49 protein-coding genes and 6 pseudogenes (1 of these 55 only partly in view) are annotated in these 57,671 nt (G+C 41.2%); 30 read left to right on the top strand and 25 right to left on the bottom strand.

From position 1 onward, the window contains the following. The 3 genes from BACFIN_RS14405 to BACFIN_RS14415 all read left to right on the top strand — a co-directional run. Window positions 1–1,068, top strand: partial view of a SusD/RagB family nutrient-binding outer membrane lipoprotein gene (locus tag BACFIN_RS14405; protein ID WP_007750542.1) — the 3' portion only. 528 nt of this gene lie to the left of the window's left edge; only the last 1,068 of its 1,596 coding nucleotides appear in the window; the start codon falls outside the window, past its left edge; its stop codon occupies window positions 1,066–1,068. A 76-nt stretch (window positions 1,069–1,144) separates the two neighbouring features. Next, window positions 1,145–1,852: a nucleoside-specific channel-forming Tsx family protein gene (locus BACFIN_RS22925; RefSeq protein WP_007750540.1), complete on the top strand. Its 708-nt coding sequence runs from the start codon at window positions 1,145–1,147 to the stop codon at window positions 1,850–1,852. Next, a complete protein-coding gene (locus BACFIN_RS14415) occupies window positions 1,853–3,175 on the top strand; it encodes a nucleobase:cation symporter-2 family protein (RefSeq protein WP_007750539.1) in 1,323 nt (440 codons plus the stop codon). Here BACFIN_RS14415 and BACFIN_RS14420 read toward each other — a convergent pair. From BACFIN_RS14420 to BACFIN_RS14430, 3 genes are all read right to left on the bottom strand, one after another. Further along, window positions 3,172–5,313: a KamA family radical SAM protein gene (locus tag BACFIN_RS14420; protein WP_007750538.1), complete on the bottom strand. Its 2,142-nt coding sequence runs from the start codon at window positions 5,311–5,313 to the stop codon at window positions 3,172–3,174. The two genes, BACFIN_RS14415 and BACFIN_RS14420, sit on opposite strands and share 4 nt — an antisense overlap. Before the next feature lie 111 nt (window positions 5,314–5,424). Beyond that, complete coding sequence (locus BACFIN_RS14425) at window positions 5,425–6,057, bottom strand: hypothetical protein (protein ID WP_007750537.1); 633 nt, start codon at window positions 6,055–6,057, stop codon at window positions 5,425–5,427. 252 nt (window positions 6,058–6,309) lie between these two features. After that, window positions 6,310–6,957, bottom strand: a complete 648-nt coding sequence (locus tag BACFIN_RS14430; RefSeq protein ID WP_007750536.1) for an AlbA family DNA-binding domain-containing protein — start codon at window positions 6,955–6,957, stop codon at window positions 6,310–6,312. A 150-nt stretch (window positions 6,958–7,107) separates the two neighbouring features. Between BACFIN_RS14430 and BACFIN_RS14435 the strand changes: the two genes are divergently transcribed. The 3 genes from BACFIN_RS14435 (at window position 7,108) to BACFIN_RS14445 (ending at window position 9,613) form a co-directional block, all read left to right on the top strand. Further along, on the top strand, window positions 7,108–7,284 hold the full coding sequence (locus tag BACFIN_RS14435; RefSeq protein WP_007750534.1) for a histone H1: 177 nt from the start codon (window positions 7,108–7,110) through the stop codon (window positions 7,282–7,284). Window positions 7,285–7,465: 181 nt separating this feature from the next. Next, on the top strand, window positions 7,466–8,734 hold the full coding sequence (locus tag BACFIN_RS14440; protein WP_004304808.1) for a putative DNA modification/repair radical SAM protein: 1,269 nt from the start codon (window positions 7,466–7,468) through the stop codon (window positions 8,732–8,734). Window positions 8,735–8,836: 102 nt separating this feature from the next. Further along, the gene (locus tag BACFIN_RS14445; protein WP_007750533.1) at window positions 8,837–9,613 is read left to right on the top strand and encodes a TIGR03915 family putative DNA repair protein; all 777 of its coding nucleotides are present in this window, start codon (window positions 8,837–8,839) and stop codon (window positions 9,611–9,613) included. Between the two features lie 32 nt (window positions 9,614–9,645). Here BACFIN_RS14445 and BACFIN_RS14450 read toward each other — a convergent pair whose 3' ends face one another. Further along, entirely contained in the window at window positions 9,646–10,314 is a 669-nt protein-coding gene (locus tag BACFIN_RS14450; RefSeq protein WP_032839348.1) for an MgtC/SapB family protein, read from the bottom strand. Between the two features lie 174 nt (window positions 10,315–10,488). On the opposite strand from BACFIN_RS14450, the gene BACFIN_RS14455 reads away from it, so the two are divergent. After that, window positions 10,489–10,857 carry a ribosomal maturation YjgA family protein gene (locus BACFIN_RS14455; protein WP_032839347.1) on the top strand — a complete coding sequence of 123 codons (369 nt, stop codon included), beginning with the start codon at window positions 10,489–10,491 and terminating at the stop codon, window positions 10,855–10,857. 5 nt (window positions 10,858–10,862) lie between these two features. Here BACFIN_RS14455 and BACFIN_RS14460 read toward each other — a convergent pair whose 3' ends face one another. Together BACFIN_RS14460 and BACFIN_RS14465 are read right to left on the bottom strand one after the other, a co-directional pair. Then, window positions 10,863–11,732 (bottom strand): ion transporter, encoded by an 870-nt coding sequence (locus BACFIN_RS14460; protein WP_004304811.1) that lies wholly within the window; start codon window positions 11,730–11,732, stop codon window positions 10,863–10,865. 38 nt (window positions 11,733–11,770) lie between these two features. Next, complete coding sequence (locus tag BACFIN_RS14465; RefSeq protein WP_007750517.1) at window positions 11,771–12,751, bottom strand: lytic transglycosylase domain-containing protein; 981 nt, start codon at window positions 12,749–12,751, stop codon at window positions 11,771–11,773. Between the two features lie 131 nt (window positions 12,752–12,882). Between BACFIN_RS14465 and BACFIN_RS20580 the strand changes: the two are divergent. From BACFIN_RS20580 to BACFIN_RS14480, 4 genes and pseudogenes are all read left to right on the top strand, one after another. Beyond that, window positions 12,883–14,196: pseudogene (locus BACFIN_RS20580) on the top strand (TIGR01777 family oxidoreductase). An 82-nt stretch (window positions 14,197–14,278) separates the two neighbouring features. Further along, window positions 14,279–14,545, top strand: a complete 267-nt coding sequence (locus BACFIN_RS14470; protein ID WP_004320676.1) for a GNAT family N-acetyltransferase — start codon at window positions 14,279–14,281, stop codon at window positions 14,543–14,545. 58 nt (window positions 14,546–14,603) lie between these two features. Continuing rightward, the gene (locus BACFIN_RS14475; RefSeq protein ID WP_004301974.1) at window positions 14,604–14,822 is read left to right on the top strand and encodes a hypothetical protein; all 219 of its coding nucleotides are present in this window, start codon (window positions 14,604–14,606) and stop codon (window positions 14,820–14,822) included. Then, window positions 14,810–15,094 (top strand): virulence protein, encoded by a 285-nt coding sequence (locus BACFIN_RS14480; RefSeq protein ID WP_004301975.1) that lies wholly within the window; start codon window positions 14,810–14,812, stop codon window positions 15,092–15,094. The genes BACFIN_RS14475 and BACFIN_RS14480 overlap by 13 nt, the downstream gene beginning before the upstream one ends. 56 nt (window positions 15,095–15,150) lie before the next feature. On the opposite strand, the gene BACFIN_RS14485 is transcribed toward BACFIN_RS14480, so the two are convergent. The 3 genes from BACFIN_RS14485 to BACFIN_RS14495 form a co-directional block, all read right to left on the bottom strand. Then, window positions 15,151–15,420, bottom strand: coding sequence for a zinc ribbon domain-containing protein (locus BACFIN_RS14485; RefSeq protein ID WP_004320675.1), 270 nt, complete (start codon window positions 15,418–15,420; stop codon window positions 15,151–15,153). 118 nt (window positions 15,421–15,538) lie between these two features. Next, the gene (locus tag BACFIN_RS14490) at window positions 15,539–16,270 is read right to left on the bottom strand and encodes an SDR family NAD(P)-dependent oxidoreductase (RefSeq protein WP_004301977.1); all 732 of its coding nucleotides are present in this window, start codon (window positions 16,268–16,270) and stop codon (window positions 15,539–15,541) included. A gap of 19 nt (window positions 16,271–16,289) precedes the next feature. Continuing rightward, window positions 16,290–16,589 carry a nitrous oxide-stimulated promoter family protein gene (locus tag BACFIN_RS14495; RefSeq protein WP_004304816.1) on the bottom strand — a complete coding sequence of 100 codons (300 nt, stop codon included), beginning with the start codon at window positions 16,587–16,589 and terminating at the stop codon, window positions 16,290–16,292. 253 nt (window positions 16,590–16,842) lie between these two features. Here BACFIN_RS14495 and BACFIN_RS14505 point away from each other — a divergent pair. The 3 genes and pseudogenes from BACFIN_RS14505 (at window position 16,843) to BACFIN_RS14515 (ending at window position 20,119) form a co-directional block, all read left to right on the top strand. Then, window positions 16,843–18,349 (top strand): annotated as a pseudogene (locus BACFIN_RS14505) (TrkH family potassium uptake protein). A 78-nt stretch (window positions 18,350–18,427) separates the two neighbouring features. Further along, window positions 18,428–18,634, top strand: coding sequence for a hypothetical protein (locus BACFIN_RS14510; RefSeq protein WP_007750505.1), 207 nt, complete (start codon window positions 18,428–18,430; stop codon window positions 18,632–18,634). A gap of 123 nt (window positions 18,635–18,757) precedes the next feature. Beyond that, on the top strand, window positions 18,758–20,119 hold the full coding sequence (locus BACFIN_RS14515; RefSeq protein ID WP_007750498.1) for an MATE family efflux transporter: 1,362 nt from the start codon (window positions 18,758–18,760) through the stop codon (window positions 20,117–20,119). Here the strand turns inward: BACFIN_RS14515 and BACFIN_RS14520 are convergent. After that, a complete protein-coding gene (locus BACFIN_RS14520) occupies window positions 20,116–21,801 on the bottom strand; it encodes an RluA family pseudouridine synthase (protein WP_007750485.1) in 1,686 nt (561 codons plus the stop codon). The two genes, BACFIN_RS14515 and BACFIN_RS14520, sit on opposite strands and share 4 nt — an antisense overlap. A gap of 150 nt (window positions 21,802–21,951) precedes the next feature. On the opposite strand from BACFIN_RS14520, the pseudogene BACFIN_RS23840 reads away from it, so the two are divergent. Together BACFIN_RS23840 and BACFIN_RS14525 are read left to right on the top strand one after the other, a co-directional pair. Beyond that, window positions 21,952–22,044 (top strand): annotated as a pseudogene (locus BACFIN_RS23840) (SGNH/GDSL hydrolase family protein); the annotation flags it as partial. Window positions 22,045–22,164: 120 nt separating this feature from the next. Continuing rightward, window positions 22,165–22,629, top strand: a complete 465-nt coding sequence (locus tag BACFIN_RS14525; protein WP_004308264.1) for a MaoC family dehydratase — start codon at window positions 22,165–22,167, stop codon at window positions 22,627–22,629. A gap of 115 nt (window positions 22,630–22,744) precedes the next feature. Here BACFIN_RS14525 and BACFIN_RS14530 read toward each other — a convergent pair. After that, a pseudogene (locus BACFIN_RS14530) lies at window positions 22,745–22,876 on the bottom strand (choloylglycine hydrolase); the annotation flags it as partial. A 159-nt stretch (window positions 22,877–23,035) separates the two neighbouring features. Between BACFIN_RS14530 and BACFIN_RS14535 the strand changes: the two are divergent. Beyond that, entirely contained in the window at window positions 23,036–24,580 is a 1,545-nt protein-coding gene (locus BACFIN_RS14535; RefSeq protein WP_007750475.1) for a M20/M25/M40 family metallo-hydrolase, read from the top strand. On the opposite strand, the gene BACFIN_RS14540 is transcribed toward BACFIN_RS14535, so the two are convergent. From BACFIN_RS14540 to bla, 3 genes and pseudogenes are all read right to left on the bottom strand, one after another. Then, the gene (locus BACFIN_RS14540) at window positions 24,577–25,101 is read right to left on the bottom strand and encodes a hypothetical protein (protein WP_007750474.1); all 525 of its coding nucleotides are present in this window, start codon (window positions 25,099–25,101) and stop codon (window positions 24,577–24,579) included. The genes BACFIN_RS14535 and BACFIN_RS14540 overlap by 4 nt on opposite strands. A gap of 34 nt (window positions 25,102–25,135) precedes the next feature. After that, window positions 25,136–26,509: a GNAT family N-acetyltransferase gene (locus BACFIN_RS14545; protein WP_007750471.1), complete on the bottom strand. Its 1,374-nt coding sequence runs from the start codon at window positions 26,507–26,509 to the stop codon at window positions 25,136–25,138. A 46-nt stretch (window positions 26,510–26,555) separates the two neighbouring features. Continuing rightward, a pseudogene (bla, locus tag BACFIN_RS20575) lies at window positions 26,556–27,442 on the bottom strand (class A beta-lactamase, subclass A2). A 155-nt stretch (window positions 27,443–27,597) separates the two neighbouring features. Here bla and BACFIN_RS14555 point away from each other — a divergent pair. Then, window positions 27,598–28,884, top strand: coding sequence for an IS1380-like element ISBaov1 family transposase (locus BACFIN_RS14555; RefSeq protein WP_007664617.1), 1,287 nt, complete (start codon window positions 27,598–27,600; stop codon window positions 28,882–28,884). A 153-nt stretch (window positions 28,885–29,037) separates the two neighbouring features. Here BACFIN_RS14555 and BACFIN_RS21575 read toward each other — a convergent pair whose 3' ends face one another. Beyond that, window positions 29,038–29,238, bottom strand: coding sequence for a hypothetical protein (locus BACFIN_RS21575; protein ID WP_007837439.1), 201 nt, complete (start codon window positions 29,236–29,238; stop codon window positions 29,038–29,040). A 665-nt stretch (window positions 29,239–29,903) separates the two neighbouring features. Between BACFIN_RS21575 and BACFIN_RS14560 the strand changes: the two genes are divergently transcribed. Continuing rightward, the gene (locus BACFIN_RS14560; protein ID WP_007664625.1) at window positions 29,904–30,206 is read left to right on the top strand and encodes a hypothetical protein; all 303 of its coding nucleotides are present in this window, start codon (window positions 29,904–29,906) and stop codon (window positions 30,204–30,206) included. Between the two features lie 40 nt (window positions 30,207–30,246). Then, on the top strand, window positions 30,247–30,699 hold the full coding sequence (locus tag BACFIN_RS22920) for a hypothetical protein (protein ID WP_081449068.1): 453 nt from the start codon (window positions 30,247–30,249) through the stop codon (window positions 30,697–30,699). A gap of 159 nt (window positions 30,700–30,858) precedes the next feature. Here BACFIN_RS22920 and BACFIN_RS14565 read toward each other — a convergent pair whose 3' ends face one another. The 7 genes and pseudogenes from BACFIN_RS14565 to mef(A) all read right to left on the bottom strand — a co-directional run bounded on the left by BACFIN_RS14565 (window position 30,859) and on the right by mef(A) (window position 37,881). Continuing rightward, window positions 30,859–31,353 (bottom strand): HD domain-containing protein, encoded by a 495-nt coding sequence (locus BACFIN_RS14565; protein WP_007664627.1) that lies wholly within the window; start codon window positions 31,351–31,353, stop codon window positions 30,859–30,861. A 37-nt stretch (window positions 31,354–31,390) separates the two neighbouring features. Beyond that, window positions 31,391–32,131: a class I SAM-dependent methyltransferase gene (locus BACFIN_RS14570; RefSeq protein WP_007664628.1), complete on the bottom strand. Its 741-nt coding sequence runs from the start codon at window positions 32,129–32,131 to the stop codon at window positions 31,391–31,393. Between the two features lie 473 nt (window positions 32,132–32,604). After that, window positions 32,605–33,339 carry a 23S rRNA (adenine(2058)-N(6))-methyltransferase Erm(G) gene (erm(G), locus tag BACFIN_RS14575; protein ID WP_007750462.1) on the bottom strand — a complete coding sequence of 245 codons (735 nt, stop codon included), beginning with the start codon at window positions 33,337–33,339 and terminating at the stop codon, window positions 32,605–32,607. 12 nt (window positions 33,340–33,351) lie between these two features. After that, the gene (locus BACFIN_RS14580) at window positions 33,352–34,011 is read right to left on the bottom strand and encodes a Vat family streptogramin A O-acetyltransferase (RefSeq protein ID WP_007750461.1); all 660 of its coding nucleotides are present in this window, start codon (window positions 34,009–34,011) and stop codon (window positions 33,352–33,354) included. Continuing rightward, window positions 34,008–34,847: a nucleotidyltransferase domain-containing protein gene (locus tag BACFIN_RS14585; RefSeq protein WP_007750460.1), complete on the bottom strand. Its 840-nt coding sequence runs from the start codon at window positions 34,845–34,847 to the stop codon at window positions 34,008–34,010. Before BACFIN_RS14585 ends, BACFIN_RS14580 begins: the two co-directional genes overlap by 4 nt. Window positions 34,848–35,078: 231 nt before the next feature. Next, window positions 35,079–36,542, bottom strand: a complete 1,464-nt coding sequence (gene msr(D), locus BACFIN_RS14590) for an ABC-F type ribosomal protection protein Msr(D) (RefSeq protein WP_008766914.1) — start codon at window positions 36,540–36,542, stop codon at window positions 35,079–35,081. Between the two features lie 113 nt (window positions 36,543–36,655). After that, window positions 36,656–37,881: pseudogene (gene mef(A) / locus BACFIN_RS22565) on the bottom strand (macrolide efflux MFS transporter Mef(A)). Window positions 37,882–38,142: 261 nt separating this feature from the next. Here mef(A) and BACFIN_RS14595 point away from each other — a divergent pair. From BACFIN_RS14595 to BACFIN_RS14625, 7 genes are all read left to right on the top strand, one after another. Further along, window positions 38,143–39,432 carry an IS1380-like element IS614 family transposase gene (locus BACFIN_RS14595; RefSeq protein ID WP_007750450.1) on the top strand — a complete coding sequence of 430 codons (1,290 nt, stop codon included), beginning with the start codon at window positions 38,143–38,145 and terminating at the stop codon, window positions 39,430–39,432. A 332-nt stretch (window positions 39,433–39,764) separates the two neighbouring features. Beyond that, window positions 39,765–40,961: a hypothetical protein gene (locus tag BACFIN_RS14600; protein ID WP_004304827.1), complete on the top strand. Its 1,197-nt coding sequence runs from the start codon at window positions 39,765–39,767 to the stop codon at window positions 40,959–40,961. 29 nt (window positions 40,962–40,990) lie between these two features. Further along, window positions 40,991–41,542 carry a condensin complex protein MksE gene (locus tag BACFIN_RS14605; RefSeq protein WP_004308256.1) on the top strand — a complete coding sequence of 184 codons (552 nt, stop codon included), beginning with the start codon at window positions 40,991–40,993 and terminating at the stop codon, window positions 41,540–41,542. Beyond that, a complete protein-coding gene (locus BACFIN_RS14610) occupies window positions 41,526–45,194 on the top strand; it encodes an ATP-binding protein (RefSeq protein ID WP_007750437.1) in 3,669 nt (1,222 codons plus the stop codon). Before BACFIN_RS14605 ends, BACFIN_RS14610 begins: the two co-directional genes overlap by 17 nt. Beyond that, the gene (locus tag BACFIN_RS14615; RefSeq protein ID WP_007750435.1) at window positions 45,191–46,051 is read left to right on the top strand and encodes a DUF7281 domain-containing protein; all 861 of its coding nucleotides are present in this window, start codon (window positions 45,191–45,193) and stop codon (window positions 46,049–46,051) included. Before BACFIN_RS14610 ends, BACFIN_RS14615 begins: the two co-directional genes overlap by 4 nt. Before the next feature lie 10 nt (window positions 46,052–46,061). Then, on the top strand, window positions 46,062–47,837 hold the full coding sequence (locus BACFIN_RS14620) for an SWIM zinc finger family protein (RefSeq protein ID WP_007750432.1): 1,776 nt from the start codon (window positions 46,062–46,064) through the stop codon (window positions 47,835–47,837). Window positions 47,838–48,611: 774 nt separating this feature from the next. Next, entirely contained in the window at window positions 48,612–50,702 is a 2,091-nt protein-coding gene (locus BACFIN_RS14625) for a BT4734/BF3469 family protein (RefSeq protein WP_081449072.1), read from the top strand. A gap of 100 nt (window positions 50,703–50,802) precedes the next feature. On the opposite strand, the gene BACFIN_RS14630 is transcribed toward BACFIN_RS14625, so the two are convergent. The 3 genes from BACFIN_RS14630 to BACFIN_RS14640 form a co-directional block, all read right to left on the bottom strand. Next, a complete protein-coding gene (locus BACFIN_RS14630) occupies window positions 50,803–51,237 on the bottom strand; it encodes a DUF6078 family protein (RefSeq protein ID WP_007750426.1) in 435 nt (144 codons plus the stop codon). A gap of 326 nt (window positions 51,238–51,563) precedes the next feature. After that, the gene (locus tag BACFIN_RS14635) at window positions 51,564–51,962 is read right to left on the bottom strand and encodes a helix-turn-helix domain-containing protein (RefSeq protein ID WP_007750424.1); all 399 of its coding nucleotides are present in this window, start codon (window positions 51,960–51,962) and stop codon (window positions 51,564–51,566) included. A gap of 35 nt (window positions 51,963–51,997) precedes the next feature. Continuing rightward, entirely contained in the window at window positions 51,998–52,405 is a 408-nt protein-coding gene (locus tag BACFIN_RS14640) for a helix-turn-helix domain-containing protein (RefSeq protein WP_004302000.1), read from the bottom strand. A gap of 440 nt (window positions 52,406–52,845) precedes the next feature. Here BACFIN_RS14640 and hsdR point away from each other — a divergent pair, with 440 nt between their 5' ends. The 3 genes from hsdR to BACFIN_RS14655 form a co-directional block, all read left to right on the top strand. Continuing rightward, complete coding sequence (gene hsdR, locus BACFIN_RS14645; protein ID WP_007750421.1) at window positions 52,846–55,152, top strand: EcoAI/FtnUII family type I restriction enzme subunit R; 2,307 nt, start codon at window positions 52,846–52,848, stop codon at window positions 55,150–55,152. 3 nt (window positions 55,153–55,155) lie between these two features. Then, window positions 55,156–56,673, top strand: a complete 1,518-nt coding sequence (locus BACFIN_RS14650) for a class I SAM-dependent DNA methyltransferase (RefSeq protein WP_007750418.1) — start codon at window positions 55,156–55,158, stop codon at window positions 56,671–56,673. A gap of 5 nt (window positions 56,674–56,678) precedes the next feature. Beyond that, a partial coding sequence (locus BACFIN_RS14655) for a restriction endonuclease subunit S (protein WP_007750414.1) occupies window positions 56,679–57,671 on the top strand: 993 nt, incomplete at its 3' end.

Below are 57,671 nucleotides of genomic sequence, written 5' to 3'. Positions count from 1 at the left end.
AAAGAGGTCTATTATGAATTCTTTAATGAACTGGATTCTGCCGTTGTCGCTCTTATCGGTTATATAGAAGAAAAACCGGAATCCAATGGGTTCGCCCGGTTTGACATTCTGCTGGATGGCAAGTATTCCTCTTGGGTGAAGTTTGCCAATTCTTTGCGCTTGCGTTTGGCTATGCGTCTTGCATCAATCGCTCCCGACAAGGCACGTTTGGAAATAGAGAAGATAAAGGATAATGATTACGGTTTCTTTGAGAGAGGATCGGAAAAAGTTGCGGTTTCTACAAAATCGGGATATATTAATCCGTTGGGAGAACTTAATTTGGTGTGGAATGAAACGTATATGAATGCTTCAATGGAGTCTATACTTACGGGATACGATGATCCTCGACTCAAAGCCTATTTCGTTCCTTGTACGGATGAAAAGTTTAGGGGAGAGTATCGTGGCATTCGTCAGGGAACTTGTTTTGCACATAATCATTATGCAGGGCTGTCCCGATTGTCGGTCACACAGGCTACGGACGCACCTCTGATGACGGCTTCTGAAGTCTGGTTTTTACGTGCTGAGGCCGCTTTACGCGGTTGGACAGACGAAAATGAAGAAAACTGCTATCGGAACGGAGTGATGACTTCTTTCGAACAATGGGGTGTCTATGGAGTAGAAGATTACTTGAAGAGCGAACGGATAGCTTCGAATTTTGTAGACACTTATGAAACGGAGAATAATGTGGAAGCTCGTTGTAAGGTATCACCAAAATGGAATCCGTCGGATGATAAGGAGAAAAAGCTGGAGAAGATTATTACCCAAAAGTGGATTGCCATGTTTCCCGAAGGCTGTGAAGCTTGGGCTGAACAACGACGTACGGGATATCCCCGCTTGTTTCCCGTACGTTTCAATCATAGCAGGAACGGATGTATAGATTCGGAGACGATGGTACGCCGACTTCACTTTCCCGGTACTTTGCAAACAGAAGATCCGGAGCAATATTCTGCCCTTGTGAAAGCTTTGGATGGAGAAGATCACGAAGGTACATACCTATGGTGGGATACGGGAAATAATAGTTTGGAATAAAAAATCTGTGTAAGTAATGTGTGTATATGTGCAGGTTTGACTAATTTTGCGCTTTCATTAAAAAACACATTTATTCATGAAACAGATTATTGCTGCTTTTTTCCTTTGTATGTTGCTTTGGCCCGTGTCGGGATTGCGGGCTCAAAACATACAGTTGCATTATGATTTCGGACGTTCCCTGTATGATAAAGATTTAAAAGGTCGTCCTTTGCTGACTTCTACTGTAGAGAAATTCCATCCCGATGCTTGGGGAAGTACCTATTTCTTTGTTGATATGGATTATACTTCCGATGGGGTAGCTTCCGCTTATTGGGAGATTGCCCGTGAGTTGAAATTCTGGAAAGCTCCTTTTTCCGCACATCTCGAATATAACGGTGGTTTGGCAAAAGGATTTTCTTACAATAATGCTTATCTGGCCGGTGCTACCTATACTTATAACAATGCTTCTTTCTCAAAAGGTTTCACTGTGAGTGCCATGTATAAGTACATTCAGAAGCATAAATCACCTAACAATTTCCAATTGACAGGTACTTGGTACATTAATTTTTGCCATAACTTGCTGACTTTCTCCGGGTTTGCCGACTGGTGGCGTGAGGAAACGGATTATGGGAAAACGATCTTCCTTACCGAACCACAGTTTTGGGTAAACCTGAACCGTATTAAAGGAGTAAATAAGAATTTCAACTTAAGTATAGGCTCGGAAGTGGAATTAAGTAATAACTTCGGTAATCGTGATGGCTTTTATGCAATCCCGACACTAGCCCTAAAATGGACATTGAATTAAATGAAAACAGATTTAATCTACGGTGTTGAAGACCGTCCTCCTTTTAAAGATGCGCTGTTTGCCGCTTTGCAACATCTGTTGGCTATCTTTGTTGCCATCATTACACCGCCACTTATCATTGCGAGTGCTTTGAAACTGGATGTGGAGAAGACGAGTTTTCTGGTCTCTATGTCTCTCTTTGCTTCAGGAGTATCAACTTTCATTCAATGTCGCCGTTTCGGAACGATAGGAGCAGGGCTGCTCTGTATTCAGGGAACCAGTTTCTCTTTTATTGGGCCTATTATTGCCACAGGGCTTGTCGGTGGATTACCTCTAATTTTTGGTTCCTGTATGGTTGCCGCGCCCATCGAGATGATTGTCAGCCGTACTTTTAAGTACTTGCGTAATATCATCACTCCGTTAGTATCCGGTATTGTTGTGCTACTTATCGGATTGAGCCTGATAAAAGTCGGGATCGTGTCTTGCGGAGGCGGATATTCTGCTATGGATAACGGAACCTTTGCAACTTGGGAAAATCTATCTATTGCTGCACTGGTGCTTTTAAGTGTATTGTTTTTCAATCGTTGCGGAAATAAATACCTGCGCATGAGTTCCATTGTTCTTGGGCTTTGTCTTGGTTATGGTTTGGCTTTTGTCTTAGGGAAAGTCGATATGAGCTCTCTGAATGTAGGAATGCTGATGAGTTTCAATATTCCTCAACCTTTTAAATATGGCGTTGACTTCAATGTTTCTTCTTTTATAGCTATTGGGCTGGTTTACTTGATTACGGCTATTGAAGCGACGGGAGACGTGACTGCCAATTCTATGATATCCGGTCTTCCGATTGAAGGTGATTCTTATCTGAAACGAGTTTCAGGTGGAGTAATGGCAGACGGATTCAACTCTTTCCTTGCCGGAGTTTTTAACTCCTTCCCAAACTCTATTTTTGCGCAGAACAACGGTATTATTCAACTGACTGGAGTAGCCAGTCGCTATGTGGGTTATTATATTGCTGCAATGCTTGTACTTTTGGGCTTGTTCCCTATTGTAGGGGCTGTTTTTTCATTAATGCCCGATCCAGTACTGGGTGGAGCAACCTTGCTTATGTTCGGTACGGTAGCCGCCGCAGGTATCCGCATTGTCTCTTCTCAGGAAATCGGTCGTAAAGAAACGTTGGTATTAGCGGTCAGCCTTTCTCTTGGCTTGGGAGTAGAATTAATGCCGGACGTACTGCAACAAGCCCCCGAAGCGATTCGAAGTATCTTTTCATCGGGAATCACTACCGGAGGCCTGACTGCAATAATTGCCAATATAGTAATACGTGTAAAAGAAGAGAAAGATTAATCTTCAATACTCAGATTACTCATTTTGTCAGTTATATGGAAGGGGAAATCCGGATATTCGTAGAGACTGAAACGAGTTTCGGTTTCCCCTTTGGTGTAGTTCCATATCGAAGCATAATCTTCCGGGTCTTCTCCCATTTTAGCCAATTGGCGCAGATAAGCGGCCAACGATTTGTTCTCTACAATATAAATTTGTCCCATCCGGTCAATAATCGGACTGTGGCGGCGCGTTCCGTCATGTTCAAAACATAGGATGCGTTTCCCTTCTTCTGTAAGTCCCACTAATTGGAAAGTCATACTTTTGCCGATGGCTGGTAAATTCAGTACACTGCGATCTGTAGCAAGGAAAGGTAAGTGATGTTTTCTCATGAACCGTCTTAACTGTTTGGCAACCTCTTCTTTTTCTTTCATATCTTTTTCTGCTCCCGTCTTCGTTTCCAATATCTTATATAATTCTTCTGCCTGTTCCGGTGTCATTCTGCCATATATTTTTTCCTCCTGCTGTTCCTGCATTGAACGGCTGTTGGGTGCGAACACCGCATAATTTTCATTAAAGCCCTTCACGGAAAAAGTATAGTAACACATCACTCCCAATGAATTAAGCACTTGTCGGAGCCGTGTTGTATGTCCTCGTCGCGAAGCTGCCACTGTGTACACCAATTGGTTCGTGATGATCCATCCAGCGGAAAGTATCTTCCGAATAGCCTCTTTAGCTTCCGGAGTCACCTCCAATGGGGTCTGGAAATGGGTCTGGATAATAAACTGTTTCACACCGGCTGCCGAAGCCTTTTCTTTGAATTCCCGCAATATCTCCACTAACTCGTCATTAATGCGCATCGGTAAATAGGCTGGTAAACGGGAACCTAACCTTACCCGTTGCAGTTCTGCATATTTTTCACCCTCCGGACGGTCAAGGTTCGCTTTCTGTTTGCGTACGGCCATTCGATATACTGCATCCAGAATGTGTTGAAGTGTCTTATTCTGACTCATCAGCGCATCTCCTCCGGTGATAAGAATATCCCGCAATTGCGTATCTTCTTCAAAATAAGTCATCAAGCGTCGTAATTTGCGTTCCCATGACTCTTTCGGTCGTAACGTTTCAAACTCAAAATTCAACCGTTCGCTCTGAAAATCATACATCCGTTGACAAGAAGCGCAAAGTCCTCCGCACGCTCTTCCCATCGTATCGGGAATAAGAATAGCAACCTCCGGATAACGTCGATGAATATTATGTCCATCCGGTAATAGCCATCCTGCTGCATTCGGTTTTTCCGCCTCTACAATATCTTCTTTCTCCCATGCGCGGATATTTCCATAAGTTTCTACCAGTCGTGGTGAGTAAAGAATATAGCTCCGGATCGCTTCATCGTTATATCCATATCCCGTAACATTGAGTAATGACAGGTAATAAGGAGTGGCAAAAAACGGCATCCTTTTCTTTCGGGCACGATGAAGCAAATACATTGTTTCTGACGAAAGTGAATTTCCTAGAAAACGGTTCAACTCTCCCGGACTCTTAACAGCCATTGCCAAATGAAAGCGAAAGTCATTCCACCATTCACTCACCAGTCTGTATTTCTCTTCATAACTCATCCCTTCTTCAAAATGAAAACGTGCCGAAGGTTTCGACTTTCTGTTTTCAATCTTTTGAATCAGTAAATGCAACATCCGCTCCTTATTCTCATCCCGCACTTCCCGTACCTCTTCATCTAATCCTGTTTCCCAACGGTCATTCCGGTTTTTGATACGTTGCGGAGACGGTAAAGGTATTATATCCCCTTTCAATCGTTTGAACATTTGAAAGAGTTCTATGAATAAGTCTGTCGGTAATTCCATGTTTTCTAATGTTCCCGTCAGAAATTCATAAAGCAACCGTATTGTCTGTATTGACATATCCTGTCCCGTAGACAGTTCATGGACATCCTGTCCATCATAATGGAGTAAAAGTCGAATTTGCTCCCTAGCCTCTTTCGCAGTCTTATTCTCCATTCTGCAAGTCTCCAGAAATCGTTGCATTTTTAGCTTAAACTCCTCAACAGAAGAGCTTTTATCAGCCATCTCCACCACTTCCGGAATTTCTTGATTATAGATTTGTTTCAATTGTGAAAAAGTAAGTGTAAGCATTTTCTTTTGTTTCATAAGCAATCTCTCTATTTAATGGTATATAAAGATACGAAAAAAGCGGAAGTTTCATACTTCCGCTTTTTCTATCGTGCTAATCTTTACGATTTTCTAACATTTTAGAGCAACTTATTTTTTCGTTTCCGTGTCATCATTCTTGCGTTTCGGCTCTTTTTTTGCCAATAAGACAATATTATACACATAATCCGTCATCCACTGTTCCGAGTATCCCAGACGTTCCTTGTATTGACGTACAGCCGCTGCAGTCTTGTGCACATCATCAGCTTTCCATACAGTCTTTGTGCAAACATCGTGGACCGTTTTCTGAGTCATGCCATAAAGTGCTTTCTTAAAGATAGACGGCATGCGGAACTTCCATTGCATCAGATTCCCCATCAACATCATCAAGTCGTTAGAGAATCCTTGATACATAAACAGATAAGATTGAATATCATTCTGAGTACGGCAGTTGCGTTTTACGGAAGAATCGATTTCTTTAAAGAAACTCTCATTCAATCCATAGTCCTGCATCAACATTTTGCGCGAAGCTGACTTTTCGGCCAATCCTAACTTGCCGTTTTGCGTAGGTATCTTGAATAAACGTTTGAAGTTGGCTACATCCGGCAGGAAGCGGATATTTGTGATACCAAGGTTAGTGGCGATAACTGACTGGAAATAGACCCGGGTCAGAGAAATGAAATCTTCTACATTGCCGACTTTTGTTTCATCGGATTTTTTCTTGAATAAACCAAATAAGCCCATTGTTGTATTTACAATTTTATTATTTACAATTTACTAATTGAACGTGTGTGATTGCTTTGTTGCATACCAACCAAGCTGATATTTCGTGTGCAAAGGTACAAAAAACAGTTGGGTTTCACCAACATTCCAAGTCCTTTTCAATATCCGGCATTGTCTCTTTTCTGAAAACAGGATTCTGAATGCCGACTTTCTTCTGCGATGAGCCGGAAAGTACCATCATTGTTTAGCATAAAGTCTCTAATGTAATTGCGATCATTCACTTTTCATCCGGAAGTAGAATTTATGATTTTCGAATACAGGTTCTGCAATACCATAACGAACGAATTTGGCAAGCAGATGTTCGGCGGCACGGCGTGAGATTCCTGTCTGACGACAATAACGGTTGAGTGATAGTAGAGTACCGTGTTCCAGTTGATCGAGCAAAAGCTGTTCACGTTCAGTGTAACGGATTAGTTCGCCACGGGGATTGTCGCTCTGTTGCCACACGCGGAGATGTATAGGTGTCGCCAATATGTTTTCGTCCTTGATACGGAGATAGGCGAGCGGTTTTCCGGTTTCGTCTTTGGCATACACCGGTTTGTGAAGGGTCTCTTCGATAGTGACTACCAATACCTGTCGTCCTTCTACTATGTATGTTTGCATTGTATATTCCACTTCGGGTACACAATAAAGTTGTGCGGCCGCCTCAATCATATATTTTTCCTCTTCGGAACGTACGCCTGCTATTTTTCCATTGTCTTTCACGCCAATAAGCAATCTTCCTCCGTCGGTGTTGGCAAAAGCGGACAAGGTTTTGGCTATCTTGCGTGCATCGGAAATTTCAAATTTGAAGTCCTGTTGTTGATGCTCTCCTTCAGCAATCAAAGTATGTATATAATCGGTATCTGTAAGCGGTTTCATGGCTACAAAGGTAGGTAAAAATGGCGAAAAGTACCTTTTTTTGCATTATTTTCAAAGAATATTTACAAAAAAAAAGATTGTTTTTATGCGTTTATTTCGGGAAACAGTGTATTTTTGCGACACATTATTAACGAAAAAAATAAAAGGATTATGAAAGAATTGGTAGAAAAAGTAGCAGCTCTGTATGCTGACTTCGCAAAAGATGCTAACGCTCAGATTGAAAATGGTAACAAAGCAGCAGGAACTCGCGCTCGTAAAGCTTCTTTGGAAATCGAAAAAGCAATGAAAGAATTCCGTAAAGCATCTTTGGAAGCTTCTAAAAAGTAAGATTAGAAACTACTAAGATATCAGAAGAAATGAGAGGGTATATTATCATGATATATCCTCTTTTTATTTTTTAAGCTTCTCTTTTTGCAACTTATGTACTGAAAACCGGGCTTGTGAAAGTCTGTTTTTTGTATTCTTAATATTAATCGTATATTTGCGAAAAGAATCAAGATCGGGAATGATGAACGAAAACGTCTTAGCTAAACTGAAGATACTTGCAGAATCTGCCAAGTACGATGTTTCCTGTTCTTCCAGTGGTACGGTGCGTTCCAATAAGCCGGGAACGCTGGGAAACACTGTGGGAGGATGGGGGATATGCCACAGTTTTGCCGAGGACGGTCGATGTATCTCGCTATTGAAAATCATGCTTACCAATTATTGCATTTACGATTGTGCCTATTGCGTCAACCGTCGTAGCAACGATCTTCCCCGCGCTACCTTTTCCGTTTCGGAATTGGTGGAGCTGACGATGGAATTCTACCGTCGTAACTATATCGAAGGGCTGTTTCTTAGCTCCGGAGTGGTCCGTAATCCGGACTATACAATGGAGAGACTTGTGCGTGTAGCCAAAGATTTGCGGCAAGTGTACCGTTTTAACGGTTATATCCATCTCAAGAGTATTCCCGGAGCCAGTCGCGAATTAGTGAATGAAGCCGGATTGTATGCCGATCGTCTTAGCGTCAACGTCGAAATTCCCAAAGAAGAAAATTTGAAACTGCTTGCACCGGAAAAAGACCATAAAAGTGTATTTGCTCCGATGAAATACATTCAACAAGGCGTGTTGGAGAGTAAAGAAGAACGGCAGAAGTTTCGCCACGCACCGCGTTTCGCACCTGCGGGACAAAGTACCCAGGTGATTGTGGGAGCTACCTCCGAATCGGATAAAGATATTCTTTTTCTTTCGTCGGCACTTTATGGGCGCCCCACCATGAAACGTGTCTATTACTCGGGCTACGTTTCCGTGAATACGTATGATAAGCGCCTTCCGGCATTGAAACAGCCGCCTCTGGTACGTGAAAACCGGCTCTATCAGGCTGACTGGTTATTGCGTTTTTATCAATTCAAGGTAGATGAAATTGTGGATGATTCCTATCCGGATCTCGATCTCGAAATAGACCCGAAACTTTCGTGGGCTTTGCGCCATCCCGAACAGTTTCCTGTCGACATCAATAAGGCAGACTACGAAATGTTGCTCCGTGTGCCGGGAGTAGGGGTGAAGTCGGCGAAACTGATTGTTGCTTCCCGTCGTTTTTCGCGGCTGGGATTTTATGAACTGAAGAAGATAGGAGTGGTGATGAAGAAAGCGCAATATTTCATCACTTGCAAAGAACTGCCTCTCCAGATGCAGACAGTGAACGAACTTTCTCCGCAACGGGTGCGCAGCTTATTGTTGCCGAAACCGAAAAAGAAAGTAGATGAACGTCAGTTGTTGCTTGATTTTGGCGAATAAGAATAATTTACGATTAGACAATTTACTATTCAAAAGTGATACCAAGCGTAAATTGTCTAATAGTAACTTAAATAGTAAATCGTAAATTGTCTAATAGTAAATATGTTTAGTGTTTATATTTACGATAAAACCTTTGATGGTCTGCTGACGGCTGTGTTCGACGCCTATTTCCGCAAGACTTTCCCCGATGCCTTGCTGTCGGAAGGAGATGCTTTGCCTTTATTTTGTGATGAGCTGCATACGGTAGTGACCGATGAAGAAAAGGCCGGGCGTGTGTGGCGGGGATTACAGAAGAAAGTTTCCTCTTCCGCTTTGGGTTGCCTCACACAAAGTTGGCTGTCGGAGCTTCCGGAAGTAGGGATGCTTATTTTTCGTTATATCCGTAAAGCGATCGACGCGCCCCGGTCCATTGAAACCAATTTTGGTGATCCGGATGTTTTACAATTGGCGCAAATATGGAAGAAGGTGGATGGCGAACGTGTACACCTGATGCAGTTTGTCCGTTTCCAGAAAGCTGCCGACGGTACATTCTTTGCCGCTTTCGAACCGCAGTATAATGCGCTCCCGTTGACGGTTCACCATTTCAAAGACCGTTTTGCCGATCAGAAGTGGATTATTTACGACATGAAACGCCGTTACGGATTTTATTATGACTTGCAGGAGGTGACGACTATCTCGTTTGATGATGACAGTCGTGAATCCCATTTGATTACGGGGATGCTGGACGAAAGTCTGATGGACAAGGATGAGAAGCTTTTCCAACAACTTTGGAAGACATATTTCAAGGTCATTTGTATCAAAGAACGCATGAATCCGAGGAAGCACAGGCAGGATATGCCTGTACGTTATTGGAAGTATCTGACGGAAAAGCAAAAGTAGATTTCCATTTTGGGAGAGGAGCGAAAGTCTGACTATTCAATTCGCTGCACCGTTACATCCGGAAATTCCTGTATCAGCGAAAGCAGATGCCCTTCATCATTATTTCGTTTCGACTTGATAACCATCGTAACCTGATAATATTCTGTTTCACCCGTGTGTTGCGTTTCCATCTCGTAAGAGACTATCAGGTAGTCTTTAGAGTTGAATCTGTCCGCTATCTGTTTCAGTATGTCTTTGTTGGGAGTTGAGAAAGAAACCATCGAGCTTTTCATTCCGATGCTTTTAAATAGATAGCTAAGTAGTTCCAGTCCGACGAGGGTTAACACCGTGGCGGCAATACCGATGGTGTACATTCCTGCACCTACCGCCAAGCCGATACCTGCTGTTGCCCAGATTCCTGCGGCGGTAGTCAGTCCGCGTACAATCTGTTTTTGAAAGATGATGGTTCCTGCACCGATAAATCCGATACCGCTGACAACCTGTGCCGCCACCCGACTGGGATCGAGTGTGACACTACTTTCTTTTATAATTTCCTGAAATCCGTATTGGGAAACAATCATAATCAAAGCACTACCTAGCGACACGAGAAAATGAGTGCGGTATCCGGCCTCTTTGGCACGGTATTCACGATCCAGTCCGATGATGGCTCCCAATATTCCGGCGACCAATAAACGGATTACAAAATCCATATTCAACATCATGTGTTCAATCTCCTTTCTGTTTTTTATTGTTTGTGGAAAAATGCTTAGGACTATAAATATACAATTATTTCCCCTTTTTGTATCAATCATTTAGTAATATTTGAACGTATCCAATTCATTTTATCGTATATTCGCAGATTCAAATAAATGTTTAATCCCGCGACCGAGCAAATAATGAAGAAAAGAATTTTTTATATAATCAGCTTTCTGGTGATCTTCTGTATGGAGGTGTTGATAGCTTTGTATGTGCGCGACCGTTTCATACGACCTTATGTCGGAGATATGTTGGTGGTAGTGCTGGTATATAGCTTTGTACGTATCTTTCTACCGACGGGGATTCCGCGGATGCCGTTTTATGTCTTTCTTTTTGCCTGTTTGGTAGAAGTCTTGCAATACTTCCGGCTGGTGGAAACATTGGGTGTCACGAACCGCGTAGCCCGAATTGTGCTGGGTTCTACGTTCGATTGGGGAGATATTGCCTGCTATGCTGTGGGATGCGTTTTCATTGTCTTATTCGAGCATTTCGTCCGGCGTAGATCGTAGAGGATTTATTTCTCTTCCGCTTTGGTTTCGGATGGGTTTAGGCTGTGACCGCAATATTTGCAAAACTCTGCATTATCTTCGTGTCCGGAGCGATGGCAGTTGGGACATTCTTTGTCTCTCCTGCGTTTATACTCTTTCATCATGGAGGCAGATACGATACCTGTGGGTACGGCAATAATCGTGTAACCGATCAGCATGACACAGGCGGAAAGGAATTTTCCGAGGCCGGTGGCGGGAGTAATATCTCCATAACCTACGGTAGTCATGGTGACGATAGCCCAATAGATGCTGTTCGGGATATTGTTGAACTGGGAGTTGGGTTGCGTTCCTTCAATCATATACATTAGCGTTCCGATGGAAGTCACCAGAATGACGACAAACAAGAAGAACACTGCAATCTTCTTACTACTTTCACGCAAGGCAGTGAGCAGCCGTTCCCCCTCATTCAGAAAGTTGAAAAGCTTGAAGACGCGGAACACACGTATCAGGCGGAAGGCACGGATGATGAGTAGATAGCGGGCGCCCGGGAAGAGCAGACCGATGTAAAGAGGCAACGTGGCCAGTAAGTCTACGATACCGAAAAAGCTGAATATGTATTTCCGGGGACGGGGTGAACAGTAGATCCTCGTCAGGTATTCGAAAGTAAAGAAGCCGGTGAAAAGGAATTCCATAATGACGAACGGAGTCGTCAGATAGGTGGGAAGTCCTTTCAGACTTTCGATGATGACGAGCAATACGCTGACCAGAATACAGGCGATAAGAATCACGTCGAACAATTTCCCGGCAGGGGTGTCCGATTCGAAGATGATGACGTATAACTTTCGTTTCAGTTTCTCGTCATGTAAAAAACGATGGATTCTTTCTTTCAGTTTCATATCAATAGTGCTTGGTCGGAATTAAAGAAAAAGTCTTTTTAGTCGATGACCCACTGTTTATTGTAGGCAATGGTCTTTTGCGGGTTGTAATACATTCCCTCTTGTGTAGGAATATAGAGAATGTATGTCTTTCCGGTCTTGTTCTTCAATGAAGTGTCGCGCAGCCAGGGGTTGGCATCACGGAGTTGGGCATAGGTGATTCCCTGTGATTTTGCGTACTCGTTCAGATCGTCGATAGAAGTGTTGACGGTTACCTCTTTATAAGGAATAGGCGGATACAGATGTTCCCGTTTCAAGAGGAATCCGTAACGTTGCGGGTTGTTGAATATCTCTTTGGCTGCCAGCAAGCGGAACATGTAGCGGGAAGTTTCCTCTACCAGCCATAAGTCCATGGCATGACTTGCCAACTGCTTTTCAAGTTGGGAGGAGATGCGTCCCTGTCCGGCGTTATAGGCGGCGGAGACAGCCATCCAGTCGCCATATTTGGCATACGCCTGTTTGAAGTATTTGCAGGCGGCAACGGTTGCTTTTTCAATATGATAGCGTTCGTCTACGTTATCGTTCACTTCCAGCCCGAATTCCCGTCCGGTGGCAGGCATAAATTGCCATAGACCTGCTGCTCCTGCCGGAGAACGTGCGATGTTATTCAGATTGCTCTCGATGACCATCAGGTATTTGAAGTCATCAGGAATACCGTTTGCTTTCAGTATCGGTTCGATGATGGGGAAGTAACGGTTGGCACGCTTGATTAATAACATGGTGGTGGAGTGCATATAGGTGAAGGCCATCATCTCGCGGTCCATCCGTTCGCGGCGGTCATAGCGCCGGAGGTCAATCGTTTCCCCGTCGAAGGTGACCTGTGCGGGAACAGTAGGCGGAGTGACACAATAAGGCACTTCCGATTTGGCGGAATGTTGTTCGTTCACTTGGCTGCTGCCTGTCAATATTGGGATGGAAGCACCGATGCAAAATACTAATATAAGTGTAAGAATATAGTTGATTTTCATTTGTCTTTTCATTTTATAACCTTTTTGGATGCTTCAATGTTTACGTCTATCTTGCAAAGATAACCTCATTTTGCTTTTTTCAAAGAACTTTTCTTGCATTTTATACGTTTTTCTAATAGAGTTAAAATAAACAACGAATCAAGATGAATATAGCAATGACCGGAGCTACCGGATATATAGGTAAACATCTTTCTAATTATCTTACAGAAAAGGGCGGACATCGGATCATTCCTCTAGGAAGGTCGATGTTTCGCGAAGGTATGTCCGGTTATTTGATTTAGACACTGACCCATTGTGATGTTGTCATCAACCTGGCAGGTGCACCTATCAATAAACGTTGGACACCGGAATATAAACAGGAGCTTTTCAACAGTCGTATTGTCGTAACCAATCGTATTATCCGCACTTTGAACGCAGTCAAAACGAAACCGAAACTGATGATTTCGGCTTCTGCCGTAGGTTATTATCCTTCGGAAGCGGAGGTGGACGAATATACCCGTACCCGTGGAGAAGGTTTTCTGTCCGATCTTTGCTATGCGTGGGAAAAGGAAGCGAAACACTGTCCCGAACCTACAAGGCTCGTTATTACACGCTTCGGCGTAGTGCTTTCTCTGGACGGGGGAGCGATGCAGCAGATGCTTCGCCCTTTGCAAGCTACCAAGATAGCCACTGCCATCGGTCCCGGTACGCAGGCTTTTCCGTGGATATCGATACGGGATCTTTGCCGTGCAATGGAGTTCTTTATCACTCACGAAGAGACACATGGGGTATATAATCTGGTTGCTCCGCAGCAGATTTCGCAATATGCTTTCACCCGTGCGATGGGAAAGGCTTATCGGGCATGGACAACGATGGTAGCTCCGCAACGAATTTTCCGTATCTTATATGGTGAAGCGGCATCTTTCCTGACTGCTGGCCAGAGAGTTCGCCCAACGCGTCTGACGGAGGCGGGATTTCATTTTTCCATTCCCAATGTCGGACGTCTTTTCAGAGGTACGGACCATAGTACGGTTACCTCTCTCGACCTGCACCGGTATATGGGACTTTGGTATGAAATAGCCCGCTACGAGAATCGCTTTGAATACGGACTTGTAGACGTCACGGCTACTTACACGCTCCGTCCCGACGGCATGATTCGTGTGGAGAACCGGGGATGCAAACGTAATTCTCCTTACGACATCTGCAAGACTGCCAACGGACATGCCAAAATACCCGATCCCGCACAGCCGGGCAAACTGAAAGTGTCTTTCTTCCTTAGTTTCTATTCTGATTATTATGTCTTGGAACTGGATGAAGAGAATTACAATTATGCCCTGATAGGCAGCAGTACTGATAAATATCTCTGGATACTAAGCCGTACACCCCAACTGCCGGAAGAAATCAAGAAGAAACTCGTCACCGCTGCCGAACGTCGTGGATACGATACGAGCCAGTTGAAGTGGATCGAGCAACTCTGATCGCAATCTGCGCCTGATAACCTAAGATTATTTTGCCGGAGTGCTTAACGAACAATGAGACAACTTTAAAACAACAGCAATTATGAATTACGAAATTATTCATCAGCCCGAACAAAAATTGTTCAAGACAGAAGTAGACGGTCGCACCGCCTTTGTACAATATCGCCTGATAGGTGATTCTCTTGATATTATCCACACAATTGTGCCACAACCCATTGAAGGGCGGGGGATTGCCGCTGCCTTGGTAAAAGCTGCTTACGCCTATGCATTAGCTAACGGGATGAAGCCGAAAGCAACATGCTCTTATGCAGTGAAGTGGTTGGAAAGACACCCGGAAATAAATGGTTAAATACTCGCTTTTGATTCGTCGGAAAAGGAAATAATATTATCTTTGTAATTGGAAATCAATGAAGAAAAATAGTGTTATGATAAAAGAAGGTGAAAAGGTAAAAGTGGATCCTAGGTTAACGGGACTCGATGAATGGATAGAGGGTACAGTAATTGATATTGAACATAATCCGTTCAAAGGCTTAGTTATAGCGATTCGTGATAAATTTAACCGTATTTTCTTTGGTGAGCAGAAATATTTTATTCCTGTAAATGAGGATAATGTATGTATGCAATAGCCTTTGATATGGTCATTACAGACCTACGTGCCAATTATGGAGAGCCTTATAACAATGCCTATTTTGAAATAAATAAAGTGTTGCGTCAGTATGAGTTTTATAATACGCAGGGTAGTGTATATCTAACAGAGAAAACTGATATGGCAAATCTTTTTCGTGCAATTGACGCATTGAAACGTATTCCTTGGTTTCAGGCGTCAGTTCGTGATCTTCGTGCGTTTCGTGTAGAAGACTGGTCGAACTTTACGGATTTTATAAAAGAAAATAAGTAGATAAGCTTTCAGGTCTGAATATGTATTCATGCCTGAAAGCTCCTTTTATTTCTCAATTACTGTTTCCACCTCTTCAACTGTGGAAAGTACTCCTTCATCGTTTTCCGTGCTTCCTCCACTGTGTATTTCACTTCCGAGTCTTTATTGAACTCATCCAGATAATTCAGATTAAGCTCGATCATCTCGTCCATGGTACACTCTTTCGTGAAATGTCCGTCCGCATAGCAATAGTGGCAATAATCTTCGTTCTTGCTACCGTCCGTTTCTTTTCCAAAAGTTGAGTCGTCTATCGGCATACCGCAACTTTGACAAAATTTTTGTTCCATCTTTTTTTGTTAGATTATAAGTTTATGTTACAAGACAAATGTAAGTAGAAATATTGGAAAAGAAGTAGTCTGGTCTTGCTATTTATTCATTTATTTCTTTCCTGGTTTGCTTTTGGTGTTAATTGGTTTTCACGGGCAGCCGTTTCCACATCCAACGGGGAATCATTTTCCAGAAAAAGACCAGTATCCGGTAGCGCCAGTCGATCACTACTATCCGTTGTTTCCGCTCCAGTGACCAGGCGATGTGACGTCCCACTTTCGCTGCATCCATCAATAGCGGATAATGTTTCCCGTCGTTGAGCAAGTCGGTGGCAACAAATCCGGGACGGATATCAGTAAAACGGATATTCAGTTTTTGTAAATATGAAAGTTGTTCGAGAGCATCTATGTAAGTGTTCTGGAAGCGTTTGGTGGCAGAGTAGGCAGGAGCCACTCCAAGTCCTTTCGTTCCCGCGATGGAACTGATGACTGCCAGGTGGCCGCCTCCGCTTTTCCTGAAATAGATGAAAGCGGTATCCACCATGCGGATAAATCCCTCTACATTCGTGTATGCTGTGTTCAGCTCCACCTCCATGTTCAGATTCGTATTCTGGAAACCGATGCCCGAGCTAAGAAGAAACAAATCCATGCCGCCCACCTTGTCGATGAGCATATTCAATTTCTCGCCTGCATCTTCCTGGGTTACGTCCAACGCTTGAATTTGAATCTGATCCGGTGCTGCCCGTTGCAGGTTTTCGAGAGCGGATTGCCGTCTGCCGGCTACTCCGATTTGCCATCCATCCAGTAACAGACATTTTGCAACTTCTTGTCCGATGCCGGAGGTAGCGCCAATGATAATGGCTTTTTTCATTACTGATTTTTTTAGTAAGTTATAGGTTCAATAAATGTCGTATGGCCTGCCAGGGTGCATAAAGCAACATCCTCGGTCCGGAGAAACGCATCACCTGTCGCATTCGTTCGCGCATGACGGGTTTGTAACAATGTACGGTGCATTCTTTGCATGCACTCTTCTTCTCTCCAAACGGACAATGGTCGAGACGTGCGTGGGCATAGCGGAGCAACTCTTCACAGTCGGCACAAAGAATTGTATTTTTTTCTTTTTTCCGGCAATAGAGGCGGATCATCAACTCTACCGTTTTCTTTTCGTGCGCAATGCGTGATGCTTTCATCTCTTTCTTTTTTACACTTTGGAATGACAAAGATAGCGAAGATTATGCAGAAATGCAGGCGTATTCTGTTAAAATACACCTTCTTCTTTTTTCTATTTTGAAAAGCACCCTTTCATTTTGGTAGGGTGTTTAGAGATTACTTTTTCTAAAATGAAAAAAAATAAATGCATTGATTACAAGCTAATTATCAGAATCCTTTTCATTTTGGCATACTCTTGGCTATGAGGGGAACATACAAAATAATTCATGAGTTATGGAAGAGTACATTTCAGATAACAGTCTGTATATTCGGAGTAAGAATAATAGCATGATTAACCGGAAGATGATAGGGCGCGTGCTGGGTATGTTGCTATTCATCGAATTGGGGATGTTCTTACTTTGTGCCGGAGTGTCGGCTGGTTACGGGGAAAGTGATTATAAATACTTTCTTTACACCTGTATCATCAATGCTGTGGTAGGCGGATTGTTACTGCTCTACGGACGGGGAGCGGAGAATAAGATGAGCCGGAGAGACGGATATTGTGTGGTCACTCTTTCATGGGTTGTTTTTTACCTTTTTCGGCATGCTTCCTTTTTATTTTAGCGGAAGCATTGATACGATAACCAATGCCTTTTTCGAAACCATGTCCGGGTTTACCACTACAGGAGCTACTATTCTCGATGATATTGAATCCCTTTCCCACGGTATGCTTTTCTGGCGAAGCCTGACGCAGTGGATCGGTGGTTTGGGGATTGTGTTTTTCACGATTGCCATTCTTCCTATCTTTACCACGGGAGGAGTGCAACTCTTCTCTGCTGAATCTACGGGAGTGACGCACGACCGTACCCATCCGAAAATCAATGTCATGGCCAAGTGGTTGTGGACAATTTATCTGGTATTGACAGTTTCGGAAACTGTCTTATTGATGTTTGGGGGCATGAGCTTGTTTGATGCCATTTGCCAGTCGTTTGCCACTACTGCTACGGGCGGATATTCTACCAAGCAGAACAGTATATCTTACTGGAATTCTCCGTATATAGAATATGTGGTGGCTATCTTTATGATTGTTTCCAGTATCAACTTCTCTTTGTTTCTGATGTGTTTGAAAGGAAAAGTCGGTCGTTTATTCAAAGATGAAGAGCTGCACTGGTTTCTGGCGTCAGTGGGTATCTTGACTTTTCTTATCACGTTGGCGCTCGTCTTTCAAAATCATTATGACTGGGAACTGGCTTTCCGGAAAGCATTGTTCCAGGTGTCTACGGTGCATACTTCCTGCGGTTTTGCTACGGATGATTATAATATGTGGCCTCCTTTCACGTGGTTACTGTTGTTTATTGCGATGCTTTCGGGAGGGTGTACGGGTTCTACCAGTGGAGGTATCAAGAATATGCGGTTGCTGATTGTGGCACGTGCCATTCGGAATGAGTTCAAACATCTGCTCCACCCGAATGCCGTGCTTCCCGTACGTATCAATAAGCAGACGGTGTCTTCTTCTATTGTAACTACCGTATTGATTTTCTTTGCTTTTTATCTGGTTCTGATCCTGATTGGGTGGACGGCTCTTTTGTTTTTGGGAGTTGGCTTTTCCGAGTCCGTCAGTACGGTTATTTCGAGTATAGGCAATGTCGGTCCGGGATTGGGAACTTGCGGGCCTGCATATTCGTGGAATTCTTTACCTGATCTGGCAAAGTGGATACTTTCTTTTCTGATGCTGGTGGGACGTCTGGAATTGTTTAGTGTACTCCTGTTGTTTTATCCGGGATTCTGGAAGAATAGATAAACTGTAAATCATGAACGGGCTTCTGAAACATCGTTGGAAGAGTTTGTGGTTGACGGAAACAATCTGTATCTTTGCAGCATGAAAAAGTTATTGTGTCCGCAATGCAAGATTGCAGCTATGTATGTGAAGAATGAACAGGGTGACAGGCTGCTGGTTTATGTGCTCGAAGATGGTGAAGTTGTTCCCAAATATCCGGAAGATTCGATGGAGGGGTTCGATTTGACAGAAGTCTTCTGCCTGGGATGCTCGTGGCATGGTTCACCTAAACGGTTGGTGAAACGATAGACCGGGAGACTCATGCTCTCATACTGATTTTTTTGATTTATGTCAACTAAAAGAGGAACGCAAATCAAGAACTAATTCATTGAATTTTCCGTATCTTTGCATCCGATTTTAGAACATAGACGTATGGCAACTTCTAAAGAAATGACGGCAGGGCCGGCATTACCTCTCATTTTAAAGTTTACGCTGCCGCTTTTACTCGGCAATCTGTTGCAACAAACGTATTCGCTTGTTGATGCTGCAATTGTAGGAAAGTTTTTAGGAATTAACGCGTTAGCTTCTGTTGGAGCTAGCACATCGGTGGTGTTTCTTATTCTCGGGTTCTGCAATGGATGTTGCGGAGGTTTCGGAATACCCGTTGCGCAGAAGTTTGGGGCGCGGGATTACAGTACGATGCGCAGTTATGTGGCCGTCAGTCTGAAACTGGCTGCGGGAATGTCTGTGGTGATTGCTCTTCTCACCTGTATTTTATGTGAGGATATTCTTCGGATCATGCGTACGCCGGAGAATATTTTCGAAGGGGCGTATGCTTATTTGCTTGTCACGTTTATTGGTGTGCCGTGTACTTTCTTCTATAATCTTCTTTCGAGCATTATCCGTGCGTTGGGAGACAGTAAGACGCCTTTTTGGTTTCTGCTGTTTGCGGCTGTTCTGAATATCATTCTTGATTTGTTCTGTATTTTGGTACTTGGCTGGGGAGTGGCGGGAGCTGCTATTGCTACTGTCTTTTCGCAAGGATTGTCGGCTGTTCTCTGCTACATTTATATGTACCGGAAGTTTGAAATATTGCAAGGTACTCCGAAAGAACGCCGGTTCCAGTCGAAACTGGCTAAGACGCTGCTTTACATTGGTGTGCCTATGGGATTGCAGTTTTCTATCACGGCTATCGGCAGCATCATGCTTCAGAGTGCGAATAATGCATTGGGAACAGCGTGTGTGGCAGCTTTTACGTCTGCTATGCGCATCAAGATGTTCTTTATCTGCACGTTCGAGAGTCTGGGAATTGCGATGGCTACGTATAGCGGACAGAATTATGGGGCAGGAAAACCGGAGCGTGTCTGGTTGGGAATTAAGGCGAGTGCTTTGATGATGATCGTTTATGCGGCATTTACATTCGTTCTTCTGATGGTGGGAGCTAAATATTTTGCATTGATCTTTGTAGATCCGTCGGAAACGGAAATTCTGTTGGATACCGAGTTGTTCCTGCATGTCTCCTGTATGTTCTTCCCAATGCTTGGTTTGTTGTGCATCTTGCGTTATACCATTCAGGGAGTAGGCTTTACCAATCTTGCCATGTTCTCCGGAGTGGCGGAGATGATTGCTCGTATTCTTGTCAGTCTCTATGCCGTACCGGTATTCGGTTTTATTGCTGTCTGCTACGGTGATCCGATGGCTTGGATAGCGGCAGATTTGTTCCTCGTACCGGCATTTATCTACGTTTATCGCAGGTTGAAGAAGCAGGTGTTCACAAGTACGGTTACTGTTTAGAAGTCGGCCTCTTTCTGTATGCGTAGAATCTTTCCGCTGATGGGATGACGGAACTCTATATATTCGGCGTGGAGGTATAGTCTGTCCGCTTTCTTTCCGTAAAGTTCATCCCCAAGAATGGGGCAACTCAAACCCTCCGGATGGGCGGCGTGTACCCGTAATTGGTGTGTCCGTCCGGTCAACGGATAGAAAGCAATCCGGATGTGTTTTTCTGATTCACTGATGATGCGGTATTCTGTAATCGCTTCTTTCCCATGTTCTCTACTGACGATTTGCCGGGGACGATCAAGAGGATTCAAACAGAGAGGGAGTTCGATTCTTCCTGTTCTTCCGGGCGGCAGTGCTGTCTTCTCTACTGTTGCTGTTGCCCCATCCAACACGGCTACATAGCGTTTCTTGATACTTCTGCTTGCAAATTGTGCCTGCAAATGTTGATGCACCTCTTTCGTTTTAGCTACGAGCAATAATCCGGAAGTCGCCATATCGAGGCGATGTACAATCATAGGTCCGGTAGCATCGGGATACTTCTTTTTCAGGCGATGATAGACTGAATCTCTGTCCTCCTCCTTTCCCGGAACGGACAACATTCCTGCCGGCTTATTGACTACCACTAACCATTCATCTTCATATACGATTTCCAGTTCTTCATCCTCATGGATGGAGTTCAGCAACGGATTCTCGTCTACTTCCAGTCCTTGCAACATATGCTGCAAAATAGGTTCACATTTTCCCTTGCAGGAAGGATAATAATATCCGTGATGCCGGATTTCGTTTTTAGGAGAGTCTCCCCACCAGAATTCAGCCATAGCCAATGGCTTTAATTGATGAAGATACGCATATTGCAACAATTTAGGCAAAGCACATTCACCCGCACCGGCAGGAGGAACTTTCTGAACTGTCTGCTCAAAGATAGTGTATAGGTCTTTCACTTCTCCTCTGGCATTCAGCATCCGGAACTGCTCGAACAACTTTCTTTGCAAGGCTGCCGAACGTTCCTTCCGTTCGGTTTTCAGTTGTTCTATTTCAGTCTCGAAGTGTCTCGTTTCCGTTTCGAGTTCTTCCAATCGTTTCTTCCATTTTTTTTCCAGTCGTTTGTATTCCGCTTTCTGGTATTGGCTTTCCCGGATCAGGGAGGCTTGTTCCTCTTCGGAAAGGGTAGAGGATGATTGGCGGCGAATCTCTCTCGCCTCCTTTGCTGCTTTGAGTTCTGCCTTAGCCTGATTCAAAATTGCTTTAGCCTGTTCCGTTTCCGTCTTCCACTTTTCTTTTAAATCGAGATAAGAACGATTGTTTTCTAATTCACGAATACGGATATTGATGGAAGATATTTGTTCTTCTTCAATTTTGAAGAATCCTTCCGGTTGCAATAAGTCGTAAACAGGAGGGACAAAATAAGGATGCAGATTCTTCCCTGCCAGATTGCCGGAGAAAGCAGCGAGATAACCAATTTCATTGACTGCTTCTTTTTTTGCAGTCTCTTGTTTATTCTCTTTTTGTACAATCAGTACCCCGAACATTTTTCCGAAAGCTAATTCTTCTTGCCATTCTTCTCGGCTCGCGATATATTCTTTCACTTCTTCCGCTGCCAACACGCACAATGGATGAGGCGTATAGTGGAAAGGATAAGTGAATTTATCCGGTAACGCAAGGTGAGAAATGGGTTGCTTGAAAAAATGTATCATCGGTTTATATATATGAATGTGATTACCTTTGCAAAAGTAAAGTAAATCTGTGAATTATCGAATGAAGTAACATGAATAGAATGGGAGAGAAACCTAAATTTGCCTTTCTTGGCAACAGTCACATGGCATTTTGGGCATTGGATGTCTACTTTACTTCCGGAGTTGACTCTCGACGATTTACATTTGAATGGCAGGGGTTACAGTATTTTGTCAGAAGCACTGAAACGGGCTTCCGGTTTGTAAAACATACCTAAATACTTCATTCCTTGCTTTTATTTATAAATTTGGTGGCATATCAGTTTATTTTTCCTATTTTTGTCCCCAATTTAATAGTAAATAACCCCCATAAAAACGATAAGACTTATGGAAAAAGTAATTATCAATTCGTACGAAGAATTCGAAAAACTAGTAGGCCAACAGATAGGTGTTTCCGATTATGTGGAACTCTCGCAGGAACGTATCAATCTTTTTGCTGATGCAACGCTGGATCATCAATGGATTCATGTAGATACGGAACGTGCTAAAGTAGACAGCCCTTATCATAGCACGATTGCTCACGGCTACCTGACATTATCCATGCTTCCTTATTTGTGGAATCAGATTATTCAGGTGAATAACCTGAAAATGATGATTAACTACGGCATGGACAAAATGAAATTCGGTCAGGCTGTATTGTCAGGACAGAGCATCCGTCTGGTGACTACTTTGCACTCGCTGACTAATCTGCGTGGTGTGGCAAAAGCGGAAATCAAGTTTGCTATCGAAATAAAAGACCAACCAAAGAAGGCGTTGGAAGGAATTGCTGTATTCCTTTATTATTTCAATTAATGGCAAGCTGTTAAAGAAACAGATTTTATCCCCGGAAATGATCGAAATACGTCTCAAAAGTTAGATACAAAAACTTTTGGGATGTGCTTCAGATGGATCGTTTCCGGGGATAATTTTATCCTTTTACTCCCATAAATCTGAACGGCTGTGCCGGTTTAAACTCTTTCGTTGCATTTCCATGATAAGTTTCACCGTTGGCGATAGATAATTTGAGTACCGGAGCTCCTTCCGACAAGTCTGTTTCTTTTCCGAATAAACGACTCTTGTACACATAATTTTAATTTCTAGTTAAAGGTTTATTATAAGCTGCTTTCACGGGGTATTCAACCGATGCGGATTCCTCTCGCAAAAGCATATTCTCAAAACAATAATGTTCCATTTATGTTTTATAATAAAGCATTGATATATGAAAATGAAAAAGATTTTAGCAGTTTTATTAATCCTGTTGCTTATACTTATTCTGGTTTTGATAGTACGGACCGTAACTTATAAATTTGGTAAAGTGCCCAAGAATGCGGATGATAAAGAACTGGTGAACACAGCTCCTTCGGAGCAATCAGTACGTCGTTTTGTCGGAGGAATACGAATCCCGACAATCAGTAATGAAGTGTATGAAGAGACTGATTTCAAGCCTTTCGATGAATTTATGAAGTACCTGGCCGATTCTTATCCGGAGGTATATAGGGTGATGGATGTAGATACCATTAATACATACGGGCTGGTGTTTCATTGGAAAGGCAAGAACAGTGATCTGAAACCGATATTATTCTTGTCCCATTACGATGTGGTTCCAGTAGTCGGATATGATCCGTCTACGGCGACTGTTGCAGATACGGTTTTCCGGTTTGACGACAAACCGTTGCCTCCCATCAGGACTTATTCGGAAAAGTGGGATTATCCTCCCTTCTCAGGAGCTGTTGCAGGCGGACGCATATACGGTCGTGGAACACTTGATATGAAATGTATGCTCTTCTCTCTGATGGAGGGAGCGGATAACCTGATAGCCGAAGGCTTCCAACCGGAAAGAGACATCTGGTTTGCTTTCGGGCAAGACGAGGAAGTGAGCGGACGTCAGGGGGCTTTCAAAATTGCCGATTATTTTAAACAGAAAGGGCTACGCTTCAGTGCGGTTTATGACGAAGGAGGCATCATTGCAGCTCCCGGTTCGGCAATAGAATCCATACAAGAACCGTTGGCATTGGTGGGAGTGGGAGAAAAAGGCTTTCTGACCTTGCGCCTTACGATAAAAGGGATGGGAGGGCATTCTTCGATGCCACCTTCAAAGAGTTCTCTGGTGTATGCTGCAGAAATCATAGAGAAGCTGAATGACAACCAGTTCCCGGCAGAAATCATTTCTCCCATAGCAGCATTTTTCGATAATGTAGGAGAGGAAATGGGATTCTTTTCGCAGATGGCGATAGCCAATCAATGGCTGCTCGAACCGCTACTGCTGAAGACTATGGAAAAATCTCCCGCCTCCAATGCGCTGGTACGCACTACAACCGCCATCACGATGGCTAAAGGCAGTGATGCGGCCAATGTATTGGCTTCGGAGGCTGAGGTTACTGTAAACTTCCGCATTTTGCCCGGTGAATCGGTTGCCGGGGTGATAGAGCATGTAAAGAAGTTGTGTGAAGGTTACGATGTTGCCATTCATGTGGTATCGGAACGTGAGCCTTCAAGCATCTCTCCTGAGAACGTTAGAGGCTTCGAGATTATCAAGGAAGAGATGGCAAAAATATATCCCGCAGCTATCGTTACCTCTTATATTACGATTGGGGGTACCGATTCCTACAAATATCAGACGGTGAGCGATGACATCTACCGTTTCTTGCCTATTTGTCTGAACCAGTACGAGCAGCGTACGATACATAACGAAAATGAGTATATATCCCTGGAGAATTTTGGGAAGATGCAATGGTATTTTAAGGAACTGATGAAGAATTATTAGTTCTTCTTTGCCTTGATTGCCTTCAACGTGTTTTTGCGCACAGAGCGGATAGCGGGAACCAGTAATTCGGGTTCCATGATTTCCAGCATTGTGCGCAATTCTTGTTGAAGCTCCGGGATGAAACGGGTCAGCTGGTAAGCAAGTTTGATGCAAAGTGACTGCACTCCGGGCGGTTCCTGCCGGGATACCATACGCTCTATGCAGAAATCCAGCAAGTCCACCCGTGGAGGGTCGGCTAGCGGTTGCTGACATAGCAGGTTCAAGAGCATTCTTCGTTTTCCTGAATGCGGGCAGGTAAGCGTTGCATCAATCAATTCATTTTGTTTCCCGCTCAGCCATTCTACTTCCGGTTTCGAGAAATGGGTACAAACCCACAGTGCCTGGTAAGAGACGATGCTGTCCTCATCATATATCAACCGGTAGATTTCTTCTCTGAGGCGTTCGTTGTCTTGTATGTAATGAAGTATCTCTCTGATATTCTCGATGTGTACACGCTCAGATAGTCTTGCACGCAGGTTCATATGGCTCTCGTTTTTTGGGGGGAATGAGTTGTTTTTATTTGTTGCCGTTCTCTGCCTCCGGTAGTTGCAGATGGAGAATCGGATAAGGCTTGCCCATACCGTCTGTTTCATCTCGGCCTATGATCCGGAATCCCATGCGGAGATAAAATCCGAGTGCTTTGTCGTTCTGCTCGTTTACGTCTACTTTATTTATCTGTTTTCTCCGGGTGGCGTATTCCAGCAATCGTCTGCCATATCCTTTTCCCTGTTCGCCGGGGCTTACGAACAGCATTTCGATGAGTTCGTCGCTCAGTCCCATAAAGGCGACAATCTTTCCATTGGTATTGCGGATGATATACAGTTCTACAGCCGATAAGTAGTGGTTGCGTACCAATGGTTTGTAGAATTGGATATGCTCTTCCGTGAGGAAGTGATGCGTATGGCGTACGGAATCTTCCCATACTTGCAGAATCTCGTCGTAGTCTTCCGGAACAGGTCGGCATATATTAGGCAGATAATAGCACAGGTGATCGTATATATTTCCGTTGTAGGTAAGTTCCGCCTGATGCAGTATACCTTCACAGATAAAGCCGTTACGTTCCAATACTTGCTGAGACCGCTTGTTGTGCGGATAACAGTTGGCGGTGATAAGGCTGAGCTGAAGTTCGTTGAAACCATAATTAAGCACAGCTTGTACCGCTTCCGTCATATATCCTTTTCCCCAGTGAGGCTCGTCGAGCCAGTATCCCAGCATACGTACTTGCGGGTTCTCCCGCTTCGGGTCGGGGACGATGCCGATGGAGCCGATGAGCTGTCGTGTGTCTTTCAGTGTTATAGCCCAGATATCCTCCTGACCGATAAACACGTTCTGGAGGATTTCGCGCGATTCTTTTATCGATTTATGGGGAGCCCATCCGGCATTATTGCCCAGATTCGGATTCTGGCAACAAGCGAAGAATGTTTCTGCATCATTTTCCCGAAAAGGCCGGATGAGTAAGCGTTCCGTTTCAAACGAACAATCATCCTGTGGTTCGTCTGCCTGCGGGGGGCATACGCATTCTATCCGGTTACCGTCAGGATCAAGAACTACACTTTCGAAATAACCATCTCCCGAAGTACGTGGCTCGCCTGCTATGATGTATCCCTCGGAGCGCATTTGTTCCGTGAAGCGAAGCACTTCTTCTCGGCTGGGGAAGGTGAAGGCAAGATGCGTCAGCCCAAGACGGTTCTCTTCTATCGGAGTATTTTGTACGTCTGTCCGGCTCATCAATTCCAGAGAAGGGCCTTCTCCGAAAGAGATGAAATAGGACTCGAATCCTTTCTTCGGATTGATGTATTTTTCATTACTCGTTCCACCTAGAAAGCGGACATAGAAATCTTTTAATTCTTCCAGACGAAAAGTCCAGATAGCGATATGATGTAGTTTCATGCTGATTTTAATTTTTGTCTTTATCTTTATTGTTATCGTTGTTGTATTACTTTGTTGTCCGGATTACATATTTATAGACAATGCGGGAAATATCAGCGATAATCTTACTGTTTTTCAGACTGCTTTCCGCAGAGTCTTTCACGAAAACGGCTATACTGTATGCGTGTCCGTTGGGTAGGAGAACGAAGCCAATGTCATTGCAGCCTATCTGCTGTCCTTTCGCATTGAAATCTCCCGTTCCTGTTTTATGTCCTACGGTTACCCCTTTGCCCAGTAACGGGGCAACCAGACGGTCCTGCCCGGTCTGGCATTCTACCATTGTCTGATAGATGAAGTTTTTGTAGGCTTCATCGAACAATGTTTTGCGGCGGAATATTTCCAGTAATTTGGCAGCAGCCAGCGGTGTGCTCCAGTTGCTATAGCAGAGGTCTAAGTCTTCGTGCATATCGTTCTCTGTATGAGTGATCTCGCAATCACGAATCCCCAGTGATTGTATATACCGGTTGACAGAATCCGGCCCGCCTTGATAATTGAAAAGAATATCACAAGCATTATTGTCGCTCTGTTGCAGGGTGTATTTCAATAAATCAGCGATACTCATTTCGAATCCTCCCTGTGGAAACTGATCTCGCAACGGACTGTATGTATTTGGTTTTAAATCTGATTTCTTAATTGACAACAGAGTCCCTAGCGGCAATCTCTTTTTATCCATATAATCGGCCAAAGCCACTGCCTGATGGAACTTGAAAACACTCATCAGCGGATATTGGATGTCGTTATTCACAGTGACTGTATCTTTCCATCGATAATAACGGCAATCCCTATTTCCGCCTTTTTCCCTTTAATAGCTTGTTCTAACAGTGTCTTGAGCTGGCTCTGTCGGGCAAAAAGGAGAGTCGGTATCAGACAGAGAAGAATAATGAATGAGCGCATAATCTATTTTTTTGTTAAACCTTAATTCCGCAACACTATTATAAATATAACTTTTTAAGTACCTGAGCAACAAAAAGTTGCTCAGGATTTTGTCATGTCAGATTTTTCACCTATCTTAGTGTTGCAAATCAAAATATGTATCAAACCCGACAGACATGGCAAAGAAAGCAATAAAATCTGAGAAACTCACTCCTTTTGGAGGAATATTTGCAATGATGGAGCAATTTGACTCCACATTGTCATATGTAATTGACACAACCCTCGGTCTAAGATGCAGGCTGTATGGTTATCAATACAGCGAAATCATCCGTTCTCTCATGAGCATCTACTTCTGTGGCGGCTCATGTATTGAGGATGTCACAACTCATTTGATGCCCCATCTCTCGCTTCATCCGACACTTCGTACCTGCAGCTCTGACACTATCCTCAGAGCGATAAAGGAACTGACGCAGGAGAACATTTCATACACGTCAGATACGGGTAAGAACTACGATTTCAATACGGCTGACACCCTCAATACCTTACTGCTCAATTGTATGTGTGCAGCTGGTCAGCTGAAAGAGGGTGAGATGTATGATGTTGATTTCGACCACCAGTTCATAGAAACAGAGAAATATGATGCAAAGCATACATACAAGAAGTTCCTTGGTTATCGACCAGGTGTGGCGGTTATTGGAGATTTGATTGTCGGCATTGAGAACAGCGACGGCAACACAAACGTCCGTTTCCATCAGAAGGACACGCTGAAGAGATTCTTCGAAAGGTTTGAACAGAACAATCTTGTTATCAATCGTTTCAGAGCTGATTGCGGCTCGTGCTCTGAAGAGATCGTGGAAGAGGTTGCCACCCACTGCAAGACCTTCTATATCCGTGCCAACCGCTGTAGTTCGCTCTACAATGACCTCTTCGCTCTCAGAGGCTGGAAGAGGGGAGAAATCAACGGCATTGAGTTTGAGCTGAATTCCATTCTTGTAGAGAAGTGGAAAGGCAAGACATACCGGCTTGTGATTCAAAGGCGGAAACGGATGGACGGTGAGCTTGACCTCTGGGAAGGAGAATACACATACCGCTGCATCCTGACCAACGACTACGAGCCTTCCGTAAGAGAGATTGTCGAGTTCTATAACCTCCGCGGAGGAAAGGAGCGCATCTTCGATGACATGAACAATGGTTTCGGATGGTCCAGATTGCCCAAATCCTTCATGGCAGAGAACACAGTGTTCCTTCTTCTTACAGCACTTATCCGTAACTTCTACAAGGTCATTATCCAAAGACTTGACGTAAAGAGGTTCGGACCCAATAAAACAAGTCGCATAAAAGCGTTTGTCTTCAGATTTGTCTCTGTACCAGCCAAATGGATCAGAACATCAAGGTGGTATGTGCTGAATATCTATACCTGTAATAATGCTTACGCAGATGTATTCCAGACTGATTTTGGATGACGACTACAACTTATGGGTATGATACTGCGTATTGTCTCAAGTCGCATTGTGGGGTAAGGGGGTATTGTAGGCAGAAGTGGGTATTTCAGCCTCAATTTATCTAATAATTCAGTAATGAGAGAACGTGTACACGTAAATAGGACGATGAAGGACTTAGTTGCGGATTTGAGGCTTATGAAAAGCGTATTGCTTTCTCAATACATGCCGTTCCTCTTCGCTCAGCGACAGGAAATAGGCTTTCCATCCCGGACAGAAATTGATGTGCCATCGCCAAAAACGACCCAACAATGACTTGGGTGAACGGTCGTATCGCCGCCTCAGTGGGCACTGCTGACAGTTATGTTTCTTTTCCAATACTTTATCTATTTATCTTTCGTAAAACTCTCGTGGCAAAAATAAGGATTATTTTCAGTGATCAAGCACACAGTTCATTAAAAAAGAGAGGATTTGCTAAGATTCAGAATAACGACGAGCCATCGACCCCAACGGGAGTCGAACTTCAAGTAACCGCACATGATACAATGTGCGGGTCGAAGTGCCTTCCCAATCCACGACCCCAACGGAGGTCGAACCTTTCTACAGATTATATGGTTCGACCCCGTTGGGGTCGGATGTATAGGAGTCATCTGGCCATCCGCAAGTCTTTGACATTGCGGTTAACGGGGGTGAGACCCTTTTCAGGGTCTGTTTGTTTGCACACCTTCATTCTACATAAACGGCTAAATTCAAATATTAAAAGCGTTTACATATTGCAACGTATTTATCTGTTATGCTCCTATTAAATTGTTCTATATCCTTATACTTTTCAACTAAATCCTTTATCACAGGCGCATTTAAATCGACGTTTAGGGTATATTGAACAAAAGCACGTAGCATCTCATAATTATAATTTACTCAAGTTTCGGATTTAGGTTGAGAGGATAGATTTGGGCATAAAAAAGGCTTTGAGGATTTCCGTATGTCACGGAAATTTAGTAATTTAGAGGTGCCCAAACAACTAATTACAATCACTCAAAGCCATGAGCAAAATTACAAAAATTCCATCGGAGATCCGCAACTTTTTCACGGGAAAACGAATCAATCCCGCATTTTCCAAGTTTATGACCCTCCTTGAGGGGATGAGGATTTCAGACAAAGATCTCGGAGGGAAAAAACGTGAGAACTGTCAGCTTACCAACCTTCAACTTTTCCAGATCATATTGATTCTGCCGTTTATGGCCGTCCCGGGTTTTTCTCATTATGCCGGATCGTCAATCTCGAAACTGTTCGGGGGTAAGAAGGACCTACTCTATTCGTTTATGGCCAAGGACAATATAGACTAGCAACATCATCTGGCACATCGCCTGTCATCTCATCAAGGCCGTGACCATAAGGAAAGACTATCAAAAGAGCCATCTTCCGGCAGTGCTTATTGTGGATGATTCCGACCTGCCGAAGACCGGATTGAGGATGGAGTGTATTGGCAAGATATTCTCGCACGTGTTTCAGCGGTGCATTCTCGGCTACAAGCTGCTGGCCCTGTGCTGGAGCGACAGCCGCTCTCAATTTGTCGTGGACTTCTCGATTCACGGCGAGAGAGGGAAGGTCGATGGCAAGGAACAAGGTCTTACGGCCCGGCAGCGCGAGAGGCGCTACAACCGCAAGCGTGACAGAGACTGCCAGACCGAAAAACGCAAGGAAGAGTATTTCGTATCCAAGCTTGAGCGCCTGAAGAGCATGGTGAAGAGACCATTGGAGGATTGTTCGCCGATATATATGAAGGCGTACACGAGCTCACCGTCGTGGAAAAGATCTGGTCAATCATTATTGATGTAATAGCAATCGTGGCTGAGATTTTTACCATTGACGAGAACGAATTGATGGAGCAAATTATACGGGATAACCGCAGGTTCAAGGCCATGCAACTGATCGCTCAGACTGCATAAAACCTAAATCCGAAACTTGAGTAAAATACATAACTGTAATAATCTACTACTAATCTAAAATAAAGCGATTATAAGCTATCCTTTTTCCTGTGTTTGTTTTAAAGTTTTCATCTATACACTTTTTTATCTTTTCCTGTTCTTTTTCTTTATCCATAACCGTTAAATTTTCAAGCAAATCAGCTTCCCATTGTATTTGAAAATCAAGTCCATCAATTTTAGATGGAGTATGATGGTTGCCTATTATAAAGCATATTCTATCAATATTTTTGTTATAGCCTACCTTTTTTAATATTTCTTTCGCTACTTCTGGTCCTTCCTTTTCTTGATAGACACCATCAATAGAACCGTATTTTTTTTGTGCTTCAACCGCACCAATATCATGTAGTATAGCAATAATACTGATGAATTCTTTTTCTTCCTCTCCGATATTTTCTCCTTTCATTATATCTTCTGCATTTTTCAAAACTTTGAAAGTATGCTCTATGCCAAAAGGAATTTCTTTGAATACTTCTTTCATCTCTATAATAATTTTTTCTTTAAACATAAATTACCTCCATTTATATCTTATAGGTGTTTTAGTTCTATCTATACACTTTTTTGTTCGCCGATACAATCAGCATCATGGGACGGCGCATTTCATCCTGCATCCCCGGAATATCCATCATGTTTTCCGGCGGCTGCGGCTCCACAATATGATTTATTATAAAACCATTTGAAAGCAGTGTATTTAGATATGTGGTCAGTGTTCTATGATATTTTGTAACCTTTTCTCCCAAAAACACAGCTGTCCGTTTGCCCTCATAATAATAATTATCCACCGGAAAATGCAGTATTTCTCCTTTTTCGTTATAATGCCAGTCTTGTGTTCCATAGGCAGTAAAAACAGGATGTTCAACCGTAAAAACTAGATTACCACCAGACTTCAGTATTCTATATATCTTTTTTACTAAAATCTCATAATCTGCTACATAGTGAAACGCAAGTGAACTTAATATTACATCAAAACTCTCCTCTGGGAATTCCACATCTTCTATAGCACAGCATTTATATTCAACCTGTGGAAAATGTGTTTTTTCTTTGGCTACCTCGAGCATTTTATGAGAAATATCAACACCTACAACAGAAGACGCTCCGTGTTCCATCGCATAAATACAGTGCCATCCATAGCCGCATCCTAAATCAAGCACACGCTTATCTTTAAAATCCGGCAGCAGCTTTCTCAATGTTTCCCATTCTCCTGCACCGGCTAGTCCCTGCTGTGAGCGACTCATTTGACTGTATTTTTGAAAAAATATATTATCATCATATTTGTTTTCTTTCATCTGAATTCCCCCTCGTTTAAAAAGTTATTTCTCTCCGTTCTTCTTCTCTTAGGTTATGGCAATGGTCTTATGTCAATATTTTTGTCTATCCAACCCCAAATCAACACTTCTGTCTATCCAACTATAAAAATTCATCTCTTTGCAGCCTCTAAAACGCGGAAAATCCGAGGACCTGGATTTACGTCCAAATCCTCGGATAAGCCTTATATTTCAAGCATTTTCACACTATCAATTATGTACTTTAGTCAACAGAACCACGCTCTCAACATGGCTCGAGAGGACAGAATGAATGTCATTTGAGCGTATCCGTTCTCGGAAACATATCCACTACGTTTTTGGCACTATCGGTAGGCGGGAACATATCCAATCTCTCTCTGGAATGTATACCATACTTTTAAAAGGCAGAATAGCATTTTAACTTATGCTACCCTACCTATAACTAAACATTTACAGTTGCATGTGGCCTATTGTTTTTAGCCGTTAAATATTTTATAACTATTAAATAGCGATACAAATTGTTCGAAACTAATATTGTTTATATCATATATTCTCGCATATTTTAAAGCTTTATTAAATTGATTTTTTGTAAACAGTTTTTCATACTCTTTGTTAACCCATTTCATTACAAAAGTTTCATATTTTTTTCTCTCTTTAAATGCCATTTTTGCTGGCTTTCTTTTTAATACAATTAATGCGCTATCCACTTTAGGTTTTGGATGGAAATAATACCTGGGAATTTTTGCTAATATAGAAATATCTACCTCTGCCATTAACAGCAATGCTAGTGATCTGTTTGTATCTAATAAACTTTTAGCAAAACCATATTCCACTATTAAATAACTTATTGTGGCTGAACTTTCAAAAACAATTTTTCGAATTATATTTGTGCTTATGTTGTAAGGTATGTTGCCAAATATTTTATATGGATTGTGGCTAGGAAATGTAAATTTTAGTATATCATCATTTACTATTTGATAGTTAGGATAATTTAAGAGCTTATTACGAGTTACCTCACATAATTTAGAATCAATTTCTATCGCCGTAACAAAATTACATCTCTTTACCAATTCAGCAGTAAAATGACCTTTCCCTGCACCTATTTCAAAGATGTTATCTTTTTCATCTAAACTTATGCAATTCATTATTTTTTCTATGTGATATTTTGAAGTAATAAAATTTTGACTATCTTTTATATTTACTTTGTTCATTATAACCCCTCCTTAATTTATTTCATCTCTTTTCGAATATTTATTCATTAATTCCTCTAACCCTGCTTCGGATGTTAGAATTTCAAGATTATCAAATATTTCCTCTTCGCTCCAGTTCCACCACTCTAGCTTTAGCAAGAATTCAATCTTTTCGTCACTAAAGCGTTTTTTGATAAACTTAGCTGGATTCCCACCATATATTGAATAGGGTTCAACACTTTTTACTACTGTTGAGTTAGCAGCAATAATCGCACCATCTCCAATTTTAACACCTGGCATTATGGTTACATTTTGACATATCCACACATCATTGCCAATCACTGTGTCACCCTTAAAAGGAAGTTGTTCTATTGTAGGAGTCACTTTTTCCCATCCACAGCCAAAGATATTAAAGGGATAGGTTGTAATTCCATCCATTCTATGATTTGCACCATTCATGATAAACTTAACACCCGCTGCAATTGCACAGAACTTGCCTATAATGAGTTTATCTCCAAGAAATTCGTAGTGGTGCTCTATATTATCATAAAATTTCTCAGGAGATTTATTATTGTCGCTGTAATAAGTGTATTCACCAATCTCAACATTTGGTCTTTTAGGTAGATTACTTATATAGCAAACCGTCTTTATATTTTCATTCGGATAAAGCTTTTTCTTATCTGGCCCCGTCATTGAATATGGGCTCCTTTCAGGTATTCAACCTCATTTACTAGTCTTTGAAGAATCTCTATTCCTTTTCTTGTACAATCTACATTAGTTGATATTAAGGAAATAACCTTATCGACCCTTTCCTTGTAATCGCTTGGCTTGATCTTAAAATCCTCGATCATCTTAACAGCCTTTTTTTCATTTATACAGTATTCTTTATTTACTGCAAATAAGACTTGATTAAGGGAAGATATGCTTCGAAAGCAATGCCCGCAAACATAGGATACATCGTCTTTATCTATATTGTTCTCAGCAAACATTAAAGAGAAACCTGCCTCAAACATAAAAAATTCAGTTAATCCTTTCTGCAAAGCGGTTGGATAACGTTCTGCTTGCTTTTTAAACTCATAAAAGTTTTCATCATTAGCATATAGTATTTTGCTAATCGCTAATTCTCCTCGATACATAGCACTTATATATCCATGGGGATGCCCCGTCTGATAATTAGCAGTAGCAATTCCTTGCTCCGTATCTTTGATTATTTGTACCACCCGTTTAATATCACGTAAAATTAAGTCAACATGATACCCGTTTATGACTAACCATCCGCCGCCATTAATCCAATCACCCCATGCTCCGGGAGGTACAATAAGGTTGCTTCTATTCTCATCATCCAACTCTGTAGCAAGTTGATTAATTACTGTAATGTCAAATAACTCTGAATTGTAATAGATTCCGAAATCTATATCAGAATCCTCTGTATGGGTGCCTCTTGCACGAGAACCCCCTAATACGATGCCTTCTATATAAGGCAAAGAGGATAATTTTTCTGTCACTGATTGAATAATATTATCTATCATACTGAATCACTCCTTTCAATATCAAAAGCTATATCCCATGTTGAGAAACACCTTTTTTGCCATGTGTTCCTTATGCTTTACGTATATTTCTATGGAAAGGGGGCCTTCAAAATTCATCTTGAAGGCCTTATTTTCCCTGATTAGAGGTCTAACCTACTTAACGTTTAGATAAAATCAATAACCTCTTTCACTGGCCTACTTACGATCTGTCAAATACGAAAAGTAAATTAATTATCGGACTAAGTTTAATTTCTTATCTTTGATTTCATAAATCACATCAGCCACATTATCAAGCAGCCGTTTGTCATGGGTGATAAATACTATAGTTCCGGCATACTCCTTCATTAGTATTTCCAAAGCCTCTAAGCTTGGTATGTCAAGGAAGTTGCTCGGTTCATCCATTAGTAAGATGTTATATCTACCCATAAGCATTTTAGCTAGCAATAATTTAATAATTTCTCCGCCGCTTAAAACAGATAAGCTTTTTCCAATATCATTCTGTTTCACCCCCATGGATGCTAGCACTGAACGAATTTCCGATACATTGTAATCACAATCCTCCTGCATAAACTCTAGGACATTCTGATTACTGTTGTACTTGTAACCATTTTGTGCAAAGTAACCTATTTTTGCCTTAGGTGAAATAGAAATTCCATCTTCATGGTTTAAGATCATTTGGATTAAAGTTGTTTTTCCGGTTCCATTACTACCAGTTAATGCCACTTTTGCTCCAAGCGGAATTTGAAAAGATACATTTTCAAACAATACCTTATCTCCAAATATTTTATTAATTTCCGTACCAGCAATAGGATATGGATTGTGGAGCTCCAATGCTTTACTTTGCCTGAAACGAATCCTACGAATGTCTTCTGGGGCTTCTACTTTTCCTAAGGCCGCAATCCTATGTTCTAGGGACTTAGCGGCATTATGCATCTTTTTTGCCTTACTTCCCATTGATTTTTGATGAGCTAAACGCCCTCCGCCTTCAGTACTTTTTTTCTTTGAAGCACCTTTTGCCTTTTTTTCTATTTTACGGGCCTGCTTTCGCTTTTCCTCCGCAGCCCTTTCCAATCGGGCACGTTCCGCAATAAATTGTTCGTATTCTGCAGACTGGCTCTTGCGTTCTTCCTCTTTTTGGCGAAGATAATCAGAATAGTTTCCCCAATACTCAGTGATTTTGCCATCTTTCAGTTCCCATATTTTATCTACTACCTCATCAAGAAAATAGCGGTCATGGCTAATAACTAACAGTGCACCTATAAAATATTTTAGCTGTCCGATTAGAAAATCAATTCCTTCACGGTCTAAATGACTGGTAGGTTCATCCGCTAAAATACCATGAACCTGTGCCGATAAAGCTTGTGCTATTTTAAGCCTTGTTTCTTCACCGCCGCTCATGGTCTGAATATCTAATTGATTAACACCAAGCTTGCCTACAAGTCCAAAATCTTTTTCCTCTTGCAAGGTTACCTTGTCCAACTGAGGGATATAGGCAAGTTCACCTAGACGATTCATTTTACATCCTGGAGGAGTTAATTCTCCTAAAATCACCTTAAATAAAGTGCTTTTTCCTGCACCATTTGCTCCTACTAAACCAATACGGTCATAATCATACACTTCTAATTCATCTATATCTAAACAAGTGCGTCCTTTAAATTCCACACGAATGTCTTTTGCTTTTAATATCAATTCCATAACATTTTCCTCCTGTCTATAATCGCATGTTTTCATTTGCTTGTACGCAGGGAAAACCCTACGATTTTAGCAGGAAAAATTACATGAAAATTAAATACATAAAAATGGCCCTCCTATGAATTTTGTTTTAAATCTAATTTTCTAATCTCAGTTATCATTGGGCAAACGATAGCAATGCAAATAATTAAAATACCTGATAGTAAAAACCAATGATTTACACCGATTCTATCAGCAAAGAATCCAGAAAGAATTAACCCAATTGGCATAGCAAGAGACATGATACTTCCAGTTAAAGAAAATACACGTCCTAAATATTCAGGCTTAATTTTCTCCTGAAAAAGAGCTGTTTGCACACCGCTGTAAAACGGAACCGAAAGCCCCATTATTGCACAGCAGACTACAAATATGAAAAATCCACTTTGGGGAAGTAATCCTGAAATGGTTAAGCTTATCCCCATCATAAAAATGGATGCCGTTATTAATAAGATTCGCTTTTGGTAATTCCCAAATAACCCTAATAATAGACCCCCTATCAACATACCAGAGGCATAAGCAATCTCCGTAATAGAAATATGCATCGGTGTACCATTAAAATATTCCATAGTGATTAAAGGATATAAAGCATTTATGGGCATATAAACAAACATATATAATGTTCCAACGAGTAATAAAGCAAATAATCCTTTATTTTGCCGTAGTACAGCCATTCCTTCTTTCATTTCTCGTATGAAATTTGGTTTCAAACTTTGCACTTGATCACCCAGCTTAGGAATACGTACAATTGCTACCGTAATAGATGCAATCACAGCACCCAATACATCGATGGCAATAATAGCATTTAGTCCCCAAACGGAGTATAAGAGTGCTGCAACCGCCGGACTAACAATATAGCTTATAGACTGCAAAGACTGACTATAGCCTGCACATTTCGTAAGCTGTTTTCTGGTACTAAAAGTGGAGTAACCGCATTGAGAGCCGGGGTATGAAAAGCTGTTCCAATGCTACGGATGAACAATACTACCATAACCATCCAGATAGGTAACTCCATATACAATGCAACAATAGCTAGCACGGCCCCAGCTGCTGCGATAATTAAATCAGCACCAATCATTATCTTCTTCCTATCATGACGATCCACTAATACACCAATGGCTGGTCCAAAGACCGCATAGGGTAAAAAACCTACAAGTGAAGCCATAGACAAGACCATCGCAGATCCTGTTTTTTCTGTAAGGTAAAAAATAATCGCCATTTGCAGGATGGCACTAGTGATTAATGATACTGCCTGCCCTGCCCATATTGTATAAAACTTAAGTTTCCAATTGTTGTATTTTTCCATTTATATTATCTCCCTTAATTCCGCAACACTTTGATGTACCACATTATGAGTTTCTCATTTATGAGAGGTTCTTTTTTTATAGCGTTCATATCAATGTTTTTTTAGCATCTACAAAGATATGAACGCTTTTTTAAAATACCTCCAATTTTTATGTTTTTTTATTTTTCAAAGGTGATGAAAGTACATTTTTTGTACTGGCGCATCAACTTTACCATTTTTTGGCGCTGCAAAGTTACATATTACAGTAAATCGTAACAAGACATGGCAAAGGTACAAATAAAATCTGAAAAACTCACACCTTTTGGAGGAATTTTTTCAATCATGGAGCAATTTGACTCCATGCTTTCACCTATTATCGACCAGACACTTGGTCAGAGATGCCGCAGTATCATCGGATACCAGTACAGCGAAATTATTCGTTCTCTGATGAGCGTATACTTCTGTGGCGGTTCATGCGTGGAGGATGTAACATCGCATCTGATGCGTCATCTCTCGTATCATCCGACCTTGCGCACATGCAGCTCTGATACCATCCTCAGAGCCATCAAGGAACTGACACAGGAAAACATCTCATATACTTCCGATAAGGGCAAGACCTATGATTTCAATACGGCAGACAAGCTCAACGCCTTGCTTATAAAAGCCTTGGTTTCCACTGGTGAACTGAATGAGGTGGAAACCTACGATGTTGATTTCGACCATCAGTTCCTTGAAACAGAGAAGTATGATGCAAAACCGACATACAAGAAGTTCCTCGGCTACAGACCTGGCGTATATGTCATCGGTGACATGATTGTCTATGTCGAGAACAGCGATGGCAACACAAATGTGCGCTTTTATCAGGCTGAGACCCACAAGAGATTCTTTGCCCTACTGGAAGCCAACAGCATCCGTGTGAATCGCTTCAGAGCCGACTGTGGTTCGTGCTCGAAGGAAATTGTCAGTGAGATAGAGAAGCATTGCACGCACTTCTACATCCGCGCCAACAGATGCAGTTCGCTCTACGATGACTTGTTTTCACTGAGGGGATGGAAGACGGAGGAAATCAACGGCATCCAGTTTGAACTCAATTCCATTCTTGTTGAGAAATGGGAAGGCAAGTGCTATCGTCTTGTCATTCAGAGACAAAAGCGCATGGATGGAGAGCTTGACTTGTGGGAAGGTGAATACACCTACAGATCCATTCTTACCAACGATTATGACTCATCAACAAGAGACATCGTCGAATTTTACAACAAGCGTGGGGGCAAAGAGCGTATATTCGATGATATGAACAACGGATTCGGCTGGAACAGGCTCCCCAAGTCGTTCATGTCAGAGAACACTGTATTCCTTCTGCTTACGGCATTGATACACAATTTCTATAAGACCATCATTAGCAAGCTTGACACCAAGGCTTTCGGGCTCAAGGAAACGAGTCGCATAAAGGCTTTTGTCTTCAGCTTCATCTCCGTACCTGCCAAGTGGATCATGACAGCAAGGCAATACGTGCTGAATATCTATACTGAAAACCGGGCTTATGCAAGACCTTTCAAAACTGGATTCGGATAAAGTCCGTTCCTTATGGTTTTAATCTGCGTATTGCCTCAAGTCGCATTGTGGGGTAAGGGGAAGGTATGCACAAATCGGACAAAATTCACGCTCATACTATCATGATGCATAGTGTTCAAGCTCTTTACTGCAATTGAGATTGCCATTGAGATTGCTTGCGGATTTTAGGTTAAACAGGTTTCTTGTTGAAAGCACAAAGATATGAATACTAAACTTAGAGACAAATTCTTATTCAATAATAGTAATGACACGATAGATTTTTTTACTTTTGTAAGTGAATAGGTTGAGGTAGTCTATTGAAGCAGTAAACATTATTAAAAGACAAAACTAATATGAGCACTTTTCGTTCTATAGAAGAACTTGTCAAAAGTCTGGACCGGGAGAAAGAACTCTTGAAAGAAATGTTTGCTAAACGGAAATCTCTTTCGTTCCGTTACGATTATGCGCTTGAAATGACGGAGTACAAAGAAGAGCGTATCCGCTATCTGATTGACTATGGGGTTATCCGGGATACTGGTGACTTTCTGGAAATGGAAGATATCTATCTGAAATTCTTTGAAGATGTGCTCGAAGTAAATGAAGAAATCAATGTATCTTTCGTGCAGGATTACCTGATGCGACTGAATGAAAACATTGACTATTACTTGAAAGAGAATAACGAGCAACGTAAATACAACTACCAGCGTGAAGTGAAACGCTGCCTGAAAAACATTGCTCTGACTACAGTCCGCAATGTGATGGACTTGAAAAGGAACATGGATAATACTTATAAGAACGAACCGAATTATAAGATAAAGAAAACCAAACTCGTCCGGCTTGATGAGAAACGGAATAATATTGCTCTGCTGATCCGTAAAAGTGAGGAATTGATAGACTACGGACAGCCTGTTTTCTTCCGGGTGGCGATGGACGTACAAATGCGGAATGTAGTTAGTGATGTGAAACTTCAGCTAAATGACTCGTACCATAACCTGATTGAAATCCAGAAACAAATCATCCATTACCTGAATCTCATTGACTATCAGAACCGTATCTTTGAGAAAGTAAAGAAGTTGAAGTACTTGAAAGACCAGTTCTTGTTGGAAGAACATACAAGTATCCGTTCTGTTGTCGCACAAAAAAATCCTGTCTGGATGGAGCCGCAGGTCGGTTATCGCATCAAGCTTTCCATTGATAATCTACGGACTTCCGATGAGGCTTTTCAGATTTTGAAGAAACTTGTCGCGCGGCAGAAAAATTCTCCGAAAGGAATGAAACAACTGGCAGATGCCATTCCGGAAGGATATCTGGATGGGCAGTCGCAAATGATAGATACCGTAAACTTGCAGGAAGTGCATAATTCATTTATGGCGTCCAGCACCCATCTGTTCTCTTTTGTGATGAACTATCGCTACCGGAAAGAGGTGACACGTGGAGAGAAATTAATCTTTTTCTGCCAACTGGCGTCACAGTATGCCGACGAACTTCGCTTTACGGATACTTATGAAATTTCCGACGAAGTGGAATACCCTTTAATATATGCCAAATAATATATGCTGAATACTAAAAACAGATGACCATGAAATATACTGAAGAGATATTTAATATACTTAGCAAAGGGGGATTCATTTCTTCCAATAGTGTCTCTACCCAAGTGAAACGCTTGTATGATGCCATTGAGGAAGATTTGCCCGATTATTATGATTACTACAAAGGCATCGGTTTTTATCTGGAAGGTGGTGACGGTTATTACTACTTTACTCGCAAGGAATCGAAAGTCGACTTAGAACGTAAACTGGAAGCAATTCAGAAGTGGATTGATTACCTGAGTTTCCTGAAAACCTATCATTCGGCATTCGGCCCGGGCTTTCTGTTTCGTGCTGCTGATATTGAGATTCAGATAGGATGCGATATCGAACTGAAAGAAAAGGCAACCAAACTGTTTTCGGATAAGAAGAAATATGATGAAGTAGTCGGCAAACTGCTGAAAGAACTGGAGAGTATAGGACTGATAGAGAAAGAAAACGAACTTGACGGGACGTATAAAGTATTGTCGGCTTTCCATTATATGGAGGACTTGGTTGATTGTATCACAATTTCAGAGGAGGTGCAAGATGAGATACCTGAATAAGATTATTTTTCTGAACAGTGCCCATATTCCGTATGCGGAAGTGAAGTTGGATGGGAATGTACATTTTATAGGTACGCAAGGTGTCGGTAAGAGTACGCTGCTCCGTGCCATCCTATTCTTTTATAATGCTGACAAACTAAGACTGGGTATTCCGAAGGAGAAGAAAAGCTTCGATGCTTTTTACTTTCCATACGCCAATTCTTACATTATCTATGAGGTGATGCGGGAGAATGGGGCGTATTGTGTGGTAGCTGCCAAATCCCAGGGACGGGTGTTTTTCCGTTTTATTGATGCGCCATTCCAACAGGACTGGTTCATTGACGAACACAATGTGGTACATTCCGAGTGGGGACGCATCCGCGAACATATCGGTTCGAAGATTCAGATTACTGCACAAGTGACTAGCTATGAAATGTATCGGGACATTATTTTCGGTAATAACCGCAAGCATGAAATGATACCCTACCGCAAGTTTGCCATTGTGGAAAGTGCAAAATATCAGAATATTCCCCGTACGATACAGAACGTCTTTTTAAATTCCAAACTGGATGCTGATTTTATAAAAGATACCATTATCCGTTCGATGAGTGATGAGGATATCTCTGTCGATTTGGACTTCTATCGTAGCCAGATAAAGGAATTCGAGCAGGAATACAGGGACGTGATGCTTTGGTTTACAAAGAACAAGAATGGAGAAGTGCCTGTCCGGAAGATGGCGGAGAAAGTAATGAACGCCTATCGTGACTTGATTTATACTCAAAAGCAGATTGGTGAAGGGCGTGCGGAGCTTAACTTTGCGGAGAAACAGGCTTTGCATGAGATTCCGTTAGTGAAGGAAGAACAGGCTAAAGCGGAGACGGAACGTGAACGGTTGCTGCGGCTTATGGGTGAACTGCAACAAAAGTACACCAATGAGCGTGATGGTTTGATTAGGGATATAGGTATAATAAACGATTTGCTCAAAAAGATACGTGAGAAACGTCTGCATTACGAGCAGATGCAGATTGAAGAAATCATCAAACGGGTATCTTGCGAAGAATTACTGATTCAGGAACTGGAGCAAGTCCGGAATATGAAATCGGAACTGACAAGAGCTTATGAGGATGTATTGAGTAAGTACCGATTGTTGTTTGAGAAACTGGAAGCTGATTTCCGTACTTTTGAGAATAGCCAGCAAGCACGGATAAATGCTCGGAATGCGGAGATTGCCGGCAAGCAGGAGGAATTGATGCAACAACTTCGTGTGGAAGAAGAGAAAGTAAGGGCAACGCAAGAAGAGAAAGTGCAGACTGTGGATAATCGTATCCGGCAGTTGCGCGATGAACAGGCACAGTGTAACCTGAAACTTCAAAAGGTGAAATACGAACATCCCCATCAAAAGGAAATGTCCGATTGTGAAGACGGCATCAACGAACTGCGCAAAAAGGACAAGGAACTGGAACATAGCATCCGTCAGCAACAAGGAGAAATAAAGCAGTTGAGGCAGGAGTGTGAATGGAAAGTGGAAAAATTGAAATGGGAATTTCAGGCAAAGATGGAGACCGTTCGTAAAGAACGGAGCGCGATTGAAGAACAGTTGCAAACATTGGATGCCTTGATTGAGAAACGAAAAGGTTCTTTGTGTGAATGGCTGGAGAAGAACAAACCGGATTGGCAGGAGACGATAGGCAAGGTGGCGGATGAGGAACTGGTGTTGTACAACAATGAACTACAACCTCAATTAGTGAATAAGGAAGCTACTTTGTTCGGTGTTTCACTCAATCTGACAGCAATCGAGCGTTCTGTCCGCACTCCCGAGGAAATGAAGCAGGAGCGCGACAGGCAACAAGCAGCCCGGCAACTCTGTACCGACCGTCTCACCCGACTGACGGAAGAAGAGGGGGAAGCTGTTTCTTCTTTGGAGAAGAAGTATTCGAAGCAAATACATAGTATTTTGGAAGAACAACATCTGATGGAAGCTGAGCGAATGCAGATTCCTGCAAAATTGAAGAATTTGCAGGCTGATTACGCCTCATGGAAGACGAAAGAGGAGGAATGGAAAAGAGGATGTACCGAAGAATTACAGGCGCAACTGAATGATATCGGTCATCGTCTTTATGTGGCGGAAGGCGAGAAGGAGAAGCATTTGGCGGAACGGGAAAAACTGTTGAAAGCTTGCCGGAAAGTGTATAATGATAGCAGGACGGAACTCCGGAAGGAACTGGAGGAGTTTGTTGCCGGCATTCAGCAAGAGATAGAGCGGATGAAACAGCAAACTGCGGAGCGGAAAAAGGAATTGAAGCAGGTGCAGGAGAATGAATTGAATGGAAAGGGTGCTGATACGGTCACTATCCGCAAGTATGATGACAGGCTTGCCGAAATAAATAAAGAATTAGATTATATAGGTAAATCCCGCCCGCAAGTTCTTTTTTATGAAAGAGACAAGGAGGAACTGTTTGATAAAGAACCTGCTACGCGAAGCCGGAAGAAAGAACAGGATGCGAAGCTAGTTGCATTGGACGAACGTTTCGATCTGAAAAAGGAGAAGTTGCAGGTCCAGAAAAAAGGGGCGGACGAGCATCTCGAGCGGATTGGCAAAGAATTGCACTTATTGGAGGACGGATTGAAAAAAGTGGATATGTTCCGGAAAGATGAAACTTTCTGTCCGCCTTCTGTGACGGAAATAGGAGAGAAGCCTACCCGGAAAAGTTGCGATGTTATAGTGGAAGAATTGAAGTCTCTCATCGTATCCACCATCAGAAAAACAGAAGAATTCAAGAAAGCGGTGACGCAGTTCAATGGAAACTTCTCGTCAAAAAACACGTTTCATTTCCGTACGGAACTGGTTGGAGAACAGGATTACTATGATTTCGCTTCCAATCTGTGCGAGTTTGTAGATAATGATAAGATTTCCGATTATCAGAAACATATCAGTGAACGGTATACGGATATAATCCGCCGGATTTCGCAGGAAGTGGGAGGACTGACCCGTAATGAAAGCGAGATACACAGAACAATAAAGGATATCAACGACGATTTTGTCAAGCGGAATTTTGCCGGAGTAATAAAGGAAATAGCTCTTCGCCCGCTTCAGAGCAGCGATAAACTGATGCAGTTATTGCTGGAGATTAAACGGTTTAGTGATGAGAACCAATATAATATGGGAAAGGTTGACTTGTTCTCGCAGGATTCCCGTGAAGATGTCAATGCGATGGCTGTCCGGCATTTGTTGTCGTTTATGAAATTCCTGCTTGACGAGCCGGGACGCAGACGGTTGGCGCTTGCCGATACATTCAAACTGGAGTTTCGCGTGAAAGAGAATGATAATGACACGGGATGGGTGGAGAAGATTGCCAATGTAGGTTCCGACGGTACAGATATTCTGGTAAAAGCAATGGTCAATATCATGCTGATTAATGTATTCAAAGAAAAGGCGTCACGTAAGTTTGGTGACTTTAAAATCCATTGTATGATGGATGAAATAGGCAAGTTACACCCCAACAATGTGAAAGGTATTTTGGACTTTGCCAATTGCCGGAATATATTGTTGGTAAATAGTTCTCCCACTACTTACAATGTGGAAGATTATCGTTATACCTATTTATTGAGTAAAGACGGGCGGTCAAATACCCAGGTTGTCCCATTGTTAACCTATAATAAGATAGAAAAATGAGTGGCAGTTTATTTACATTGGCGATGGCGAGGCTGGTTCTGAAAATGCTGGGCGGCGAGCTCATACCTTACACAAAGTTTGATGGACTGATAGCAAATAGATTAATGGATGAGGGAATCATCACTATTGTTCCCCGAGGGAGTAAGCGTAGTTTTCGTATGATTGACCCGGAAGGATGCCGTATCTACATCTCCCAGAATTATACTTCCGGCATGGAGCTGGAAGATTGGATTGAGATGAAGAACTGTCCGGATGAAGTGTCGCGTTCGGAGCAAGTGGCGAAGGCGGGGGACTCTAAACTGAGATATACCCGTACGTTCAAAGGTTTTCTCCTCAATTGTTATACGCCTATAGAAGCTACTTTTCATGGCGAACCATGTGTTCTTTCTCCCTTGCAAGGCACTTCTATTTTCATGCAGGATTACGAATATTTCCGTATTCCTGAAGATGTCGTAGTAGTGGGTATAGAGAATGGAGAGAATTTCCAGCATATCCGTGCCCAAAAGTACTTGTTTGAAGGAATGAAAGTTCTTTTCGTGTCCCGTTATCCGCAATCGAAGGATTTGTGTAACTGGCTAAAGATAATCCCCAATCGCTATATTCATTTCGGAGACATAGATTTGGCTGGCATTTCTATCTTTTTAAATGAATTCTATGTAAAATTGGGCAATCGTGCGGAATTTTTCATTCCTGCGGATGTGAAGAAACGCCTCAAGGACGGAAACCGGCAGCTTTATGATAATCAGTATTTGCGTTATAGGGCTATGTTGGTTTCTGACGAACGTTTAAGACCATTGGTGGCAATGATTCATAAATACAGAAGAGGGTATGAACAAGAAGGTTATATAAAAGAGTAAAATATTCATTATGATTGCATTAGATAATTTTGAGAGCTGTGTACCCTATAGAATATTAGTGCGCGGAGAAGAGTATTATGAAACAGGGGCTGTTTCTGAATTGGAAGAAGATTCGCCCGGTGAATGGACTGCGACAGTAGAGGGTACGGAAAATTATAACGTAGAGATATCTATGGACGGAAAAGAAATAAAGTCTTGGTACTGTGATTGTCCTTATGATGGGGAGATTTGTAAACATGTAGTAGCAACGTTACTGGCAATTCGTGATAATGAGGGAAAGGTGAGTCGCAGTGCCTTTTCCAAGATGAAAGTAGAGGTAGAGGAAGCCGTTGTTTTAGAGGAGACGAAAGAAGCGGTCAAGGCTTGTCAGCCCTATGTGGACATAGAACAATTATTGTCATTCGTTAAACCACACGAACTTTCACAATTTATATATGAATATGCCTCTATGCATCCAGAGTTTAAAACAGCCCTTTTGAATCGTTTTATAGCTAAAGAGTTGTCTGTAACGTCAAGGGAAAAGAATTATAAAGCAGAGATTCAAAAAGTGTTTGATAGTTCCAATTATAGTAAAAAGTCTCGTTATCGCAATCGCTACGATGATTTTGAGTGTGATTGGGAAGCTGTTTTCAATCAGATGGATATTTTCTTGGAGAAAGCGGATTTCTTTCTGAAATTGGGAAACATAGAAAGCACTGTCGCTATAGCTCTTCAAACGCTTCGTTCAATCGGTGAAAATTATGATGATGAACTTTTGTATAATGATGATCTCTGCCCTTCTGATTATTGTGAACAGGCAGGAGATTTGTTGGTAAAAGTAATCGAGCATCCTAAGACTACTCAAAAGCAAAAGACAGAAATTCTTCAGGAACTGGGGCAGATTGCTAAAATATCTATTTATCGTGATTATGACCTTTATGATATAGACGAATTGCTGATGCAAATAAATCTTTCCATTCAACCGGCAGAAAAAGCATTGGAATTGATTGACAAACTCCTGGAAGAAAGAAAAGATGCTTACGACTTATATCAAATCGTTCTTCGGAAAGTCAATCTGTTAACCGAACTGCATGAAGAGCAAAAAGCGGCTGATACGATTCGTCAATACCTTTATTTAACAGAAATTCGAAGAATGGAAGTAGATAAATTGATTGCCCGTTGCCGGTATGATGAAGCTATCCGTTTACTGAATGAGGGAATAGAGATTGCGGAAAAAGAAAAACATATCGGAACCATAGATGAATGGTTGAAAACTAAATTGATGATTTATGAGATGACTCATCAAACTTCCGACGTCATCGATACATGTCGTTTATTGTTTGTGTCAGGCAGAGATAAGTTAGAATATTATAGCAAACTTAAAACTCTTGTTCCGAAAGAAGAATGGAAGAGCTTTCTGGATGCAATGATGGAAGAGACTCATTTTAATGAATATTTTTCTTTTGGCGCGAATGATGAGGCTGAAATTTATGTGAAAGAAAGGGATAATGAGCGTTTGTTCAAATTGTTGTCGTCAATCAGGTATAATCAGCTGGAAGCATTGATGAAGTATTCTTATTATCTGAAAGACACTCATTCGGAGCAATTGATTGCTATATATACTTCTTTGTTGAATGATTACGCAGAACAGAATATGGGACGGACTCATTATGAATATATAGTACAAGCGTTGTTGTGTGCAAAGAAACTTAATGGGGGACAGGCAGCAGTGAAAAGGTTGGTTGCAGAGTTCCGGATAAAATATAAACGTCGTCCGGCAATGATGGAAGTATTGGCGAGGTTTTAAAAATACTTTATTATAAGCTTTTCTGTATCTCTGTTGTTTGGAGATGGCAACGTTCGTACCTTTGTAAGGTTATCAAATCTCAAAATACGGATGCGTAGATATTCTGAAAGATATTACTGAAAGTCTATGTAAGGAGAAGATTGTGGAATATGATACGATGACGGAATAATTGTCCCCTGTGAAATAAGACTAGCCCCCTTATGAAATAAAAAACAAAATATATCTGTCATCTGTCACAGATTATAATCTAACTTGCAGAGTATAAGAACTTAGTAGCGTGACAGCACAAGGTGACAGCAGTGTGATAGCAATAATGCTGTCACCCCAAAAAACAAAGAAAAAATCAAAGATACTGTTTGGAATTTGATAGTATCAGCTATAGAAAGATAAGTCGTTCAATTTATTATCCCCGTACTTATGAGTTGTGCCCTGCCTTTAAACTAACGGTTTCAAGGCGTGAAACTGTTGGTTCTGCGGTTTGAAACTTTAGTTTCATACGCTTGAAACTCTAGTTCCAATTACTTGAAACTATTGGTTTCTTGCCGATAAAACTAGAGTTTCTCCTAGCTGAAACTTTAGTTTCAAGCAGAGAAAAATAACTTGAACCGTAATTGAGTGATAACGATCCCGTTTCTTTCGGCTAAATAGGCACTTGATATATCAATAATTTTCTATATTAAAATCTTGTTTTTCTTGTCGGTCCCGAATAATATGAGTAATTTAGCAGTCTCAACGATCACAAAGGCGCTGACAAAACAATTTATTATCAAATTAATGAAAATTACTCAATTTCGTAAGAATGAAGATACGATAGCGCTCAGCGTAATGGATCTTGATATACTGGTAAATAAGATAAAGACAGAAATAAAATCCCGTCCTGTTTCTACATTCAGAGAGCATCTGCGATATGTTCTTTCCGATGAACGGTGTATGTTTGCCGATAAACTGCCCAAGATAATTCCTGCCGCTGAATTCCGTAAGGTAAACGGTCAGAAACAGATGAAAAACTACAACGGTATTGTAGAACTGACCATCGGTCCCTTGTCCAATAAGTCGGAAATCGCTTTAGTGAAACAAAAAGCCTGTGAGCAGCCACAAACCCGTTGTGTTTTTATGGGTTCAAGTGGTAAAACGGTGAAAATATGGACTACCTTCACCCGACCGGACAACTCGCTTCCCAAAACACGGGAAGAAGCGGAACTATTCCACGCCCATGCTTATCGACTGGCTGTGAAATGTTATCAGCCCCAAATCCCATTCGATATACTTCCCAAAGAACCGACTCTGGAACAATATTCGCGATTATCCCACGATCCGGACATCATATATCGTCCGAATTCTGTTCAATTTTATCTCTCTCAACCGTCATCCATGCCCGAAGAAACCACTTTCCGTGAAGCGGTTCAGGCGGAGAAATCTCCATTGACTCGTGCCGTACCGGGATATGATGCGGAAAATGCCTTCCTGATGCTTTTCGAAGCCGCTTTTCGGAAAGCTTATGCCGATCTTAGGGAAGCGGGGCTCGAATTGAGCGAAGACACATGGCATCCTTTAGTTGTCCAACTGGCTAAAAACTGTTTTGCTTCGGGACTTCCGCAAGAAGAAGTCGTGAAACGTACCGTTTTCCACTTCTATATGTATAAACAAGAAGAGCTTATCCGGCAAATGATTGGCAATATATATACCGAGTGCAAAGGCTTCGGCAAGAATATCAGCCTAAGCAAAGAGCAGCAACTCGCCTTGCAGACTGAAGAATTCATGAAACGCCGCTATGAATTCCGCCATAACACCCAAATTGGCGAGGTAGAATATCGTGAAAGGCTTTCTTTCCGTTTCCGCTTCAATCCTCTCGACAAACGTGCGTTGAACAGCATTGCTTTGGATGCACAAATGGAAGGCATCCCCTTGTGGGACAGGGATATTAGCCGTTATATTTACTCCAATCGCGTGCCTGTATTCAACCCGTTGGAAGATTTTCTCTACCGGCTTCCCGCATGGGACGGTAAAGACCGTATTCGTGCATTGGCAGCCACCGTCCCTTGTAAGAATCCGTATTGGATGGATTTGTTCCACCGTTGGTTCCTCAATATGGTTTCTCATTGGAAAGGAAGCAATAAAAAGTATGCAAACAGTGTTTCGCCCTTACTCGTCGGACCGCAAGGAACACGTAAATCCACCTTTTGCCGGAGCATAATGCCTCCTTCCGAGCGTTCCTACTATACCGACAGTATTGATTTTTCCCGAAAGAAAGATGCTGAACTTTACCTCAATCGTTTTGCGCTTATCAATATCGATGAATTTGACCAGGTGAGTTCGACACAACAAGGCTTTCTGAAACATATTCTGCAAAAGCCAGTATTGAATGTGAAGAAACCTCATGGCAGTGCCGTGCTTGAAATGCGTCGTTACGCCTCATTCATAGCCACAAGTAATCAGAAAGACTTGTTGACCGACCCTTCCGGCAGCCGTCGTTTTATTTGCATCGAAGTGACCGGAGTGATTGATACCAACCGTCCGATAGACTATGAGCAGCTTTACGCACAAGCTATGTATGAACTGGAACATGGCGAACGTTACTGGTTCGATCAGGAGGAAGAAAAGATCATGATGGAAAACAACCGTGAATTTGAACAAGTCCCGCCGGAAGAGCAACTTTTCTTCCGTTATTTTCGTGCCGCACAGCCTGAAGAAGGGGAGTGGTTGTCTCCAGCGGAGATTATGGAGGATATTCAAAAAGGCAGTTCAATCCCGATGTCTGTCAAGAGGGTTAATTCCTTCGGAAGAATACTGAAAAAGCAAGAAATACCTTCCAAACATACGCGTAGCGGTACGCTTTATCATGTTGTAAGACTAATAACCAGGTGACGGCAAAAATGCCATCACCCTGCTGTCACCTCTTGCTGTCACGGGCTTATCGGTTTATTACTAAACTATTAACTCCTAAACTGTGACAGATGACAGCAACTTACCAAATATATTCTTCTGTGTAGCGTTGGTAAGTTGGTTCTTCTTTTATCCCTTTATTACGGAATAATTGTCTGATGTAGGCTTGGTCTTTAGGCATAAGCCCCCGTTCTCCACGATAGAACCGATAATATCCCGTTTTTCCATAGTGTCCGACCATTTGTATTCTGATACTGACCGCATCTTCATAAGGGATTCTGTCAAGCAACCGTTTTAGTCCCCATGCCACATGAACTTTGACAGCAGTCTTGAAACATTCGCACTGATTCCCATCCGCAGGATAACGTGCCGGATTAATGATAGTGATATATAGGTTGTCGGCTGTATCAAGTTGTGTAGCTATGTGGCGCAGGCATTTGGGGGCTTGTGGACATTGAGCGTTGAAGCAACGGGCAAAATTGTAAGGGACAGACAGACTGTCGGGTTCTTCTTTCATCTTGTTGGGCTTATTTTATTTGTGAAATACTGTTGTAAATATAGCAAACAGAATTCTTCACAAAAGTAGGACTTTATTTTGGGAATGGGAAGCGTTGGGATTGTTTTATTTGTATGTAATAGGGATTTCTTATCAACATTTGGTAATTAGGGATACTCAATACATATCCCTAATTATTTGCAGCAAGGTTTCTCTTTCTTGTTTAAGGTTCTTTATCTCTATTTTTAGCCAATCAATTTCTTTGTTCTTTGAGGAAATCAATTCATCTACAACTCCCTTAGGGAAATAATTGTTATAAACGAAGTTGAGTATTTTATAAAGGTCATCTATTTCTCTTTTTTTAAGCTCTCAAATTGTTCTTTCTGTTTCTCTAACAGTTTCTCAAAGAGTTCAATCGTTTGTTCTATGGGAAAATTATTGAATGTTTGGTTATTACCAATTGCATTTTTTACACCGCAATTCTCGTAAAAATTATTTGTGTTATATAAAACCGTTTCTTCGTTATACTCTTTCAATCCGTCGGTAGTAACTCCTAATGCAGAGGCGATTTTTTCTAATCGTTCATCATCAATTTTCTCGGTTTGTTCCATTTTTGAAACAGCTTGCTTGGTTATTCCTAACAATTCGCCTAGCTCCGTTTGAGTCATACCGCGAAGTCTGCGTACACGTTCTATCTTTTTTCCAAGGTGAAGGTGATTTGATTTTATATTTTCTATTGTTTCCATTCTTCTATATATTAGATTGCTGAATCTAGTAGTGATTATTTCATATATTTTTTCAGGATCTCAATTTTATCTTGCTCACTTTTCAACAAACGCTCATATAACTCAACTATTTTTTCAAGTGGATTTATTTGTTGAACGATGGCGTATGTAGTAGCACCTTCAGAGATATTTGCATCCTTATAATTATGATGATTAATATTGAAAATCGTCTTTTCAACATCAAAGTCTTTAATGACTTCTTCGGATATTCCCAATACTTCAGCAATTCTTTTTAGAAAGCCTTCTTCTATTTCCTCTTGTTTCTCAATCTTTGAAATGACCTGCTGATTTACACCAAGATCGGCAGCCAGCGCTTCCTGTTTCATGCCTAAATATACACGAATCCTTTGTAAATTGCGTCCGACATGTCTCCGGTTTTCTTTCTCTTTTATTTCAACATCCATATTATTGTTCTTTAAATGAATACGTCTAGGCAAAGATAACAAGAAACAGTTTAATTCAAATGAAAGTGTGCTTTATTTTTTAGTGTATGTTTTTGTTTCTGTAGTTTTGGTTATTTTATTTGATGAAATTTATTGTTAGTTTGGGTAAACAATATATTAAACATGGTACTGAATTTTATCTCTAGTTTTATTCTTTGAATTGTACGGAAAGTAACTTTTAGTCATCTGATTTTTTGTGAGGAAAATATCTTCTTAAACATTGCAGAAGGATGATTATTTAATTTAGGTATCGTTTGTGAAATATATGTGTTACCCCTGGTAAAACTATGTAATTACATTATTTCTACAAAAACGAGTAAATAATTTCTTCTTGTTAATTATTTTAATTAGATTTGCAACTTCCGATAATACACAATTATAAGAAGTTAAGTGTTAGGTATATGGATAAGAAGTCATTAACAGAGGAAGATATAAAATTACGTTTTATAACTCCAGCTATTGTTGAAAAGGCAGGATGGCAAAAAGAACTCATAAAGATGGAATATTACTTTACTGATGGGCGAGTAATATTTCAAGGGAATGTTCATGCCCGGAAACAAGGAAAGAAAGTTGACTATTTATTGCATTATTCTGCAAATAATCCTATTGCTATAGTTGAGGCAAAAGATAATAATAAAGCTGTGGGAGCTGGACTGCAACAGGCAATGGACTATGCGAAAATTCTGGATATACCTTTTGCTTACAGTTCTAATGGAGACGGTTTTATTGAGCATGATTTTCTTACTGGTAAGGAAACTAATATTAATATAGATGAGTTTCCAACTCCTGATGAACTGTTAAAACGTTTACGTGATTCTAAAAAATATACTTCGGAAGAAATAAAGGCTATTGAAGAACCTTATTATTGGGATGCTCATACTAACATTCCTCGTTATTATCAGCGAATAGCTATAAATAGAACAATTGAAGCTGTTGCCCGTGGACAAAATCGAATTTTATTGGTAATGGCAACAGGTACAGGAAAGACTTTTACAGCTTTCCAGATTATTCATCGGTTGACAAAATCTGGATTAAAAAGGCGAGTCTTATATCTTGCAGATAGAAATGTCTTGATAGATCAGACTATGGCTCAAGATTTTAAGCCTTTTAAAAAAGTTATGACGAAGATTCAAAAGAAGAATATGGACTCTTCTTTTGAAATATATATGGCTCTATATCAACAATTAGTTTCTTATGACGAGAATATTCCCGATCCTTTTAAAGAGTTCAAATCAACTTTCTTTGATTTGATTCTTGTAGATGAGTGTCATCGTGGAAGTGCTAAAGATGAATCGGAGTGGCGAAAAGTGTTAGAGTATTTTTCTTCCGCAACTCAGATTGGTATGACTGCAACCCCTAAAGTAAAAGAAGGAGCTAATAATCTTGACTATTTCAATGAGCCTTTGTATACATACTCATTAAAGCAAGGTATTGAAGATGGTTTTTTAGCTCCGTATAGAGTAACTAACTCTTTTTTGAATATCGATTTAGAAGGATGGACGCCCGAGGAAGATGAGTTGGATATAAAAGGTAATCTCATTAAAGCTGGTTTTTATAACCGGAAAACATTTGGACGTGAGTTAGTTATTATGCAACGCCGAGATATTGTTGCTCGACGCATAACTAAAATGCTCCATAGAATAGGACGCATGACAAAATCTATAATCTTTTGTGCAGATATAGAAGAAGCGGAGGCGATGCGGCAACTTTTGGTTAATTATAACTCTGATTTGTGCAAGAAGGATTCTCGCTATATTATGCGTATCACTGGAGATGAGAATATTGGGAAGAAACAGCTTGATAATTTTATAGATCCAGATCAACCATATCCAACGCTCGTTACGACTTCCGAGATGCTTTCTACTGGTGTTGATTGTAAAACATGCGGACTTATTGTTATTGATAAAGAAATAGGTTCTATGACGGAATTTAAGCAGATTGTGGGGCGTGGTACTCGGTTGCGTACTGATAAGGGGAAGTGGCATTTTGAAATTCTTGATTTCAGGAATGTGACCCAATTGTTTAAAGATCCAGAATTTGATGGTGATCCAGAGTTGGAAGGTGGAGGGAGTAAAACGTATCCTCCATATCGTCCGCGTCGGACTGTATCACATGATCAACCTCAAAGGGAATATGGTCTCAAGAAATATTACATTAATGGAAAAAATGTTCAGATAAACACAGAAATAGTTTCATATCTTGGTGCTGATGGGCATACTCTTGTTACTGAAAGTTTAACAGATTTTACACGTAAGAATATTCGAGGTAAGTATGCTACGTTGGATGAGTTTATAAAGAACTGGACTGCTGCTGATAAGAAGAAAGTTATTGTTGATGAACTTAAAGAATACAATGTTTTACTTGATGCGGTTCGTGAAAAGCGTCCTGATTTGCTTAATGCAGACATTTTTGATATAATATGTCATGTGGCTTTTGATAAGCAACCACTTACGCGAAAGGAACGTGCTAATAATGTAAAGAAGAGAGATTATTTATCTAGATATGAAGGTGTGGCTAAACAAGTTTTAGAAGCATTGTTAGATAAATATGCTGATAAAGGCATTTTGGAATTTGAGAATGAGGATATACTTGATACCCCTCCTTTTAATACAATCGGTAAACCTCAAAAGATAGTTAAGTTGTTTGGTGGATGGGAGAAATTTGAAAAAGCACTTAAAGATTTAGAAAACGAATTATATGTAGCATAATTTATGGCAGTTAATAATATAATAAAACGATTACAGAATATAATGCGTCAAGACGCAGGTATTAGTGGTGATGCACAGCGTATTGAACAAATGGTTTGGCTATTCTTCCTAAAAGTTTATGATGCACAGGAAGAAACGTGGGAGTATAAAAGTCGCCGTGAAAAAAAGGAATTTAAATCAATTATTCCAGAAGAGCTAAGGTGGAGAAACTGGGCAGTTGATAATGCAGATGGGGAAGCACTTACTGGGGACGCTTTATTGGAATTTGTAAATGCAAGGCTTTTTCCTACCCTTAAGGCCTTACCAGTAAATGAAGATACTCCAAGAGGCAAAACTATAGTGAAAGAAATCTTTTCAGACCTTAACCAGTACATGAAGAATGGAATTTTGCTTCGTCAAGTGGTTAATGTCATAGATGAGATTGATTTTTCAGATGTTGAAGACCGTCATACATTCGGTGATATATATGAAGGCATTTTGAAGGATTTACAATCTGCGGGGAATGCCGGAGAGTTTTATACTCCTCGTGCACTGACTGATTTTATGGTGGAAATACTAAATCCTCAACTAGGAGAGTCTTTTGGAGATTTTACGTCAGGAACGGGAGGCTTTCTTACATCTGCATTAAATCATTTGTATAAGCAAGTTAAAACGACAAATGATGTTAAGTTATTCCAGACAGCCGTAATAGGGCAAGAATGGAAACCTTTGCCATATCTTTTATCAATCACTAATCTTTTAGTGCATGATATTGAAGCTCCTAATATTATTCATTGTGATTCTTTGGGTACAAGGGTTGGGGATTTTAAAGAATGCGACAAGGTTAATGTTATTGCAATGAATCCACCTTATGGTGGTAGTACTGAAGCGAGCGTTAAAAATAACTTTCCTTCAGATATGCGTAGTAGTGAAACTGCGGATTTATTTATGGTATTGATAATGTACCGTTTGAAAGCCAATGGTCGTGCGGCAGTAATTGTACCTGATGGATTTTTGTTTGGTGTAGACGGTGCGAAGCTTGCAATTAAAACGAAGCTATTAAAAGATTTTAATTTACATACTATTATTCGTTTGCCTGGAAGTATTTTTTCTCCTTATACAAGTATTGCTACAAATATTCTTTTTTTCAATAATGAAAGGGTTGAAGATGCTCCTGATGGGTATTCAACAAAAGAAACTTGGTTTTATCGTCTTGATATGCCTGATGGATATAAGCACTTCTCTAAGACAAAACCAATGAAGTTAGAGCATTGTCAACCAATAAAAGAGTGGTGGAACGATAGGAAAGAGATTGTAAGCCAAGATGGAAATGAGAAATCTCGTTGTTTTTCTGTTCAAGATTTGATTTCACTTGATTGTAATTTTGATCAATGTAAATTTCCTAAAGATGAGGAAGAAATCTTACCACCTGCAGAATTGCTTGCTAATTATTTTAAGAAGCGTGCAGCTCTTGATTATGAGATAGATAAAACATTGGCTGAAATACAGAAGCTGCTGGGTATTGAAATCAAACTTGATTAATCCTTATGAATGGTAAGCAATTAAAGAATAGTATACTTCAGTGGGCTATACAGGGAAAACTTGTACCTCAAGACCCTAATGATGAACCTGCATCGGTTTTGTTAGAGAAGATTCGGACAGAGAAAGCTCGCCTTGTTAAGGAGGGAAAAATTAAGAAGGATAAGAACGAGTCGTTTATTTTTAGAGGTGATGACAATTCCTATTATGAGAAGTTTCTCGCTACCGGGGAGGTGAAGTGCATTGACGAGGAGAGTCCGTTTGAGATTCCAAAGGGATGGGAATGGAGTAAACTGTCAAATGTTATAGAACTGCTATCAGGGCAAGACTTTATTCCTGAAAAGTATAATTCGAGTAATCAAGGAATTCCCTATATTACAGGAGCAAGTAATATTGTGAATGGGAATTTGGCAATAAATCGTTGGACTGAAACTCCTACGGTAATAGGAAAATTAGGAGATTTACTTATTGTTTGTAAAGGTTCAGGAGTTGGGAAAATGTGCATCTGTAATGTAGATAAAATACATATTGCTAGACAAATTCAAATTATTAGAAATTTCTCCAATGCGATAAGTCTATCATATGTTAAATCTGTAGTTGAAGCTAATTTGCAAACGATAATTTCTAATGCACAAGGTGTTATCCCTGGAATTAGCCGTGAGCATATATTAAATCTTCTAATTCCACTTCCACCTACTAACGAGCAATATGAAATAGATAAAAAACTTCAAGAAATATTACCTTTTATCGATCGATATGCAAAATCTCAAGAGGCATTAGATAAATTAAATGTAGAGCTTCTAGGAAATCTCAAAAAATCCATCCTACAAGAAGCTGTTCAAGGTCGGCTTGTACAACAAATAGCAGAAGAAGGAACTGGCGAAGAGTTACTTGAACAGATAAAATTGGAAAAGCAGCAACTCATTAAAGAAGGCAAGTTGAAGAAGTCTGCTTTGACTGATTCTGTTATCTTTCGTGGTGACGATAACAAGTATTATGAG

Origin of the sequence: Bacteroides finegoldii DSM 17565 (genome assembly GCF_000156195.1) — a bacterium.
GTDB lineage: Bacteria > Bacteroidota > Bacteroidia > Bacteroidales > Bacteroidaceae > Bacteroides > Bacteroides finegoldii.
This window is presented reverse-complemented; position numbering and strand designations above follow the sequence as displayed.

Coding starts and splice junctions, on each gene's coding strand:
- BACFIN_RS14540 (WP_007750474.1), bottom strand. CDS start 25,101: ATGAACCTGCGTGCAAGACTATCTGAGCGTGTACACATCGAGAATATC.
- BACFIN_RS14610 (WP_007750437.1), top strand. CDS start 41,526: ATGAGATACCTGAATAAGATTATTTTTCTGAACAGTGCCCATATTCCG.
- BACFIN_RS14595 (WP_007750450.1), top strand. CDS start 38,143: ATGGCAAAGGTACAAATAAAATCTGAAAAACTCACACCTTTTGGAGGA.
- BACFIN_RS14615 (WP_007750435.1), top strand. CDS start 45,191: ATGAGTGGCAGTTTATTTACATTGGCGATGGCGAGGCTGGTTCTGAAA.
- BACFIN_RS14580 (WP_007750461.1), bottom strand. CDS start 34,011: ATGACGGGGCCAGATAAGAAAAAGCTTTATCCGAATGAAAATATAAAG.
- BACFIN_RS14430 (WP_007750536.1), bottom strand. CDS start 6,957: ATGAAACCGCTTACAGATACCGATTATATACATACTTTGATTGCTGAA.
- BACFIN_RS14565 (WP_007664627.1), bottom strand. CDS start 31,353: ATGTTTAAAGAAAAAATTATTATAGAGATGAAAGAAGTATTCAAAGAA.
- BACFIN_RS14640 (WP_004302000.1), bottom strand. CDS start 52,405: ATGGATGTTGAAATAAAAGAGAAAGAAAACCGGAGACATGTCGGACGC.
- BACFIN_RS14425 (WP_007750537.1), bottom strand. CDS start 6,057: ATGGGCTTATTTGGTTTATTCAAGAAAAAATCCGATGAAACAAAAGTC.
- BACFIN_RS14520 (WP_007750485.1), bottom strand. CDS start 21,801: ATGATACATTTTTTCAAGCAACCCATTTCTCACCTTGCGTTACCGGAT.
- BACFIN_RS14525 (WP_004308264.1), top strand. CDS start 22,165: ATGGAAAAAGTAATTATCAATTCGTACGAAGAATTCGAAAAACTAGTA.
- BACFIN_RS14415 (WP_007750539.1), top strand. CDS start 1,853: ATGAAAACAGATTTAATCTACGGTGTTGAAGACCGTCCTCCTTTTAAA.
- BACFIN_RS14445 (WP_007750533.1), top strand. CDS start 8,837: ATGTTTAGTGTTTATATTTACGATAAAACCTTTGATGGTCTGCTGACG.
- BACFIN_RS22925 (WP_007750540.1), top strand. CDS start 1,145: ATGAAACAGATTATTGCTGCTTTTTTCCTTTGTATGTTGCTTTGGCCC.
- BACFIN_RS14485 (WP_004320675.1), bottom strand. CDS start 15,420: ATGGAACAAAAATTTTGTCAAAGTTGCGGTATGCCGATAGACGACTCA.
- BACFIN_RS14440 (WP_004304808.1), top strand. CDS start 7,466: ATGAACGAAAACGTCTTAGCTAAACTGAAGATACTTGCAGAATCTGCC.
- BACFIN_RS14490 (WP_004301977.1), bottom strand. CDS start 16,270: ATGAAAAAAGCCATTATCATTGGCGCTACCTCCGGCATCGGACAAGAA.
- BACFIN_RS14620 (WP_007750432.1), top strand. CDS start 46,062: ATGATTGCATTAGATAATTTTGAGAGCTGTGTACCCTATAGAATATTA.
- hsdR (WP_007750421.1), top strand. CDS start 52,846: ATGGATAAGAAGTCATTAACAGAGGAAGATATAAAATTACGTTTTATA.
- BACFIN_RS14470 (WP_004320676.1), top strand. CDS start 14,279: ATGAATTACGAAATTATTCATCAGCCCGAACAAAAATTGTTCAAGACA.
- BACFIN_RS14435 (WP_007750534.1), top strand. CDS start 7,108: ATGAAAGAATTGGTAGAAAAAGTAGCAGCTCTGTATGCTGACTTCGCA.
- BACFIN_RS14450 (WP_032839348.1), bottom strand. CDS start 10,314: ATGATGTTGAATATGGATTTTGTAATCCGTTTATTGGTCGCCGGAATA.
- BACFIN_RS14455 (WP_032839347.1), top strand. CDS start 10,489: ATGAAGAAAAGAATTTTTTATATAATCAGCTTTCTGGTGATCTTCTGT.
- BACFIN_RS14585 (WP_007750460.1), bottom strand. CDS start 34,847: ATGATAGATAATATTATTCAATCAGTGACAGAAAAATTATCCTCTTTG.
- BACFIN_RS14460 (WP_004304811.1), bottom strand. CDS start 11,732: ATGAAACTGAAAGAAAGAATCCATCGTTTTTTACATGACGAGAAACTG.
- BACFIN_RS14510 (WP_007750505.1), top strand. CDS start 18,428: ATGAAAAAGTTATTGTGTCCGCAATGCAAGATTGCAGCTATGTATGTG.
- BACFIN_RS14545 (WP_007750471.1), bottom strand. CDS start 26,509: ATGAAACTACATCATATCGCTATCTGGACTTTTCGTCTGGAAGAATTA.
- BACFIN_RS14475 (WP_004301974.1), top strand. CDS start 14,604: ATGAAGAAAAATAGTGTTATGATAAAAGAAGGTGAAAAGGTAAAAGTG.
- BACFIN_RS14570 (WP_007664628.1), bottom strand. CDS start 32,131: ATGAAAGAAAACAAATATGATGATAATATATTTTTTCAAAAATACAGT.
- BACFIN_RS14625 (WP_081449072.1), top strand. CDS start 48,612: ATGAAAATTACTCAATTTCGTAAGAATGAAGATACGATAGCGCTCAGC.
- BACFIN_RS14465 (WP_007750517.1), bottom strand. CDS start 12,751: ATGAAAAGACAAATGAAAATCAACTATATTCTTACACTTATATTAGTA.
- BACFIN_RS14630 (WP_007750426.1), bottom strand. CDS start 51,237: ATGAAAGAAGAACCCGACAGTCTGTCTGTCCCTTACAATTTTGCCCGT.
- BACFIN_RS14560 (WP_007664625.1), top strand. CDS start 29,904: ATGAGCAAAATTACAAAAATTCCATCGGAGATCCGCAACTTTTTCACG.
- BACFIN_RS14495 (WP_004304816.1), bottom strand. CDS start 16,589: ATGAAAGCATCACGCATTGCGCACGAAAAGAAAACGGTAGAGTTGATG.
- BACFIN_RS14555 (WP_007664617.1), top strand. CDS start 27,598: ATGGCAAAGAAAGCAATAAAATCTGAGAAACTCACTCCTTTTGGAGGA.
- BACFIN_RS14600 (WP_004304827.1), top strand. CDS start 39,765: ATGAGCACTTTTCGTTCTATAGAAGAACTTGTCAAAAGTCTGGACCGG.
- BACFIN_RS14535 (WP_007750475.1), top strand. CDS start 23,036: ATGAAAATGAAAAAGATTTTAGCAGTTTTATTAATCCTGTTGCTTATA.
- BACFIN_RS14650 (WP_007750418.1), top strand. CDS start 55,156: ATGGCAGTTAATAATATAATAAAACGATTACAGAATATAATGCGTCAA.
- BACFIN_RS14420 (WP_007750538.1), bottom strand. CDS start 5,313: ATGAAACAAAAGAAAATGCTTACACTTACTTTTTCACAATTGAAACAA.
- BACFIN_RS14635 (WP_007750424.1), bottom strand. CDS start 51,962: ATGGAAACAATAGAAAATATAAAATCAAATCACCTTCACCTTGGAAAA.
- BACFIN_RS14480 (WP_004301975.1), top strand. CDS start 14,810: ATGTATGCAATAGCCTTTGATATGGTCATTACAGACCTACGTGCCAAT.
- BACFIN_RS14605 (WP_004308256.1), top strand. CDS start 40,991: ATGAAATATACTGAAGAGATATTTAATATACTTAGCAAAGGGGGATTC.
- BACFIN_RS14515 (WP_007750498.1), top strand. CDS start 18,758: ATGGCAACTTCTAAAGAAATGACGGCAGGGCCGGCATTACCTCTCATT.